General features: G+C 70.4%; 51 protein-coding genes and 2 tRNA genes (1 of these 53 only partly in view). 25 read left to right on the top strand and 28 right to left on the bottom strand.

What is annotated here, in order from left to right; all coding sequences use genetic code 11:
• The coding region (locus ACFHNC_RS02790) for a hypothetical protein (protein ID WP_437167692.1) at positions 1–777 on the bottom strand (777 nt) is incomplete at its 3' end.
• An 87-nt stretch (positions 778–864) separates the two neighbouring features.
• Positions 865–3186 (bottom strand): glycosyltransferase, encoded by a 2322-nt coding sequence (locus tag ACFHNC_RS02795; protein WP_437167693.1) that lies wholly within the window; start codon positions 3184–3186, stop codon positions 865–867.
• A 297-nt stretch (positions 3187–3483) separates the two neighbouring features.
• On the opposite strand from ACFHNC_RS02795, the gene rpsB reads away from it, so the two are divergent.
• The 18 genes from rpsB to prpB all read left to right on the top strand — a co-directional run bounded on the left by rpsB (position 3484) and on the right by prpB (position 21260).
• Positions 3484–4350, top strand: coding sequence for a 30S ribosomal protein S2 (gene rpsB, locus ACFHNC_RS02800; protein WP_437167694.1), 867 nt, complete (start codon positions 3484–3486; stop codon positions 4348–4350).
• Positions 4351–4483: 133 nt separating this feature from the next.
• Complete coding sequence (gene tsf / locus ACFHNC_RS02805; RefSeq protein ID WP_437167695.1) at positions 4484–5392, top strand: translation elongation factor Ts; 909 nt, start codon at positions 4484–4486, stop codon at positions 5390–5392.
• Between the two features lie 143 nt (positions 5393–5535).
• Positions 5536–6258 (top strand): UMP kinase, encoded by a 723-nt coding sequence (gene pyrH, locus ACFHNC_RS02810; protein WP_437167696.1) that lies wholly within the window; start codon positions 5536–5538, stop codon positions 6256–6258.
• A gap of 129 nt (positions 6259–6387) precedes the next feature.
• Positions 6388–6960, top strand: a complete 573-nt coding sequence (gene frr, locus ACFHNC_RS02815) for a ribosome recycling factor (RefSeq protein WP_304816213.1) — start codon at positions 6388–6390, stop codon at positions 6958–6960.
• A gap of 31 nt (positions 6961–6991) precedes the next feature.
• Complete coding sequence (uppS, locus tag ACFHNC_RS02820; protein WP_437167697.1) at positions 6992–7780, top strand: polyprenyl diphosphate synthase; 789 nt, start codon at positions 6992–6994, stop codon at positions 7778–7780.
• Between the two features lie 13 nt (positions 7781–7793).
• Complete coding sequence (locus tag ACFHNC_RS02825) at positions 7794–8663, top strand: phosphatidate cytidylyltransferase (protein ID WP_437167698.1); 870 nt, start codon at positions 7794–7796, stop codon at positions 8661–8663.
• On the top strand, positions 8651–9829 hold the full coding sequence (gene dxr / locus ACFHNC_RS02830; protein WP_437167699.1) for a 1-deoxy-D-xylulose-5-phosphate reductoisomerase: 1179 nt from the start codon (positions 8651–8653) through the stop codon (positions 9827–9829). Before ACFHNC_RS02825 ends, dxr begins: the two co-directional genes overlap by 13 nt.
• A gap of 68 nt (positions 9830–9897) precedes the next feature.
• Positions 9898–10998 (top strand): RIP metalloprotease RseP, encoded by a 1101-nt coding sequence (gene rseP / locus ACFHNC_RS02835; protein ID WP_437167967.1) that lies wholly within the window; start codon positions 9898–9900, stop codon positions 10996–10998.
• A gap of 193 nt (positions 10999–11191) precedes the next feature.
• Complete coding sequence (gene bamA / locus ACFHNC_RS02840) at positions 11192–13531, top strand: outer membrane protein assembly factor BamA (protein ID WP_437167700.1); 2340 nt, start codon at positions 11192–11194, stop codon at positions 13529–13531.
• Positions 13532–13554: 23 nt separating this feature from the next.
• Entirely contained in the window at positions 13555–14334 is a 780-nt protein-coding gene (locus ACFHNC_RS02845) for an OmpH family outer membrane protein (protein ID WP_437167701.1), read from the top strand.
• Between the two features lie 3 nt (positions 14335–14337).
• Positions 14338–15375 (top strand): UDP-3-O-(3-hydroxymyristoyl)glucosamine N-acyltransferase, encoded by a 1038-nt coding sequence (gene lpxD / locus ACFHNC_RS02850; RefSeq protein ID WP_437167702.1) that lies wholly within the window; start codon positions 14338–14340, stop codon positions 15373–15375.
• Between the two features lie 30 nt (positions 15376–15405).
• Positions 15406–15903, top strand: coding sequence for a 3-hydroxyacyl-ACP dehydratase FabZ (gene fabZ, locus ACFHNC_RS02855; RefSeq protein WP_437167703.1), 498 nt, complete (start codon positions 15406–15408; stop codon positions 15901–15903).
• On the top strand, positions 15900–16757 hold the full coding sequence (lpxA, locus tag ACFHNC_RS02860) for an acyl-ACP--UDP-N-acetylglucosamine O-acyltransferase (protein WP_437167704.1): 858 nt from the start codon (positions 15900–15902) through the stop codon (positions 16755–16757). Before fabZ ends, lpxA begins: the two co-directional genes overlap by 4 nt.
• Entirely contained in the window at positions 16754–17629 is an 876-nt protein-coding gene (locus ACFHNC_RS02865) for an LpxI family protein (RefSeq protein WP_437167705.1), read from the top strand. Before lpxA ends, ACFHNC_RS02865 begins: the two co-directional genes overlap by 4 nt.
• A complete protein-coding gene (gloA, locus tag ACFHNC_RS02870; RefSeq protein WP_437167706.1) occupies positions 17626–18021 on the top strand; it encodes a lactoylglutathione lyase in 396 nt (131 codons plus the stop codon). Before ACFHNC_RS02865 ends, gloA begins: the two co-directional genes overlap by 4 nt.
• A 10-nt stretch (positions 18022–18031) precedes the next feature.
• Positions 18032–19429: a YcjX family protein gene (locus ACFHNC_RS02875; RefSeq protein ID WP_437167707.1), complete on the top strand. Its 1398-nt coding sequence runs from the start codon at positions 18032–18034 to the stop codon at positions 19427–19429.
• Complete coding sequence (locus ACFHNC_RS02880) at positions 19426–20304, top strand: DUF697 domain-containing protein (protein ID WP_437167708.1); 879 nt, start codon at positions 19426–19428, stop codon at positions 20302–20304. The genes ACFHNC_RS02875 and ACFHNC_RS02880 overlap by 4 nt, the downstream gene beginning before the upstream one ends.
• 38 nt (positions 20305–20342) lie before the next feature.
• On the top strand, positions 20343–21260 hold the full coding sequence (gene prpB / locus ACFHNC_RS02885) for a methylisocitrate lyase (protein ID WP_437167709.1): 918 nt from the start codon (positions 20343–20345) through the stop codon (positions 21258–21260).
• Positions 21261–21300: 40 nt separating this feature from the next.
• Here the strand turns inward: prpB and ACFHNC_RS02890 are convergent, their stop codons facing one another.
• The 3 genes from ACFHNC_RS02890 to ACFHNC_RS02900 form a co-directional block, all read right to left on the bottom strand.
• A complete protein-coding gene (locus ACFHNC_RS02890; RefSeq protein WP_437167710.1) occupies positions 21301–21981 on the bottom strand; it encodes an HAD hydrolase-like protein in 681 nt (226 codons plus the stop codon).
• Between the two features lie 125 nt (positions 21982–22106).
• Positions 22107–22181 (bottom strand) — tRNA-Asn (locus ACFHNC_RS02895).
• Between the two features lie 82 nt (positions 22182–22263).
• Positions 22264–22334 (bottom strand) — tRNA-Cys (locus ACFHNC_RS02900).
• 275 nt (positions 22335–22609) lie between these two features.
• On the opposite strand from ACFHNC_RS02900, the gene ACFHNC_RS02905 reads away from it, so the two are divergent.
• From ACFHNC_RS02905 to ACFHNC_RS02920, 4 genes are all read left to right on the top strand, one after another.
• A complete protein-coding gene (locus ACFHNC_RS02905) occupies positions 22610–23341 on the top strand; it encodes a protein-L-isoaspartate O-methyltransferase family protein (protein ID WP_437167711.1) in 732 nt (243 codons plus the stop codon).
• Positions 23342–23441: 100 nt separating this feature from the next.
• Positions 23442–24827 carry a TolC family outer membrane protein gene (locus ACFHNC_RS02910; RefSeq protein ID WP_437167712.1) on the top strand — a complete coding sequence of 462 codons (1386 nt, stop codon included), beginning with the start codon at positions 23442–23444 and terminating at the stop codon, positions 24825–24827.
• A gap of 57 nt (positions 24828–24884) precedes the next feature.
• Complete coding sequence (locus tag ACFHNC_RS02915) at positions 24885–25403, top strand: DUF2497 domain-containing protein (RefSeq protein ID WP_437167713.1); 519 nt, start codon at positions 24885–24887, stop codon at positions 25401–25403.
• 93 nt (positions 25404–25496) lie between these two features.
• Positions 25497–28178, top strand: coding sequence for a valine--tRNA ligase (locus ACFHNC_RS02920; protein WP_437167714.1), 2682 nt, complete (start codon positions 25497–25499; stop codon positions 28176–28178).
• A gap of 58 nt (positions 28179–28236) precedes the next feature.
• Here the strand turns inward: ACFHNC_RS02920 and ACFHNC_RS02925 are convergent, their stop codons facing one another.
• From ACFHNC_RS02925 to ACFHNC_RS02960, 8 genes are all read right to left on the bottom strand, one after another.
• Positions 28237–28743 carry a cupin domain-containing protein gene (locus ACFHNC_RS02925; protein ID WP_437167715.1) on the bottom strand — a complete coding sequence of 169 codons (507 nt, stop codon included), beginning with the start codon at positions 28741–28743 and terminating at the stop codon, positions 28237–28239.
• A gap of 33 nt (positions 28744–28776) precedes the next feature.
• Positions 28777–29571: a CHAP domain-containing protein gene (locus ACFHNC_RS02930; RefSeq protein ID WP_437167716.1), complete on the bottom strand. Its 795-nt coding sequence runs from the start codon at positions 29569–29571 to the stop codon at positions 28777–28779.
• A 417-nt stretch (positions 29572–29988) separates the two neighbouring features.
• The gene (locus tag ACFHNC_RS02935; protein ID WP_304816180.1) at positions 29989–30339 is read right to left on the bottom strand and encodes a RidA family protein; all 351 of its coding nucleotides are present in this window, start codon (positions 30337–30339) and stop codon (positions 29989–29991) included.
• Between the two features lie 79 nt (positions 30340–30418).
• Positions 30419–30709: a hypothetical protein gene (locus tag ACFHNC_RS02940; RefSeq protein ID WP_437167717.1), complete on the bottom strand. Its 291-nt coding sequence runs from the start codon at positions 30707–30709 to the stop codon at positions 30419–30421.
• A gap of 28 nt (positions 30710–30737) precedes the next feature.
• Complete coding sequence (locus ACFHNC_RS02945; RefSeq protein ID WP_437167718.1) at positions 30738–31715, bottom strand: Gfo/Idh/MocA family protein; 978 nt, start codon at positions 31713–31715, stop codon at positions 30738–30740.
• Positions 31715–32980: an MFS transporter gene (locus ACFHNC_RS02950; protein WP_437167719.1), complete on the bottom strand. Its 1266-nt coding sequence runs from the start codon at positions 32978–32980 to the stop codon at positions 31715–31717. The genes ACFHNC_RS02945 and ACFHNC_RS02950 overlap by 1 nt, the downstream gene beginning before the upstream one ends.
• Positions 32981–32986: 6 nt before the next feature.
• Positions 32987–33349, bottom strand: a complete 363-nt coding sequence (locus ACFHNC_RS02955; RefSeq protein ID WP_437167720.1) for a hypothetical protein — start codon at positions 33347–33349, stop codon at positions 32987–32989.
• A gap of 22 nt (positions 33350–33371) precedes the next feature.
• The gene (locus ACFHNC_RS02960) at positions 33372–33872 is read right to left on the bottom strand and encodes a hypothetical protein (protein WP_437167721.1); all 501 of its coding nucleotides are present in this window, start codon (positions 33870–33872) and stop codon (positions 33372–33374) included.
• A 62-nt stretch (positions 33873–33934) separates the two neighbouring features.
• On the opposite strand from ACFHNC_RS02960, the gene ACFHNC_RS02965 reads away from it, so the two are divergent.
• On the top strand, positions 33935–35206 hold the full coding sequence (locus ACFHNC_RS02965) for an amidase (RefSeq protein ID WP_437167722.1): 1272 nt from the start codon (positions 33935–33937) through the stop codon (positions 35204–35206).
• A 68-nt stretch (positions 35207–35274) separates the two neighbouring features.
• Here the strand turns inward: ACFHNC_RS02965 and ACFHNC_RS02970 are convergent, their stop codons facing one another.
• From ACFHNC_RS02970 to ACFHNC_RS03000, 7 genes are read right to left on the bottom strand one after another with little or no spacing between them, the layout of a single operon-like run.
• Positions 35275–36489: a class I SAM-dependent methyltransferase gene (locus ACFHNC_RS02970; protein ID WP_437167723.1), complete on the bottom strand. Its 1215-nt coding sequence runs from the start codon at positions 36487–36489 to the stop codon at positions 35275–35277.
• Positions 36486–38141 (bottom strand): NTP transferase domain-containing protein, encoded by a 1656-nt coding sequence (locus ACFHNC_RS02975; protein ID WP_437167724.1) that lies wholly within the window; start codon positions 38139–38141, stop codon positions 36486–36488. The genes ACFHNC_RS02970 and ACFHNC_RS02975 overlap by 4 nt, the downstream gene beginning before the upstream one ends.
• Positions 38138–38881, bottom strand: a complete 744-nt coding sequence (locus ACFHNC_RS02980) for an XdhC family protein (protein ID WP_437167725.1) — start codon at positions 38879–38881, stop codon at positions 38138–38140. Before ACFHNC_RS02980 ends, ACFHNC_RS02975 begins: the two co-directional genes overlap by 4 nt.
• Complete coding sequence (locus tag ACFHNC_RS02985) at positions 38878–39201, bottom strand: XdhC family protein (protein ID WP_437167726.1); 324 nt, start codon at positions 39199–39201, stop codon at positions 38878–38880. Before ACFHNC_RS02985 ends, ACFHNC_RS02980 begins: the two co-directional genes overlap by 4 nt.
• Positions 39198–40361 (bottom strand): vWA domain-containing protein, encoded by a 1164-nt coding sequence (locus ACFHNC_RS02990; protein ID WP_437167727.1) that lies wholly within the window; start codon positions 40359–40361, stop codon positions 39198–39200. Before ACFHNC_RS02990 ends, ACFHNC_RS02985 begins: the two co-directional genes overlap by 4 nt.
• Before the next feature lie 56 nt (positions 40362–40417).
• Positions 40418–41311 (bottom strand): AAA family ATPase, encoded by an 894-nt coding sequence (locus tag ACFHNC_RS02995; protein WP_437167968.1) that lies wholly within the window; start codon positions 41309–41311, stop codon positions 40418–40420.
• Positions 41312–41313: 2 nt separating this feature from the next.
• On the bottom strand, positions 41314–42003 hold the full coding sequence (locus ACFHNC_RS03000) for a CoxG family protein (RefSeq protein ID WP_437167728.1): 690 nt from the start codon (positions 42001–42003) through the stop codon (positions 41314–41316).
• A 167-nt stretch (positions 42004–42170) separates the two neighbouring features.
• Between ACFHNC_RS03000 and ACFHNC_RS03005 the strand changes: the two genes are divergently transcribed.
• The gene (locus ACFHNC_RS03005) at positions 42171–43592 is read left to right on the top strand and encodes a sodium:proton antiporter (protein ID WP_437167729.1); all 1422 of its coding nucleotides are present in this window, start codon (positions 42171–42173) and stop codon (positions 43590–43592) included.
• Positions 43593–43647: 55 nt separating this feature from the next.
• On the opposite strand, the gene ACFHNC_RS03010 is transcribed toward ACFHNC_RS03005, so the two are convergent.
• The 3 genes from ACFHNC_RS03010 to gltX all read right to left on the bottom strand — a co-directional run bounded on the left by ACFHNC_RS03010 (position 43648) and on the right by gltX (position 49983).
• Positions 43648–47637 (bottom strand): beta strand repeat-containing protein, encoded by a 3990-nt coding sequence (locus tag ACFHNC_RS03010; protein WP_437167730.1) that lies wholly within the window; start codon positions 47635–47637, stop codon positions 43648–43650.
• 87 nt (positions 47638–47724) lie between these two features.
• Positions 47725–48474 carry a hypothetical protein gene (locus ACFHNC_RS03015; protein WP_437167731.1) on the bottom strand — a complete coding sequence of 250 codons (750 nt, stop codon included), beginning with the start codon at positions 48472–48474 and terminating at the stop codon, positions 47725–47727.
• Between the two features lie 93 nt (positions 48475–48567).
• Positions 48568–49983: a glutamate--tRNA ligase gene (gltX, locus tag ACFHNC_RS03020; RefSeq protein ID WP_437167732.1), complete on the bottom strand. Its 1416-nt coding sequence runs from the start codon at positions 49981–49983 to the stop codon at positions 48568–48570.
• Between the two features lie 120 nt (positions 49984–50103).
• On the opposite strand from gltX, the gene ACFHNC_RS03025 reads away from it, so the two are divergent.
• The gene (locus ACFHNC_RS03025; protein WP_437167733.1) at positions 50104–52275 is read left to right on the top strand and encodes a ComEC/Rec2 family competence protein; all 2172 of its coding nucleotides are present in this window, start codon (positions 50104–50106) and stop codon (positions 52273–52275) included.
• A 196-nt stretch (positions 52276–52471) separates the two neighbouring features.
• Here the strand turns inward: ACFHNC_RS03025 and lexA are convergent, their stop codons facing one another.
• From lexA to trpD, 5 genes are all read right to left on the bottom strand, one after another.
• On the bottom strand, positions 52472–53194 hold the full coding sequence (gene lexA / locus ACFHNC_RS03030; protein ID WP_437167734.1) for a transcriptional repressor LexA: 723 nt from the start codon (positions 53192–53194) through the stop codon (positions 52472–52474).
• A 139-nt stretch (positions 53195–53333) separates the two neighbouring features.
• Positions 53334–54539 (bottom strand): molybdopterin molybdotransferase MoeA, encoded by a 1206-nt coding sequence (locus tag ACFHNC_RS03035; protein ID WP_437167735.1) that lies wholly within the window; start codon positions 54537–54539, stop codon positions 53334–53336.
• Positions 54539–55018 carry a cyclic pyranopterin monophosphate synthase MoaC gene (moaC, locus tag ACFHNC_RS03040; RefSeq protein WP_437167969.1) on the bottom strand — a complete coding sequence of 160 codons (480 nt, stop codon included), beginning with the start codon at positions 55016–55018 and terminating at the stop codon, positions 54539–54541. Before moaC ends, ACFHNC_RS03035 begins: the two co-directional genes overlap by 1 nt.
• Complete coding sequence (trpC, locus tag ACFHNC_RS03045; protein ID WP_437167736.1) at positions 55015–55830, bottom strand: indole-3-glycerol phosphate synthase TrpC; 816 nt, start codon at positions 55828–55830, stop codon at positions 55015–55017. Before trpC ends, moaC begins: the two co-directional genes overlap by 4 nt.
• A protein-coding gene (trpD, locus tag ACFHNC_RS03050) for an anthranilate phosphoribosyltransferase (RefSeq protein WP_437167737.1) crosses the window boundary here: on the bottom strand, positions 55827–56409 show its 3' portion. The gene runs 449 nt beyond the window's last position; only the last 583 of its 1032 coding nucleotides appear in the window; the start codon falls outside the window, past its right edge; the stop codon is at positions 55827–55829. Before trpD ends, trpC begins: the two co-directional genes overlap by 4 nt.

The following is a 56409-nucleotide window of genomic DNA, read 5'->3' on the forward strand; positions in this document are numbered from 1 at the left end:
CCCCCCCCCCCCCCCCCCCCCCCCCCCCCAGGCCAGCGTCATGTCCGCAGCCGCGGCAATGCCGGGCAGGTGCTGTGCGCCCTTGGTCTGTTCCAGCCGCCCAACGAACAGCAGCAGCGGCGCATCCGCCCGCAGCCCGAGTGCACCGCGCAGCGCCACGCGCAGCAGGGCGCGATCCGCCGAGGGCGGCAGCGGGGCCGGATTATCCACCTGGGCGACGGCACCCTCCGGCAGCCCGAAGAAGCGCGCTGCGCGGCGTGCCCCCGGGGCGGAGACGGCGCACCAGACCGCCTGGTGCGCGTGCAAGCCGGGCAGCGCTTCCGCGATGCCGCCGGGCATCGCCTCCGGCGCCAGATGCACGACCACCAGCCGCGGCAGCGCCGTGGCGGCGCGCAGCAGGCCCAGCCCGGCATTGGGCCAGGGCAGGGGGATCAGCAGGACATCCGGCGCCAGCGCCGCGATCGCCGCATGCGTGGCGGCTTCCTGCGCCGCAATTTCATCCTCGGCGGGTATGCGGCCGGACCAGCCGATGGCGGCGGCGTGAAGGTGGGGCCGTGCCGGTCCGGGCGGCAGGGCGGCGGCGAGAGCCGGCATCAGGGCTGGGTCGGCTACCAGCGTGACCCGCAGGCCCGGCTGGGCGGCGAGCCGGGCGGCGAGTTGCGCGGTATGCCCCTCCGTCCCGCCAAAGCGCGTCGACGGCAGCAGGACCAGCACGTGGCCGAGCCGGCCGGTCGCGGCGCTCGGGGTGCCGGCGGCGTGTGGCGACGCGCCGCTCATCTGCTCGGGTCCTGGCATGCTGTCACCGTAGCCGGGCCTTAGCGCGGCATGGAAGGTCACGCCAAGCCTGCCATCCGGCGGCGGGCCTCAGGCGCTGGCCTTGGCGGCGGGGCGGGGGATGCCCCGCGCCAGGCCCGCCAGGTTCCGCATCGCCGGCGCCAGCGCCGCCGGGGCGAAGTGACGACGCCCGAAGGCCAGCGCCGCATCCCCCATCCGCGCCCGCGCCGCCGGGTCCAGCACCAGGGTAGCCAGCGCCGCGACGAAGCCGGCGCGGTCCTCCGCCAGGGCATAGGCCTGGCCGGCCCCGCCGGAGATGCCGTACAGCGCCTCCGCCGTCAGCACGCTGGGCAGGCCGTGGCTGAGATACTCCACCGTCTTGATCTTGAGGCCGCCGCCATAGAAGACCGGGTTAACCCCGATATGGAGGGTGGCGAGGAAATCCTCCGGCCGCGGCACCGCGCCATGCAGCACCACGCCGGGACGCCCGGGCGGCACCGCGGCGCAGACCGCGCCGGCCACATGCAGCTCCGCCCCCAGCGGCGCGATGGCGGGCCAGACCTGGTCCAGCAGCCAGACCAGCCCATCCCGGTTCATCGGGCTGTCACCGCCGAGGAAGCCGATCCGCACCGGCCCCTCCAACTGGCCCGCGGCGCGCGGCACCGGCTGCACCACGTGCGGCGCCAGCATCACCCGCCCGGGCAGCAGGGCCTCCAGCCAGTTGAACTCATCCTGTTGAATGGCCAGAAGCTGGTCGAAGCCGGACAGGATCTGCAATTCCTCCTGCACGCTGATCTCGATGAAGTGGCGGCGGCCGAAATGGGCGAAGTTGCGCGCGCGCAGCGACATGATGTCGTGCGTATCCAGCACCTTCAGCACCGGCTGGTGAATGGCGTGGCGCAGATAGGACAGGCGGATGTATTCCAGCACCACCGCATGCGGCGGGTTGGCTGCTAGATGCTGGGCAAACAGCGGCAGCACGGCGGCGATCGTGGACCGCCGCTCGAACGGGGTCAGCGCGGGTGGCAGTCGCGCATCCGGCGTCGGCGGCAGCGCGTCGGTCGGGAAGAGGCGGGAACGGCCGCCCAGCAGCGCCTTCGCCTTGGTCTGTTCTGCTGGCGACATCGTGCCGATGAAGAACAGATCCAGGTCCATCTCCGTGCGTGCCGCGCGGGCGAGGGAGGCGATGCGGGCGTGGTTGCCCAGACGCTCCTCCCAGAAGCGCAGATCGGTGGCCAGCAGCGTGCGCGGCCGGTCCATGGCCAGGCGCAGCATGGCGGGGCTGGCCAGTTGCCGCTGCGCCGACGCCACCCGTGTGGCATAGCGGCGCCATAATGCCGCGGAGGCCTCCGCGATGGTGGGTCGCAGGGCCGGCTCCAACGCGGCGCGCTGCACCAGCCCGGCCAAGGCGGCGGCGTCTGCTGCGGCGTGCCAGGCAGCCTCCGGCTCCAGCCCGGCGAAAGCCTCCGCCGTGCCGGCCACCGGACGGCCGCGCGACAGCGCCTCCACCGTCTTGATCTTGAGGCCGGTGCCACCCTCATGCGGGTTCACCACGAGGTCTACCGCTGCATACAGCTCATCCGGGTCCTGCACCGGGCCGATCAGCGCCAGGCCGGGGGCCAGCTCCAGATGCTTTGCCGCGCTGCCGGCGATGCGGATCTCGGCGCCGGCGGCGGCCAGGGCCGGCAGGTCCAGCGCGGCCAGGAAGCGGTCCAGCGCGCGGGTGTTCATCGGGTTCGAGCTGCCGAGATAGCCAATGACGAAGCGGCCATCCGGCGCCCGCAGCGGCAGCGGTTGGCGGTCGCCGGCCGGGATGTGGCCGAGCGTCAGCACCGGCTTCGGGCTGTAGGCCTCGAAAGCTGCGCGCTCCTCATCCTGGATCGCCAGCACCACGTCGGCGCGGCCGAAGCCACGCGCTTCCTCCGCCTCCGTGGTGAAGTAGAAGGACGGAGTCAGGCCCAGCTCGCGCAGCCGCTTGTCGCGCCCGCCGAACTGGTCATGCGTGTCCAGCAGCTTCAGCACCGGCGCGGCGGCGCGAAGGTTGGGCGGCGGGAAGAAGGTGAAGGCGCGGCTGAGGAACACGTATTCCACCAGCACCATATCGAAGCCCGGCCGGCGCACCGCGAGCGCCGCCAGCTCCTCCTCCAGTGCCGGCTGCACCCAGTCATCTAGCCCGAATCGGGTGCCGAGGCTTGGCTTTTCCAGGGCGCGATCATGCGGCACCAGGATCAGCTCGTCCCAGGTATCTCGCATGGAGTCATGGTGTTCCGGCGCGACCTTCTCACGGTCCAGCAGGCAAAGCGTGATGCTGTGGCCGGCCGCCTTGAGGTCGGACAGCACGGCGTGGATGCGGGCGCGGTTGCCGGCATCCTGCGGGTGGCTCGGCGTGGGGGAGACGACCAGGATACGCATGGTGGGCTTGGGATGTCCGGGAGGCGAGGCGGCAGGATAGGGGCGGGGGCCAGCGCCGCAAGCCCGCCCGTGGCAGCGGGCCTGGGGTTCGATCCCGCTGAAAGGGTTGCGGCCCCCGCCGTGGTGGGGCATACCGCGCCCGCCGGCCCAGGGTGCAAGCCCCGGGGCGGCAAATTCGCACGCGATGCACCTTCCGGGGGTTGCCCCGAGGGTCCGGTCCCCTCCCTTCGGTCTGATGGGCGGGGGCGGCAGCGCGGAGGTTCAACCGGACCACTGGAAGTAGAAAGGATTTCGCCGATGGCGATGCCCGACGTCACCCTGCGCGGCCTGCTCGAAGCCGGCGTGCATTTCGGCCACCACACCCGCCGCTGGAACCCCCGGATGGCGCCCTACATCTTCGGCGTGCGCAACCAGGTCCATATCCTGGACCTGCAGCAGACCGTGCCGATGATGGACCGCGCGCTGCGGGCGATCCGTGACGTGGTGGCCGCTGGCGGCCGCGTGCTGCTGGTGGGCACGAAGAAGGCCGCCGCCGAATACGTCGCCGAAAGCGCCGCGCGCTGCGGCCAGTATTATGTGAACCACCGCTGGCTCGGCGGCATGCTGACCAACTGGAAGACCATCCAGGGCAGCATCAAGCGCCTGAAGCAGATGGAAGAGCAGCTCGGCGGCAACATCCAGGGCCTCACCAAGAAGGAAGTCCTGATGCTGACGCGGGAGCGCGAGAAGCTCGACCGCGCGCTCGGCGGCATCAAGGACATGGGCGGCCTGCCGGACATCATCTTCGTCATCGACACGGTGAAGGAGAAGCTGGCGATCGAGGAGGCCAACAAGCTCGGCATCCCGGTGGTCGCCGTGGTCGACAGCAACGCGGACCCGATGGGCATCGCCTATCCGATCCCGGGCAATGACGACGCGATTCGCGCCATCCATTTGTATTGCGACAGCGTCGCCGGCGCGGTGCTGGACGGCATCTCGGCCGAGCTCGGCTCATCCGGCGCCGACCTCGGCGCGGCTGAGGAACTGGCACCCGAGGCGCTGCCGGACGTGTCCGACGTGCTGCCGGAGGCGCTCGCCGCCGAGATCAGCGCCGAGATCGCCGCCGAAGCGCCGGCCGCCGCGCCGATCGCGGAAGAGCCCGCCAAGGACGCCCCGGCGGCCTGACGCTTTGCCCCCGGCATGCCGGGGGCAGGTTGAGAACATCAGGCCGGGCGCCGCACGCCCGGCCGGCAGAGTTGGAAGGCCGCCCGGGCATGGCGCCCGCGCGGCCATGATGCGATGGACGGGGACGATCAATATGGCCGAGATCACCGCGGCGATGGTGCGCGAGCTTCGCGAGAAGACCGGCGCCGGCATGATGGACTGCAAGAAGGCGCTGGTGGAAGCCGCCGGCGACATGGAAGCGGCCATCGACTGGCTGCGCAAGAAGGGCCTGTCGGCCGCCGCCAAGAAGTCCGGCCGTGTGGCCGCCGAGGGCCTCGTGGGCGTCGCCTCCGGCCCCAACACCGCGGCGATGGTCGAGGTGAATGCCGAGACCGACTTCGTGGCGCGCAACGATGCCTTCCAGGCCTTCGTCGCCGAGGTGGCCAGCCTGGCCCTGTCCGTTGGCGATGACGTGGAGGCGCTGAAGGCCGCGACCTTCCCCGGCACCCAGCACTCGACGCAGGAAGAACTGACCCGCCTGATCGCCACGATCGGCGAGAACATGACCATCCGCCGCGCCAAGGTGCTGCGCGTGCCGTCGGGCACCGTGGCCACCTACATGCACAATGCGGTGAAGCCGGGCCTCGGCAAGATCGGCGTGCTGGTCGCGCTGGAAGCCGCGAGCGAGATCGAGGCGCTGGAAGGCCTGGGCCGGCAGATCGGCATGCATGTCGCCGCCACCCGTCCGGATGCTCTGGATGTCGACGCCGTCGACCCCTCCGCGCTGGAGCGGGAGAAGGCGGTGCTGCGCGAGCAGGCGGCAGGTTCCGGCAAGAAGCCCGAGATCATCGAGAAGATGATCGAGGGCCGCATCCGCAAGTACTACGAGGAAGTGGTGCTGCTGGAGCAGGTCTGGGTGCATGACGGCGAGACCCGCGTGCGCCAGGTGGTCGCGAAGGCCGGCGGCAAGCTGACCGGTTTCGCCCGCTTCCATCTGGGCGAGGGCATCGAGAAGGCGACCAGCGACTTCGCCGCCGAAGTGGCCGCCGCTGCCAAGGGCTGAGCCGGCCCGCCGCGCCCGCGGCGTGACAGCCTGAGGCCTGGGTGAGGGTGCGGCCCGCCATGCGCGTGCTGCCCCTGCGCCTTGCCGCCGCCACGGTGCGCCGCCTATGTTACGCAACGCCAGCCAGCCGGACACCGCAGACGATGAGCAGACCCCCCCTCTATAAGCGCGTCCTGCTCAAGGTCTCCGGCGAGGCTCTGATGGGCAATCGCGACTACGGCCTCGACATCGCCGTGCTGAAGAACATCGCGGAGGATATCCGGGATGTGGTGGCGCTCGGCGTCGAGGTCTGCATGGTGATCGGCGGCGGCAACATCTTCCGGGGTGTCGCGGGGGCCTCGGCTGGCATGGACCGCACGCAGGCCGATGCCATGGGCATGCTGGCCACCGTGATGAACGCGCTGGCCATGCAGAACTGGTTGGAAAAGCTCGGCGTGCCGACCCGCGTGCAATCCGCCATCCCGATGGCCAGCCTGTGCGAGCCCTTCATCCGCCGCCGCGCCATGCGGCACATGGAGAAGGGCCGCGTGGTGATCTTCGCCGCCGGCACAGGCAACCCCTTCTTCACCACCGATACCGCCGCCGCGTTGCGCGCGAACGAGATGGGCTGCGATGCGCTGCTGAAGGGTACGCAGGTCGATGGCGTGTATTCCGCCGATCCGCGCAAGAACCCGAATGCCGAGCGCTACACGACCATCACCTATCTCGATGTGCTCTCGCGCGACCTTGCGGTGATGGACGCCGCCGCCATCAGTCTGGCGCGGGAGAACAAGCTGCCGATCGTCGTGTTCAACATCCACGAGCCGGGTGCCTTCACCGCCGTCATGAATGGCGAAGGAAAGTTCACCACCGTGGTTGATCCATAGACCAGTTTCAGTCGCATTTTCCGGGTCGCCAGACTCGCGCCTGATTTGACGATGCTTCGTTCGTTTGTCGCATTTTCCGTGTCGTCAGGCTGGCGCCTGACTTGAAGATGCTTGAGGGGGAATCCGGGCATGGCCGCCGACTTTGCCGAATACAAGCTCGAACTGCAGCGCCGGATGGATGGCGCGCTGGAAACGCTGAAGAAGGAATTCCAGGGCCTGCGGACCGGCCGCGCCAGCCCGGCGCTGCTGGAGCCGATCCGTGTCGAGGCCTACGGCAATGTTCAGCCGCTGGTACAGGTCTCCAACATCTCCGTCGCCGGGCCGGGGCTGCTGTCCGTGCAGGTCTGGGACAAATCCGTGGTGAAGGCGGTGGAGATCGCGATCCGCGATTCCGGCCTCGGCCTGAACCCGCAGACCGAGGGCCAGGTGATCCGCGTGCCCTTGCCGCCGCTGACCACGGAGCGGCGCAACGATCTTGTGAAGACCGCTTCCAAATATGCTGAGGCCAGCAAGGTTGCCATGCGCGGCGTCCGGCGCGATGCCATGGAGACCGTCAAGGGCTGGGAGAAGGACAAGAAGTCCGAGGTGTCCCAAGACGACGTGAAGCGTTGGACGGATGAGATCCAGAAGATGACCGACCAGAGCATCAAGACCGTCGATGCCACCTTCGCGGAGAAGGAAAAGGACATCCGGACAAACTGATGGCAGGCTGGGCGGCTTGGACGGACGGGTGATGAGCGCGGCGGCGAAGCCGCTGGGGCCGGCCGAGCAGCCGCTCGGCACGCCGGAATCGGCTGCGGAGCCGGCGCGCCCCGGCGCCGGCCTGCCGCAGCACATCGGCATCATCATGGATGGCAACGGCCGCTGGGCCGCGTCACGCGGCCTGCCGCGCGCCCTCGGCCACAAGGCCGGCGCCGAGGCGGTGCGACGCACCATCGAGGCGACTGCGCGAGCCGGCATCGGCTGGCTGACCCTGTTCGCCTTCTCCTCCGAGAATTGGCAGCGCCCGGCGGATGAGGTGCGTGACCTGACCGGGCTGATGCGGATGTACCTCCGCTCCGAGGTCAGCAGCCTGGCGCGCGAAGGCATACGCCTCCGCGTCATCGGGGAACGGGAGCGTTTTGGCGCGGAGACCGTACGCGCGATCGGCGCGGCGGAGACCGCGACCGCCCACGGCACCCGCCTGAACCTGAATGTCGCCGTGTCCTATGGCGGGCGGGCGGAGATCGTGGCGGCGGCGCGAGACCTCGCGCGCCAGGTCGCCGCCGGGACGCTGGACCCCGAACAGGTGGACATGGCGACCTTCGCTCGGCAGCTCTCGACCGCCGGCATGCCGGACCCGGATCTCATCATCCGCACCAGCGGCGAGCAGCGGCTGTCCAACTTCCTGCTGTGGCAATCGGCCTATGCCGAGCTGGTCTTCCAGGATGTGCTGTGGCCGGATTACGACGCGCCGCATCTGGCGCAGGCCATCGCCGAATTCGCCCGCCGCGAACGCCGCTACGGCCTTCGCGTCGCGTGATCCGGCTGGCGCGATGACAGATCCAGGTGGCGCATCCGGCGCCGGAAAACGCTGGACGGATCTTCGCAAGCGCGCGCTTTCAGCTGCCGTGCTGCTGCCGGCGGCGCTGGCCTGCATCTGGTTCGGCGCGGAATCCTTCACCGCGATGGTGGCGCTCGCGGTCGCGGTGCTGACCTGGGAATGGGTGCATCTGTGCGGCCGGAAGACCCGCGCCTTTCCAGGGCTCGCGGTGCCCCTGGTGGTGCTGGCCGCGGGCACGCTGGCGGTGATGAACCAGGTGCGCGCCGGGCTGGTGGTTCTGCTGGCCGGCTCCGCCATCACCTGGCTCGGCGTGGCGCGCATGGGCCGGCGCGCGGGCGTGACGCAGCCGGCGCGGCGGCTGGCGGCGGGCGTGCTGTATATCGGCTTGGCCGGCCTCGCGCTGATCGAGCTGCGCTATGACAATGAGGCCGGGCGCGGCAATGTGCTGTTCGTCTTCATCGTGGTCTGGGCCTCCGATATCGGCGCCTACATGGCCGGCCGGGCCTTTGGCGGGCCGAAGCTGGCGCCGGCCATCTCGCCCAACAAGACCTGGTCCGGCGCTCTCGGCGGGCTGGCGGCGGCGCTGGTCTTCGGCGGCGCCTGCGCGCTGGCCTTCACGCCGGGGGCGGCTTTGACCTCCATCGCTGTCGTGGTGGTGCTGGTGGGCGTGGCCTCGCAGGCGGGGGATCTTCTCGAATCGGCCATCAAGCGCCATTTCAATGTGAAGGACACGTCCTCCCTCATCCCTGGCCATGGTGGCCTGCTGGATCGGCTGGATGGGGTGCTGGCGGCGGCGCCTGTTGCGGCGCTGCTGTCCTATGCGCTGGGGCAAGGGCGGCCACTTTGGGGATGGGTCTGGTGACGCGTTCGGTATCCATTCTCGGCAGCACCGGCTCCGTCGGCCGGTCCACCATGGCGCTGCTGGATGCCGCGCCGGAAGGCGCCTTCCGGGTTGAGGCGCTGGTCGCCAACCGGGATTTCTCGGTGCTCGCCGAACAGGCCCTGCGCCATCGTGCGCGGCTGGCCGTGGTGGCGGATGAGGCCGCCTATGCCGGCCTGAAATCCGCCCTTGCCGGCAGCGGCATCGCGGTGGCGGCGGGCCGCGCGGCGGTGGAAGACGCGGCCGCGCGCCCGGCGGATTGGACCATGGCCGCCATCGTCGGCGCCGCCGGGCTGCGCTCCACGCTCGCGGCGCTGGCCCGTGGCGGCACGCTGGCGCTGGCGAACAAGGAAAGCCTGGTCTGCGCGGCGGAGCTGGTGCTGGCCGTCGCCCGTCAGGGCGCTGCTATCCTGCTGCCGGTCGATTCCGAGCACAACGCGATCTTCCAGGCGCTCGATGGCCAGGACCCTGCGGGGGTGGAGAAGATCATCCTCACCGCTTCCGGTGGCCCGTTCCGCGAATGGACGCGGGAGCGCATGGCCCGTGCCACGCCAGCCGAGGCGGTGCGCCACCCGGTCTGGTCCATGGGCGCCAAGATCAGCATCGATTCGGCGACCATGATGAACAAGGGGCTCGAGCTGATCGAGGCCGCCCGCCTGTTCCCCGTGCCGGAGGCGCGGATCGAGGTGCTGGTGCATCCGCAGTCGGCCGTGCACGGGCTGGTGCAGTTCGCCGATGGCTCCCTGCTGGCCCAGCTAGGCACCCCGGATATGCGCACCCCCATCGCCCATGCCCTGGCCTGGCCGAAGCGCATCCATGTCAGCGCCCCGCGGCTGGATCTGGCCGCCCTCGGCCGGTTGGATTTCGCGGCGCCGGACCCCGTGCGCTTCCCGGCACTGCGCTTGGCGCGGGAGGCCTTGCAGGCGGGCGGCGGCGCCCCGACTATATTGAACGCAGCGAACGAAGTGGCGGTCGGGATGTTCCTCGACAGCCGCCTTGGCTTCCTGGAGATCGCATCGGTGGTCGAGGCGACGCTGGAGGGGATGGTAACCGCGCGGGCGGAGGGGCTGGAGGATATCCTGGCACTCGATGCCGCGGCCCGCCGCGCCGCCTCCCGCCATGCCGAGGCCCGCGCCGCGGTCAGCTGAGATATTTGGCGCTTGAGCGCCGCTGGGATTTAGGCGCGTCCGCGCCGTTGGAGAGCACCTTGGATTTCCTGCCCGAACCGATCCGCACCATCCTGGCCTTCGTGGTCGTGCTGGGCGTGCTGGTGTTCTTCCATGAGCTTGGCCACTACCTCGCGGCGCGTTGGCGCGGCGTGCATGTCGAGCGGTTCTCGGTTGGCTTCGGCCGCGCGATCGCCGCCTGGACCGACCGGCAGGGCACCGAATGGCGCATCGGCTGGCTGCCGCTCGGCGGCTATGTGAAGCTGCACGGCCAGGAACAACCCGAAGACGCGCCGGAATCGGTGCGCGCAGGCTGGCGCCCCGGCCAGACCTTCCACGAAAAGCCGGTGGGCGACCGCGCCATCATCGTCGCCGCCGGGCCGCTGGCCAATTTCATCCTGGCCGCCCTGATGTTCGCCGCGCTGTACATGACGGTGGGCCAGCCGGCCGCGACCACGGCGGTGGGCACGGTGCAGGAAGGCTCCGCCGCCGCCACCGCCGGGCTGCTGCCGGGCGACCGGATCGTCGCGCTGGATGGCCAGGCGGTGATGCGGTTCGAGGAGGTGCAGCGCCACGTCCAGCCGCGTGCCGGCACCCCGATCGCGGTGACGGTGGAGCGTGACGGCGCCGAGCGGACCCTGACCGCGACCCCGATCGCGCGGATGTTGGGCGAGACCTCGGTCGGCATCCTCGGCGTCGGCGCGGCGCCGGCGCAGTTCGAGCGGATGAACCCCTTCAGCGCGGTCTGGGCCGGCACGGTGCAGACGGCGGACATCACCGTGCAGACGCTGGGCGCCGTCTGGCAGATGATCGCCGGCGGGCGTGGGGCGGAGGAATTGGGCGGGCCGCTGCGGATCGCGCAGATGTCAGGCCAGGTGGCGGAGCTCGGCATCGCCAGCCTGATCTCCTTCATGGCGGTGCTGTCGGTGAACCTGGCGCTGATCAACCTGTTCCCCATCCCTGTACTGGATGGCGGCCACCTGATGTTCTACGCGGCGGAGGCGATCCGCGGCCGGCCGCTGCCGGTGCGGGCGCAGGAATATGGCTTCCGCGCCGGATTCGCACTGCTGATCACGCTGTTCGTCTTCGCAACTTGGAACGACCTTTCGCAATTCGGCCTTTTCCGTTGGGCGGCGGGGCTGTTCGGCTGAGCGTGCGAAGGCCGAAAATCATAAGGAAATTCAGTAGCCGGGCGGTCATGGCCCGGCTACCCGGCCCGCTTCGGCCGCTGGCGCCGGGCAGCCTGCGGTGCAGGGACTTGGTGGGCACGTCGCCGGGGGTGGCGGCTCCCTGGTCGGTCGGGTAGTCTCCACAGCCTTACTCACCCCCCCGGGGATACACCTCTTGGTCGCCAATCGGCTTCTCCTGCTCGCCGCCACCTGCCTCGTCCCCGTCGGCCTTGCGCTGAACGCGGAAGCGCAGACCCGCGGTCCGCGCACCCCCGCCGCCGCAACGCTCCCCGCCTCCGGCGTGGTGCGCGGCATCGATATCGTCGGCAACCAGCGCATCGAGGCGGATACGATCCGCTCCTACATGCTGCTGCAGCCGGGTGATCCGTTCGACGCGGACCGGCTGGACCGGAGCCTGCGGACGCTGTTCGCGACCGGCCTGTTCCGGGACGTGACGGTGTCCCGGACCGGGGACCGCATCCGCGTGACGGTGGAGGAGAATCCGATCGTCAATCGGGTGGCCTTCGAGGGCAACAGCAAGGTCTCCGACGACGTGCTGAGGCCGGAGGTGACGCTGCGCGCCCGCGCGGTGTTCACGCCGCAGGCGGCCCAGGCGGACCGGCAGCGCATCCTCGATCTCTACGCCCGCCGTGGCCGCTTCGCGGCACGGGTCGAGCCGAAGATCATCCAGCTGGACCAGAACCGCATCGACGTGGTGTTCGAGATCACGGAAGGTGAGGCGGCGCTGATCAGCCGCGTCTCCTTCGTCGGCAACACCGCTTTCTCCGACAGCCGCCTGAAGGATGTGGTCGCGACCCGGGAACAGGCCTGGTACCGCATCCTGTCCACCTCCGACATCTATGACCCGGAGCGGCTGAACTTCGACCGCGAACTGCTGCGCCGCTACTATCTGCGCCGGGGCTATGCCGATGTGCAGATCACCGGCGCGGTGGCCGAGCTGGCGCCGGATCGCAGCGGCTTCTTCGTGACCTACACGATCGATGAAGGCCCCCGCTATCGGGTCGGCAAGGCCGAGATCACCAGCACGCTGCGCGGTGTGGAGCCCGACTCCCTGCGCCGCGAGCTTTCCGTCTCCGAGGGTGATTGGTACGACGGCGATGCGGTCGAGCGTTCGGTCGAGGCGCTGTCGGATGCCGTCGGCCTGCGCGGCGTGCCCTTCGTGGAAGTCCGTCCGCGTGTTGTGCGTGACCGTGAAAACCGCCGAGTCGATGTCACCTTCGAGATCGCCGAGGGCGCCCGCGCCTATGTCGAGCGCATCGACATCATCGGCAACAGCCGCACTGCGGATCGCGTCATCCGCCGCGAATTCCGCATCGCGGAAGGTGACGCCTTCAACGCCGCGCAGGTGCGCCGTTCGCGCCAGCGCATCCGCGACCTGGGCTATTTCGGCGGTGCCGAGATCGCGGTGCAGCCCGGCTCCGCGCCGGACCGCACGGTGCTGCAGACGAGCGTCTCGGAACGCCCGACCGGCGAAATCTCGCTCGGCGGCGGCTTCTCGACCGATGCGGGCCTGCTGACCGATTTCGGCATCCGCGAACGCAACTTCCTCGGCAGCGGCATCGATGCCCGGCTGCAGACCTTGCTGGCGCAGCGCCGCACGCAGGTGGATTTCTCGGTCACCGATCCGGCCTTCCTGGACCGCAACCTGGCCGCGGGCGTGGACCTTTTCTACATCACGCGGGATCTGCAGGACACGTCGAGCTACTCCGAGAAGCGCGTCGGCGTCGTGCTGCGGGCCGGGTATGAGTTCAACGAGCGGGTCCGGCAGAACTGGGCCTACAGCCTGGTCCAGCGTGATGTCTTCGACGTGGACCCCACGGCCAGCCGCTTCATCCAGGAACAGTCCGGCGTCACGCTGCTCTCGCAGATCGGCACCACCCTGTCCTACGACGTGCGTGACAGCCGGATTGAGCCGCGCAGTGGCTACATCGTTCGCGTCGGCACCGATGTCGCGGGTCTCGGCGGCGATGTCGCCTATGTCCGTTGGCGCGGCGACGTCGCCGGCTACATCCCGCTGGAGCGGATCCTCGGCGCACCCGAATATGTGCTGGCACTGCAGGCCGGTGTTGGCCTGCTGACCCCCTGGGGCGACCGGCCCGAGCGGATCATCGACCGCTTTTTCCTGGGCGGCGACAATCTGCGTGGCTTCGCCCTGGCCGGTGCCGGCCCACGCGATATCTCCTCCGCCGGCAATGACGACCCGCTGGGCGGGCGCCTGATCTGGACGCAGACGACGGAACTGCGCTTCCCGCTGCCGCTGCCCTCCGAGATCGGGTTGATCGGTCGCGCCTTTATCGATGTCGGCTCGCTGTCGGAAACGCCAGTGACCGGGGTTGGTGTGCAGGATGACAGCTCGCCCCGCGTCGGCGCCGGTGTCGGCATTTCTTGGCGCACGCCGGTCGGCCTGATCAATATCGACATCGCCCAGGCGGTGGTGAAGAAGTCCTACGACGAGACGCAGCTGGTGCGCTTCGGCTTCGGCACCCGCTTCTAAGCATTATCGTGGAAATTCGTCCCATGCGTCTGCGCCATCTTCTTGCGGCCTCGCTGTTGTTCGCGCCGCCCCTGCTGCTGACCCTGCCGGCCTCGGCGCAGCAGCAGGGCCAGCAGTGGTTCGTCCCGCCCGCGGGGCAGCCGCAGGGCCAGCAGCAGCGGCCGGCCCAGACGCAGCAGCGGCCGCCGGCCCAGCGCCCGGCGGCGCAGGCCCCGGCTGCCGGCCAGCGCCCGCCCGCGCCGGTCATCGCCATTGTCGATATCCCCGAGGTGCAGCGCCTGTCCGCCGCCTTCAACCAGGTGCGGGAGGAAATCGAGCGCCGCCGTGCCAAGCTGAACGAGGACCTGCAGGGCGAGCAGGGCCGCTGGCGCGAGGAACAACAATCCCTCGCCGCCGCCCGCGCCACCCTGGCACCGGAACAGCTTCGCGCGCGGGAGCGTGACCTTCAGGAACGCATCACCGACGCACAGCGCATCTTCCGCGACCGTTCGCGCGCCATCGACCAGGCGGCGCAGACCGGGCTGCAGCAGATCGAGCAGGCACTGGGCGCCGTGATCCGCCAGGTCGCCGCCTCCCGCGGGGTGAATATCGTGCTGCCGCGGCCGCTGGTGATCTTCAACGATGCCGCCTTCGACCTGACGGATGAGATCTCCGCGCAGATGAACCGCGTGCTGCGCAGCGTGAACATGCCGGCCGAGGGCGCCGCGCCCACGGAGGCACCGGCCGGTGGCGCCCCCGCCGCCAATGGCGCGCCGCCGCCGCCGCCACCGCCGGCCCCCGCGGCGCCCGCGCGACGGAACTGAGGCATGGCGGCGGATCCCCGCTTCTTCCCGGCGGGGTCCGCCCTGACCCTGGCCGAGGCCGCGACAGCGGCCGGGGGTGAACTGGTCGGCGGCGATCCTGCGCTGCGGATTACTGGCGTCGGGCCGCTGCAATCGGCCGGGGCCAGCGAGGTCAGCTTCCTCGACAACCGGCGCTACCTGCCGCTGCTGGCGGCAAGCCGCGCCGCCGCGGTGGTGCTGGCGCCGGAGCTGCTGCCCCGCCTGCCAGAAGGCCGCGTGGCGATCGTGACGAAGCAGGCCTATCTCGGCTTCGGCCGCATCGCGCGCGCGCTGCATCCCGCGCAAGTGGCTCGGCCGGGCATCCACCCGACCGCCGTGGTCGATGCCACCGCCACCATCGGCGCCGGGGTGGAGATCGGGCCCTATGCCGTGGTGGCGGCCGCTGCGGAGATTGGCGCGGATTGCATCATCGGTCCGCATGCCGTGGTCGGTGCCGGCGTGGTGCTGGGGCAGGGCTGCCGCATCGGCGCCCATGCCAGCCTCTCGCATTGCATCGCAGGCCGCTTTGTGGTGCTGCACCCCGGTGCGCGGGTGGGCCAGGAAGGCTTCGGCTTCGCGGTGACGCCGGAAGGGCGGTTCGAGACGATGCCCCAGCTCGGCCGCGTGCTGCTGGAGGATTTCGTGGAGATCGGCGCCAACGCCTGTGTCGACCGCGGCAGCCAGTCCGACACGGTGCTGGGGGCGGGGACGCGCCTCGACAATCTGGTGCAGATCGGCCACAACGTGAGCACCGGCAAGGGATGCGTGCTGGTGGCCCAGGTCGGAATCTCCGGCTCGACGCGCCTCGGCAACGGGGTGCAGATGGGCGGGCAGGCGGGCATCACCGGGCATCTCGAAATCGGCGACCGGGCGCAGGTTGCGGCCCAAGCCGGCGTCATGAACAATGTCGGGCCGGGCGAGGTTGTAGGCGGGTCACCCGCCTGGCCAATGCGTGAGACGCTGCGCGCCTATGCCACGCTGCGGAAATTGGCAGGCCGACCCACGGCCAAGCCGGCACCATAATTCGCCTGGGAGCGATCGGAAGACAGGATCATGGACGCGACCGCAGAGAATACGCCGGCCACCACGGCGGAAGGTCCCGAGGGGGCCGTTGGTGTCTACGACATCGCCCGCATCATGCAGGCCATTCCGCACCGCTTTCCCTTCCTGCTGGTGGACCGCGTGGTGGAGATGGTGCCGAATGTCTCGGCCGTCGGTATCAAGAACGTCTCGATCAACGAGAACTTCTTCCAGGGCCACTTCCCGCAGCACCCGGTCTTTCCGGGCGTTCTGATTATCGAGAGCATGGCGCAGACCGCGGCCGTGCTGGTGGTGGAAACCCTTGGCCCCAGTGCCCAGGGCAAGCTGGTCTATTTCATGACCGTCGACAGCGCCAAGTTCCGGAAGCCCGTGGTGCCGGGCGACCAGATGCGCGTGCATGTGCGGAAAGAAAAGCAGCGCGGCAACATCTGGAAGTTCACGGCCGAGGCCAAGGTGGACGGCAAGGTGGTGGCAGAGGCCAGCTACGCCGCCATGATCCTCGACAAGTGAGCGAAACCGTCCGCGTGGATTCCGACCTCATGCCCGCCTTCATCCACCCCGCCGCCCATGTCGCGGCTGGGGCCCAGATCGGCGCCGGCTGCCATATCGGCCCCGGCTGCGTGGTGGGGGCGGAGGCGGTGCTGGGGCAGGGCGTGGAGCTCATCGCCCATGTCGTGGTCGATGGCCGCGTGACGCTGGGCGATGGGGTGAAGGTCTATCCCTTCGCCACCATCGGCCTGCCGCCGCAGGATCTGAAGTACAAGGGCCAGCCCACCGGCGTGGCCATCGGCGCCCGCACCCAGATCCGCGAACACGTCACCATCCATCGCGGCAGCACCGGCGGCGATGGCATGACGCGGATCGGCGCCGACTGCCTGGTGATGTGCGTGGCCCATATCGGGCATGATTGCCGCATCGGCGACAACGTCATCCTGGTGAACAACGTGATGCTGGCCGGCCATGTGGAGATCGGCGATTTCGCCGTGGTCCAGGGCGGTGCCGCCATCCAGCAATTCGTCCGCATCGGCCGCATGGCCATGGTGGCGGGCATGTCCGGCGTGGAGCGCAACGTGCTGCCCTACAGCCGCGTGAAGGGCTTCCGCGCCAAGCATGCGGGCCTCAACACCATCGCCATGCGGCGCCGCCTCGGGCTCAGTAAGGACCAGGTGGTGACCGTGGCGCGCGCTGTGCATGATCTGTATCGCGGCGGCCGGCCGGATGACGCGGTCGACAGTGTCGCCGCCGCCTATCCGGGCAACGCCCTGGTGACGGAAATCCTGGCCTTCACCCGCAACCGCGGCCGCCACGGCCTGATCCCATTCGGCCGCTACGGCGATGAGGAGGAAGGCGCGGAGGGCGCGTGACCGCCGCGCCGCAACCGCTCGGGCTGATCGCGGGCGGCGGCGTCATGCCGCTGCGGGTGGCGGATGCGGCCCGCCGCGCCGGCCGTCCGGTCTTCGCCGTACTGGTTGAGGGTTTTGCCGATCCGCGCGAATGGACGGCCTGGCCGCATGAGGTGGCGCGGCTTGGCGCCGTCGGCCGCATGCTCGGCCTGCTGCGGCGGCAGGGCGTGCGGCAGCTGGTGCTGGCGGGGCGTGTCACCCGGCCCTCCATCCTGTCGCTGCGCCTGGATGGCGAGGGTTTGCGTCTGGCCGCCAAGGTCGGGCGCCGGGCGCTGTTTGGCGGCGATGACGCGCTGCTGACCGCCGTAATCACCGTGCTGCGCGATGAGGGGTTCGAGCCGCTCGGCGCCCAGCAGGTCTTTGCCGACCTTCTCATCGAGGCTGGCTGTCCCACGCGAGCCCAGCCGGATGCGGAGGCGCTGGAGGATATCCGCCGCGGCATCACCATCGCCCGCCAGCTCGGCGCCGCCGATGCCGGGCAGGGTTGCGTGGTGCAGCAGGGGCTGGTGCTGGCGCTGGAGGCGATCGAGGGCACCGACGCGATGCTCGCTCGCGCCGGCGAACTGCGCCGCGACGGCCCGGGCGGCGTATTGATAAAACTGGTGAAGCCGGCGCAGAGCAAGCTGGTGGACCTGCCCGCCATCGGCCCGGACACCATCCGCGCCGCCGCCGCCGCGGGTCTTCGCGGCATCGCCGTAGAGGCGCGGTGGAACGGCCATGTGGGCACCATCGTTCTCGACCGCGACACCACCATATCGGAGGCCAACGCGGCGGGGCTGTTCCTGCTGGCGATGGACGCCGAGACCATCCTCAAGGAAGGGACTACGCCATGAGCCAGGGCTCGCTGCTGCACACCATGATCCGCGTCGGCAACCTCGATCGCAGCGTGGATTTCTACACCAGGCTGCTCGGCATGAAGGAACTGCGCCGCAACGACGTGCCGGATGGCAAGTACACGCTGGTCTTCGTCGGCTATGCCGCGGAAGCGACCGGCGCCGCCGTGATCGAGCTGACCTACAACTACGGCACCGAGAGCTATGAGATGGGCACTGCCTTCGGCCACCTCGCGGTCGGTGTGCCGGACATCTATGCGGCCTGCGACAGGCTGCGCGCCGGAGGCGCCAAGATCACGCGTGAGCCCGGCCCGGTGAAGTTCGGCACCACGGTCATCGCCTTCGTCGAGGATCCGGACGGCTACAAGATCGAGCTGATCGAGCGGAAGTAGCCCCACAGGCATGGCGATCCTGACTCCGCTCGAGGATGCCCTCGCCGGCATGACCGATGCGGCGCGGGCGCTGGCTGGGCGGGAGAGGGTGCGGCTGGCCGTCACCGGCCTGTCGCGGGCCGGCAAGACCGTGTTCCTGACCTCTCTGGTGGCGAATCTGCTGGCGGCGGGCCAGGGGGTGAACACGCTGCCCGCCCTGGCGGCGGCCTCCGGCAACCGGTTGAAGGGCGCGCGGCTGGTGCCGCCGGGCATCGAATCGACACCGCGTTTCGACGCCGCCGCGCATCTGGAGGCGCTGGCCGCGGACCCGCCGCGCTGGCCGGAACGCACCGAGGACCTCTCCACCCTGGAAATCGCGCTGGACCTCGCGCCCGCCTCCTGGCTCGGCCAGGCGCGCGGCTGGGTGGGGGTGGAGCGGCGCGTTACACTGGAATTGCTGGACTATCCGGGCGAATGGCTGCTCGACTTGCCGATGCTGGACCAGTCCTATGATGACTGGTCGCGGGAGACGCTGGCCCGGCTGCGCCAGGGCCGGCGCGCCGCGGCGGCCGCCGACTTCCTCGATTTCGTCGATGCCCTGCCGCCCGGCGCGCGGGCTGACGAGGCGCTGGCCCGCCAAGGTTTTCGCCTGTATCGCGCGGCGCTGCTGCGTTGCCGGGATGACCTCGGCTTCCGCTTCCTGCAACCCGGCCGCGCGCTGAACCCCGGGCCGCGCGGGGAGGCGCCGCTGCTGTGGTTCTTCCCGCTGCCCGGCGGCAGCCAGGGCGATCTCGGCCGCCTGCTGGCACGCCGCCACGCCGCCTATCTGGCTGACCAGCGCAGCGCCTTCTTCGAGCCCTTCTTCCGCCGCTTCCGCCGCCAGGCGGTGCTGGTGGATGCGCTGGGCTCGCTCCATGCCGGCGAGGAAGCCTTCGATGACACCGCCGCCGCGCTATCGGCCATCGCGACCGCGCTGCGGCGCGGCGGCGGCTGGCTGAACCTGCTGACCGGGCAGGGCGTGCAGCATGTGGGCTTCGCCGCCACCAAGGCGGATCACGTGCCGGAGGCGCAACGCAAGGCGCTGGTTGGCCTGCTGGGCGATCTGGTGGGGCGGGACACGGCCGGGGCAGGGGGCGCCACCACCTCCGTCCACGCCATCGCCGCGCTGCGCTGCACGCAGGATGACACGGCCCGCGTTGATGGGCGTAACGTGCAGGCGGTGCGCGGCGTGCTGCTCGATGGTGGTCGCAGCGCGCGGATCTATCCGGGGGAGGTGCCGGACCGCCGCCCGGATCACGCCTTCTGGCGCAGCGGCGAATTCCGCATGCCGGTGTTCCGCCCGCCGCGCCTGACCGGTGACGGGCTGGCCGGCATGCCCCATCTGGGGCTGGACCGGATGCTGGCATCCCTGATCGGAGACCTGCTGTGAGCGACGCCCCGCGCGGCCCCCGCATCCTCACCGAGGACTCCGCCGCCCCGGCGCAGCCTCTCGATTTCGGCTGGGATCTGTCGGTGGCGCCGGTGGCAATGCCGCCACCACGGCGTGGGCGCTGGTCCGCGGTGGGGCTGGCGGCCGCCGGCATCGGCGTGCTGCTGCTGGGCCTGTCGGCGATCGATGTCGGAGGCTATGTCGCGGACCAGTTCACCCGTGCATCCTGGCTCGGCTGGCTCACGCTCGGCGTTGCGGTGGCGGGCTACGGGTTGATCGCCGCCGCGTTCCTCCGCGAATTGCGTGGCCTGGCCGGGCTTGGCACGGTGGAACGCGGTCGGGCGGCCGTGGCACGCGGGGATTTCGTCGCCAGCCGGGCGGCCCTGCTGGATTGGGCGGCGCGGGTGCCGCAGGCGCAGGCGATGCTGCCCGCACTCCGCAAGGCACCGGATCTGCCAACCCTGCTGGCGTTGCTGGAGGCCGGGCCGCTGGCGGCGCTGGACCGCGCTGCCGTCTCCGCCGGCCGCGCTGCCGCGCTGCAATCCCTCGCGGCCACCGCCATCGTGCCATCCCCCGCGCTGGACGGGCTGTTCATCGCCTGGCGCGGCCTGCGCCTGGTGCGGGAAGTCGCGGTGATCCACGGCCTGCGCCCCGGCCTGCTCGGCACCATGAAGCTGCTGCGACGAACGCTGTTCGAGGCGGGCGCGGTGGCGGCGGCCGATGTCGCGATCAATGCGGCGGTAACGGCGGTGACCACCAACCCGCTGGTCGCCTCCGTGGTCGGGGACGCGGCGACGGGGGCGGTGGCCGCGCGGCGCATTCTGCTGCTGTCCCGCGCCACGGCACGCGCCTGCCGCATCGTCACGCCGCGCTGAGCATGCAGTAATACCCAGACCAGACGGAGAGCCTCGCCATGCCCTATGTGATCGCCGACGACCTGCCCGACGCCCCGGCGGGCCAGCGCTTCCGCGCGCTGCTCGACCGTCCGCAGATTCTGCAGATGCCGGGCGCGCATCTCGGCATCGCGGCGCTGCTGGCGAAGCAGGCGGGGTTCGAATCGCTCTACATGTCCGGCGCCGCCATGTCCGCCACCATGGGCCTGCCCGATCTCGGCATGATCACGGTGGATGACGTGGCCTTCCACATCCGCCAGGTCTCCCGCGCCTCCGGCCTGCCGATCCTGGTGGATGGCGATACCGGCTATGGCGAGGCGCTGAACGTCATGCACATGGTCCGCAGCTTCGAGGAAGCGGGCGCGGCCGCGGTGCATCTGGAAGACCAGTTGCTGCCGAAGAAATGCGGCCATCTGAACGACAAGAAGCTGGCCGATGCGCGGGACATGGCGGCCAAGGTCGCCGCCGCCCGCAAGGCGCGGAAGCACCTGTACATCATCGCCCGCACCGATGCCGTGGCGAGCGAGGGCATGGATGCCGCCGTGGCGCGGGCGCAGATGTATCTGGACGCAGGCGCCGATGCGATCTTCCCGGAAGCCCTGGTCACGCACGACATGTTCGCCGAGTTCGCCCGCCGGATGCCGGGCGTGAAGCTGCTGGCGAACATGACGGAGTTCGGCCGCACGCCCTTCTTCACGGCGCAGGAGTTCCAGGACCTGGGCTACGCCATGGTGATCTGGCCGGTCAGCCATCTGCGTGTCGCCGCCAAGGCGATGGAGGAGCTCTACGCCGCGATCAACCGCGATGGCGGCACGATGAAGATGCTGGACCGCATGCAGACCCGCGCGCAGCTCTACGCCACCATCGGCTACCACGAATATGAGGCGCTGGATTCCAGCCTGGTGGCGACGGTGATCCCGGAGGGGATGCCGCAATAGGGTTGCAACCACATCGCTTGGATCGTGACCGATCCAAGTCTCAGGCGCCGAAGAAGGCCTGGATCTCCGCCATGCTGGCGAACAGGATATCCGGCTCCGCCGCAGCCAGCGCGGAGGGCAGGGCATAGCCCCAGGCCACCGCGCCGGCGACCAGGCCGGCGCTGCGGGCCGCGGCGATGTCGCGCAGCTCGTCGCCGATGGCGATCGCCTCGCCCGGCAACCGCCCGGTGCGCCGCAGCACCTGGCGGAAGCGGGAGGCCTTGCCGAACAGCGTGGCATCGCAGGCCCAATGCCCGATCTGCGCCGCGGCCTCCGCGCCCAGGGCGCGGCGCGCATTCACTTCGGAGTTGGAGGAGACCAGCGCCAGCGTCACCCCGGCCTCCCGCAGCCGTGCCAGCATGGCGGCGGCGCCGGGAAACAGTGGCGGTGGCGGGGCGGCGGCGGCCAGGCCCTTGATATGGGAGGCGATGCGCGGAAGCTTCCACAGTGGGACACCGAGCGCGCGCATGATGCTGCGCGCATCCCGGTCGCGCAGCGATTCCGCCTCCGTCGTGTCGATCCGGCGGAAGCCAAAATGCCGCGCCGCCTGATCCAACGCTTCGAACATCACGTCGCGGCTATCAGCCAGCGTGCCGTCGAGGTCGAAAAGGGCAAGGCGCGGCACACTGTGCCGACGGACCGGCGCGGGGCGGATGGTGTGGGAATCGATCGCGCTGTCCACCCGCTCCGTCTGTCCTGTCCGAAATGTAATCAAGGACTAATGGCCTGCCACACCGCCTACGGCAAGCGAATTTGGCAGAGCCGGTAGAACATGTAGAGCGACCACGTCGCGCGACGATTGGAAGTTGGCTCCGGCGGTAGGATTCGAACCTACGACCAACGGATTAACAGTCCGCTGCGCTACCGCTGCGCCACGCCGGATCAGCCAATGCGGGGCCTATAGCAAGCACCCGATCCCCGGTAAACCCGCCCTTTGCCGATTGGCGACGGGAGGGGGTAGGAAAGGCCGCGGCCGGAATCGAACCGGCATATACGGATTTGCAGTCCGCTGCATCACCACTCTGCCACGCGGCCCCATGCGTGGCGAGCCACACAGGAAGCGGCGCCTCTATCCGGCAGGGCGGCCCGGCGGTCAAGAGTCTCGGGTGTCTGCGGTGCATGTGAAGACTTCGGCAATCCGTTGCGCGGATGCTGCGCCGCGGAAGTGCTGCTTGGCCGCGGGGCGACCCGGACGTATAAGCGGCGCGTTAGACAGGGCGCCGCTTCGGGCGGCCACAGACAGTGCGCCGCTTCAAAGCGGCCATAGACAATTGCGCCGCTTCAAAGCGGCGACGGACAAGGCGGCGACGATGGACCTGGATCACGCGGAAACGCGCGCCATGGCAGATGCCGGGCACCGCATGGGGGCAGATGCCGGGCACGGCATGGCAGCGGCGCGCCGCTTCATGGTGGACGGCCAGTTGCGGCCGAACAAGGTGACGGACCCGCGGCTGCTGGCCGCGATGGGCGACCTGCCGCGCGAACGCTTCCTGCCGCCCGGCCTTTCCGCCCGCGCCTATGCGGATGAGGATGTGTGTCTGCCGGGCGCCCGCGCCTTGATGCAGCCGATGGTGATCGCCCGGCTGCTGCAATTACTGCGGATTCGCGATGGCGACCGGATGCTGCTGCTCGGCGCCGGCACCGGCTACGCGGCCGCCGTGGCGGCATCCTGTGGCGCGCGGGTGGTTGCGGTCGAATCGGATGCGGCGCTGTTTGCCATCGCCCGCCAGGCGCTGGACGGGCTGCTGCCGGCCGGGGCGGTGACGCTGCTGCCGACGGACCCAGCCGCGGGCCATGCCGCCGGGGCGCCCTATGACGTTATTCTGATCGAGGGCGAAGTGCCCGCGGTGCCGGATGCCATCGCCGCCCAGCTTGCCGAAGGTGGCCGCCTGGCCACGGTTCTGGCGGCGCCGGATCGCGGCGCATCCTCTCGCGCCGTATGGGGCGTGCGCCATGCCGGCAGCTTCAGCGTGACGGATGCCTTCGATTGCGCCACGCTACCCTTGCCCGCCTTCCAGCCCGCCCCGGCTTTCGTCTTCTGATGCGCGGCCCCCGTCGCGGCGGGGGCGAATGGTGCGGAAGATCTGGCCGCAGGTGAATTGAAGACCCGCCCCACTTGCGGGCCGTAGGAGCCGCAGTCCGATGATGTTCTCCCGTCCCACCCTCGCGCTCGCGGCGCTACTGGCCGCCCCGCCGGCGCTGATCGCGCCCGCCGCGGCACAGTCGCTGCAGGATGCACTGGCGCTTACCTATGCCAACAACCCCACCCTGCAGGCCGCCCGCGCCCAGCTTCGCGCGGTGGATGAAAACGTGCCGCAGGCGCTGTCCGGCTGGCGCCCCACCGTGCAGGTGGGCGGCAGCCTCGGCACGGCGACGGGCCGCAGCACCAACACCGCGACCGGCAGCCGCGCCAATCTGGACCGCAACCCGGCCACGCTCCAGGCCACCGTCACCCAGCCCCTGTATCGCGGCGGCCGCACCATCGCCTCCACCCGCCGCGCGGAAAACCAGGTTCTGGCGCAGCGCGCCAGGCTGCTGGCCACCGAGCAGCAGGTCCTGTCGGATACGGTGAACGCCTATGTCGCCGTGATCCGGGACCAGGAGGAAGTGCGCCTCAACATCAACAATGAGCAGGTGCTGACCCGCCAGCTCCAGGCCACCAACGAACGCTTCCGGGTGGGGGAGATCACCCGCACGGACGTGGCGCAGGCGGAAAGCCGGCTGGCCGGCACCCGCGCCGCCCGCGCCGATTCGGAGGGGCGCCTGCAGCAATCTCGCGCCAGCTTCACCCGACTGGTCGGCCAGCCGCCGCAGCGCCTGGTGGCGCCGCAGCCGCTGCGCGTGCCGCTGGCCACGGCGGCGGAGGCCGGGACGCTGGCCGGGCTGAACAACCCCAATGTGGTCGCCGCCCTGTTCGATGAGGCGGCGGCGCGGGATCTGGTGGATGTGAACTTCTCCGCCCTGCTGCCGCAGGTCAGCCTGAATGGCAGCACCTTCCGCAACGACAACAACACGGCCGCCGACAGCCGCATCACCGGCAGCCAGGTGACCGCGAACCTGACCGTGCCGCTGTACCAGGGCGGCGCGGAATATGCGCAGGTCCGCCAGGCGCGGCAGACGGCGCAGCAGGCGCGCCAGTTGGTCGATGACCAGCGCCGGCAGGCCACGCAGCAGGCCACCTCGGCATGGGAGACGCTGACCGCCGCCCGCGCGCAGGTGGACAGTGTGCGGGCGCAGATCCGTGCAGCCGAGATCGCGCTCGATGGCGTGCAGCGCGAGGCCGTCGTCGGCAGCCGCACCACGCTCGACGTGCTGAACGCGGAGCAGGAATTGCTCAACGCCCGAGTGAGCCTGGTGCGCGCGCTGGCCAATGTCATCACCGCCTCGCACAGCCTGGCGGCCTCGGTCGGGCGGCTGACGGCGCGGGACCTCAGCCTGCCGGTGCAGATCTATGACATGGAGGCCTATTACAACGCGGTGCGGACCCGCTGGGCCGGCTTCGGCGATTACGCCGCGCAGGGGCGCTGAGGGATGAGCGGCGCGGGGCAGCCCGGCCGTCCGCCGGGCGGTGGCTCGGATCCGGCGATGGACGATATCCTCGCCTCGATCCGTCGCATCCTGAACGAGGATGAGGCGCAGGAGGCACAAGGCAACAAAGCGGAGCCGGAGCCGCTGGATTTGACGGAGGCGATGCTGGTCGCCGCCCTGCCGGCGCCCGACCCGGAGCCGGAGCCGGAGTATGAACCGGAACCGGAGCCAGAACCGCCGCCGCGCGCCGCGGCACCGCCGGAGCCCAGCCCGCAACCCGCGACGCGGCCGGATGCCGACCCGGAGATGACGGTGGCCAACGTGATGTCGGCCGCCGAAGGGCTGATCGCGCCCGCCGTCGCCGCCGCGACCACCGCGACGCTCGCCACCCTGCTCCGCAGCGTGGCGGCCGAGCGCAGCGCCACCGTCAGCCGGGCAGGCCCCTCGATCGAGGATGTGGTGCGGGAGGAAATCCGCCCGCTCCTGAAGGCCTGGCTGGACCAGCACCTGCCGCCGCTGGTGGAACGCCTGGTGCGGGTGGAGATCGAGCGGGTGATCGGGCGCGCAGCGCCCTGATCTTCCGCGGCCGGGCTGAACCGCCCGGCTCGCAGGCCTGCCGCGCCCCGCGCGCCCCTTGACGAAGGGCTGTGGCCGGGGAAGGGATGCCGAATGCTCGACAAGACCTTCGACCACGCGACCATCGAACCCCGCCTCTATCAGGGCTGGGAAGACTCCGGCGCCTTCGCGGCGCACGCCGAGAGTGCGGCCAAGCCGTTCACCATCATGATCCCGCCGCCCAATGTCACGGGCAGCCTGCATATCGGCCACGCGCTGACCATGACGGTGCAGGACATCCTGACCCGCTTCCGCCGGATGCAGGGCCGTGACGCGCTGTGGCAGCCGGGCACGGACCATGCGGGCATCGCGACGCAGATGGTGGTGGAGCGCCTGCTGGCCTCCCAGGGCCAGAAGCGGCGAGAGATGGGGCGGGAGGCGTTTCTTGCCCATGTCTGGGAATGGAAGCGCGAATCCGGCGGCACCATCACCCGCCAGCTGCGGCGCCTCGGCGCCAGCCTGGACTGGCCGCGTGAGCGCTTTACCATGGATGAGGGCCTGTCCGAGGCCGTCCGCGAAGTGTTCGTGACGCTGCACAGCCAGGGGCTGCTGTACCGCGACAAGCGCCTGGTGAACTGGGACCCGGTGTTCCAGACCGCGATCTCCGACCTTGAGGTCGAGAGTCGGGAGGTGAAGGGCCATATCTGGCATCTGCGCTACCCGGTGGAGGGCGAGCCGGGCCGCTTCGTCACGGTGGCCACCACACGGCCGGAGACGATGCTGGGCGACACCGCGGTGGCGGTGCACCCGGAGGATGCGCGCTACACCGATCTGGTTGGCAAGCACCTGCTGCTGCCACTTACCGGACGGCGCATCCCGGTGGTGGCGGATGCCTATTCCGACCCCGAGAAGGGCACCGGCGCGGTGAAGATCACGCCGGCACATGACTTCAACGATTTCGAGGTGGGCAAGCGCCACGGCCTGGCCAGCCCCTCAGTCCTCGATGCCGATGCGAAGGTCACGCTGGCCGAGATCCCGGGCGAATGGGCCGAGCCGGAATTCCTCCGCGGGCTGGAGGGCCTGGACCGCTTCGCGGCGCGCAAGGCGATCGTGGCGAAGCTGGAGGAGATGGAGCTGCTGGCGGCGGTGGAGCCGCATGTGAACCAAGTGCCGCATGGCGACCGATCGGGCGTGCCGATCGAGCCGCGGCTGACCATGCAGTGGTATGTGGACGCCAAGACCCTGGCGCAGCCGGCGATCCGCGCGGTGGAGACCGGCCAGACGGTGTTCGTGCCGCGCCAGTGGGAGAACACCTTCTTCGCCTGGATGCGCGACATCCAGCCCTGGTGCGTCAGCCGGCAATTGTGGTGGGGGCACCAGATCCCGGCCTGGTATGCGCCGGATGGCGAGGTGTTCGTTGCCAAGACCGAAGAAGACGCACGCGCCGCCGCGAAGGCGAATTTCGGCCGCGACGTGGAATTGGTACGCGACCCGGATGTGCTGGACACCTGGTTCAGCAGCGCACTTTGGCCGTTCAGCACCCTCGGCTGGCCGAACAAGACGCCCGAACTGACAAAATACTATCCCGGCGACGTGCTGGTGACCGGCTTCGACATCATCTTCTTTTGGGTCGCCCGCATGATGATGATGGGCCTGCACTTCATGGATGGCCGCGTGCCCTTCGAGAAGGTCTACATCCACGGCCTGGTCCGGGATGAGAAGGGCCAGAAGATGTCGAAATCCAAGGGGAACGTCATGGACCCCCTGGAGCTGATCGAGGCCTACGGCACGGACGCGCTGCGCTTCACCATCGCCTCGCTCACCGGCCCGGGCCGCGACGTGAAGCTCGGCCGCAAGCGCGTCGAGGATTTCCGATCGTTCGGCACCAAGATCTGGAACGCTGCGCGCTTCCTGGAGATGAACGGCATCAAGGCGGATCCGTCCTTCGATCCGGCCTCCGCGAAGACGCCACTGGCCCGCTGGATTCTCGATGGCGCGAACCGCGCGGTGGCCGAGGCGACGACGGCGCTGGAGGCGTTCCGCTTCGACGAATACGCCGGCGCCAGCTACCGCTTCGTCTGGGGCAGCTTCTGCGACTGGTTCCTGGAATTCGCCAAGCCGGTGCTGAACGGCCCGGATGGCCCCGCGAAGGACGAGGTGAAGGGCGCCGCCCAGCATGTCTTTGGCACCATCCTGAAGCTGCTGCACCCCGCCATGCCCTTCATGACCGAAGCGCTGCACGCTGAATTCGGCTACGGCGCCGAATGCACCCTGATCCGCGCCGAATGGCCCGGCGCCGTGCCGGTGGCAGACGCCGAGGCGGCGCGGGAGGAGCTGGATTGGCTGGTCGGCCTGATCGGTGAGGTGCGCGGCGTGCGGGCCGAGATGAATGTGCCGCCGTCGGTCACCGTGCCGCTGCTGCTCTCGGGCGCCTCCGGCACCACGCTCGCCCGCGCCGAGGCCTGGATCGACGTGATCCGCCGCATGGCCCGCGCCACCGAGGTACGGCCGCTTGACGGCGCCGTGCCGAAGGGCGTGGCGCAGGTGGTGGTGGGGGAGGCGACGGTGATGCTGCCGCTGGCGGACGTCATCGACCTCTCGGCCGAACGCGCCCGCCTCTCCAAGGAACGCGCCAAGGCGGAGGCCGAGGCGGCCAAGGTCACCGCCAAGCTCGGCAACGCCGATTTCGTGGCGCGGGCGAAGGAGGAGGTGGTGGAGGAAAACCGCGAACGCCTCGTTGCCTTCCAGGCCGAGATGGCGCGGCTGGATGCGGCGCTGGCGCGTATCGCGGGCTAGCTAGAGCCTGACCTGAAAAGATCTGCGGGTCGGTCCAGCCGACCTTCAGGTCAGGCTCCTAGCGATACGCCAGCCCCGTCACCGGGTCGCAGGGTGGGTCTGCCGTGGCGGGAATGGCGTGTAGCGCCCGCGCCCGTTCCCCAGGCTGCGTGGTGAACTGCTCCGGCGGGTCACCCGGCGGGTAGGCGCCCACCACCAGCAGGTCGTCCGACTGGCCGAGGTTGCGATGCGCCGTGCCGGCCGGCAGCACCACCACATCGCCGGCCACCAACTCCAGCGTCACCCCGGCTTCCGCGCCCAGCCGCACCCGCACATGGCCACGGGCGATGGCCAGCGCCTCATGCGCGTTGGGGTGATAATGGTCGAAATCGTAGATGCCGTTGCGCCAGGCCGGCGGCCAGCCATGCCGCGCGAACAGCGCCTCCGCCGCCGCCGGGTCGCCGGGCGGGGTGGCGCCGCGATGCACAAGCACGGGCAGGCGGGGATTGTTGGGGATCTGGCCGCCCTGGCCGGCGCTTTCAGCAAGGGTCAAGCGTTCCGCGCCATCGGCGCCGCGTTCATGCATGTCCAAAGCCCTCCATCGGGAGGGCCAGACGCCCTACCGCTGCAGAAGTTGCGCCGTCAGGCGCTGATGCTGCTCGGCGTGGGGGGAGAGGTACTCCGCCACCTCCGTGAAGCGCGGCGCCTCCGCGGTCATCATGCGCGTGCCGGCGGGGCGGTTGTAGATGAAGCCGTGGGTCGGGTAGGTGCGGCCGAAGCTGCCGCTGTCATGGCCGACCTGCACGCGCACCGCCGTCCAGTCATTGCGGTCGGACACATCCATCACCACCACGCCGCGCATCACGGTGCCGCGGCGGATGCCCGGGCCGCCCCAGTTGGAATGGTCGATATGGATGGTGCGTGGCCCGACCACCCGGCTGACCACCGCCACATGGCCGCGCTGCATGCCGCCCGAAGCGGTGAAGGCGAGGATGGAGCCGCGCTCCGGCGCGTTGCCGCGCGCATAGCTGCCGGCCGCGTTGTTCCACCAGAGGCGCGCATCGCCGCTGATGTTCATGCCCGTGGCCATGCGCGCGAAGGGCACGCAGGACAGGCCGGAGCTGATGGAGACGGGCAGGATCGGGGTGCCGGCACCCATGGCGATCGCGGGTCGCAGCAGGTTCTGCGGTACGCTCATCGAAACCTGTTGCGGCGCGAGGCTGTGGCGGGACTGCGTTGCAGCGCCCTGCCGGCGTGCGGTGGCCGCCTGGCGCGTCGTCGCGGCTCGGGCGGCGGCCTGGGCGCGCCGTTCTGCCGGGGTGGAGGCGGCAGGGATGGTGGCGGCGGTCGCCGGGCGCGCCTGCTTCTGCGCGGCGCGCTGGCCTCGCTCGGAAGCCTCGGCGGGTACCTGCATCAGGGCAGTGCCCAGAAGGACACAGAGTGCTGCAAGCGTGCCTTTTGCCCGCATTTACCATCCCCTGTTTCACCGCCAGCCGGCCCTCGTGGCGCGTCCTGAGGGCTGCGGTAACCGTGAGCAGCGGGGCCGGGCAAGCCGCCGTGATCGGAACTGCGGTTTTGCGGGTGATTCGTCCATCACGGAGCCGTGACGCGCGGGCAGAACAGATCATCTTCCTAAAATGAAACACGGAGAAACACGAAGCCACAGTGTTGCGGCATAAATGCAACACGTGGGACGTCGAATCCTGGAAGCGCCCGGGCCGAGTCACATGGCTGTCATGTCATTGCCGAATGGGTGGCTTTAGGCGACCGAAAAAGGAAAACCCCCGCGGGCGGGTGCCACGCGGGGGTTCCGGGGTGGGCGCGGCTGCAATCAGCGGCAGGCGGTGACCATGATCTCAACCAGGTGGCGCGGGTCGGCCATGTTGGCTTCGACGCAGGCGCGCACCGGGCGGCCGGCCTCGCCCAGCCAGTTGACCCACACCTTGTTCATGGCGTCACGGTCGCGAATGTCCTTCAGCCAGATCTGCGCCTGCAGCAGGCGGGTGTTGTCCGTGCCATTGGCTTCCAGCGCGGCATCGATCTTGGCCAGCACCTGCTGGGTCTGCCCGGTGATGTCCTGCGACAGGTCATCCGCCGTCATGCCGGCCAGATAGACGAAGTTGTGGTACTCGACCGAGGAGGACAGGATCGGGTTGCTGCCCTGGCGGGTGATCTTGGACATTTCGCGCATGCTCCTGGAGCGGTTTAGGCGCGCTTTTCCTAAGCCGCGTTGCCGGATGCGGCAAGGTGAGGGGGCGGCATCACCCTGCCGGTCGGGGGCGATCCTCGCCATGATCCGCGGCACCGGCCACCGCGCAACCACAGAAGGGGCAGCGCGCCAACTCGGCCAGGCGCGGCGCTAGCGCCGGCGGTAGCGGCCGGCCTTCCAGCATCCGCGTAACCTCCGCCTGCAAGGCTGCATGCGCGTCCGGGCAGCCGGCGCCGTAATCGGCGGCAGTGGCGGCAGAGGGCGCCTCCGGCCGGAAGGCCCCGGCCGCGCCGGGGGCCAGGGCGACGGGCAGGCAGGTCAGCAGGGTGCGGCGCTTCGTCATGCGCCGATGCTACCGCACCCGTCGAAGCCTACGCCACCACGGCGTAGCTGCTGCCGGAGGCCGCAGCGCCGATCATCGCCTCGAACACGGCCACGCCATGGATCGCGTGGTCCAGCGGCAGCGGATAGGCCGGGCCGCCGGCGACTGCTGCCGCGAAGGCCGCGAGCTCGGCGGCCTCGATGTCGGTCTTCGGATAGGTCTTCACCCAGGGCTCACCCTCCCGCGGGGTGAAGGACAGGTTTTCGTGGCCCTGCAGCACCAGGATGCCCTCGGTGCCGTACAGCGCCACGCGCCAGAAGCTCGGCGTCAGGGCCAGAGTGGCGAAATTCACCGTGGCGCCGGATTCCAGCACGCCCAGCATCGCCGTGGTGTCGTCGATGGTCTGGGAGACCAGGGCATGGCTCTGCACCGTCACCTGCCGGAAGCGGCCGGCCAGATGGATGATCATGTCGATCATGTGGATGCCCATGCCGCCCATGCCGCCCAGCGGGCTTTCGGCGCGGTCCGCGCGCCACATGCCGGGCTGGTAGTTGCGCGCGCCGGGGCCGCTGAACTGGCCATCCACATGCAGCAGCGTGCCAAGGCTGCCATCCGCCAGCATCGCCTTCATCTGCGCCACCGCCGGCAGGAAGCGGCGGTTGTGGCCGAGCGCCATCACCACGCCGGCCTCCTGGCACGCCTGCACGGCGGCGGCGGCACTCGCCCGGTCCAGGGTGAAGGGCTTCTCGATGAACACATGCTTGCCGGCGCGGGCGGCGGCGATCACCTGCTCCGCATGCTGAGCGTGCGGCGTGGCCAGCACCACGGCCTGCACCTCCGGCTCCGCCAGCACGCTGGCGAAATCCGGCAGGATGCGGATGCGCTGTTCCGCGGCCCAGGCGCGGGCCTTGTCCGGGCTGCGGGTGCTGCCGGCCGTGAACCGGATCGGTGCCCCCTGCTGGCCCTGCACGCTGTTGACCAGCACCTGGCCCCAGCGGCCCATGCCCACGATTGCCGCATTCAGCATCACGATCTCCCTGTCTCCCCGCCCGGACTGGGCGGTGGGCCTTCCAATGCGGCTTCCATGCGCCGCAGCCGCGTCATGCCCCAGCCGAACACGCCGAGGAACAGCGCCACCGCCACCAATGTGGGCCACTGCAGTCCGAACACCTCTCCCGCCCCACCCAGCGCCAGCGCGCCGAGTGCGGGGAAGGCGCGGGTGATCAGCCCCCATAGGGACAGCATGCGGCCGCGATAGGTCGGGTCCGTCGCGCTTTGGATCAGGGTCTGCACGCTGATCCCGTGCATGGAGGCGAAGCCGCCGATCAGCGCCGCGCACAGCATGCCGAGCGGGAAATACCCCGTCGCCACGAACCCCACCGTCGCGATCGCCTGCGCCAGCGCGCCGAACACCGCCAGCCGCACCACCCCCTCAAGCCGCCCGCGGGAGGCGACCCAGAGGCCGGTGACCAGCGCGCCGACGCCGAAGCAGGCTGTCAGGATCGCCAGGCTTTCGGCACCACGGCCGAACAGGCGCTCGACAAAGGGCGGCAGGATTTCCTGCACCCCGCGCAGCATCAGCGCGCCGAGTGCCGCATACAGCAGCAGCGGCCCGAGGCCCGGATGGCGGGCGGCATAGCGCAGCCCCTCCACCACTTCCGCCCAGAGGCTTTTGGAGACCGGATGGCCGCGGCGTTCCTTGGGGTCCACCCGCAGCAGAAAGATGGTCAGGCAGGCGAACAGATAGCCCACCGCATTGGCCGCGATCGCCGGCACCACGCCCCAGATGGCAATCACCGGCCCGGCAATGGCCGGGCCGATGAAGCGGGCCACGGCGAAGCACAGCGAATTCGCGGCCACCGCTGCGGGCAGGTCGGCGCGGGAGACGATGCCGGGCATCAGCGTCTGCCGCGCCGGCTGGGCGAAGCTGGCAGCGATGCCGCCGAACACCTCCAGCACCAGCAGCAGGGTGATGGTCATGTGGCCGCTGAAGGTCAGCCCGGCCACGGCCACGGACTGCACGGCGATCGCCACCTGCGTCCACATCGCCAGCTTCACCCGGTCCACCCGGTCCGCCATCGCGCCGGCCAGCGGGCTGATCAGCACCGCCGGCGCCAGGTCGCAGAAGGCCACCATGCCGACCCAGAAGGCGCTGCCCGTCAGTTCCCAGGCGAGCCAGGACACCGCGATCCGCTGCATCCACAGCCCGGTCCAGGCGACCATGGAGCCGGAGAAGAACAGCCGCGAATCGCGCGTCGATAGTGCGCGGGCGAGCGCGTTGGACGATGCCACCCCGCGTCAGCGGGTGCGTGGCGGCGGGGCCGAGGGGGCGGTGATCCGGGTGGCCGGCGGGGCCCGCAGGCAATCGGCGATCAGCCGGTCACGGTCGATCTGCGCCGCGCCGCGATCCGACTCGATCCGGCTGTAGGGCGCGACGGAGAGGGTGCCGCGGCTCGACTCGGTCTCATCCGTCCGCATCTGCTGGCCGCGCTCGCGGAACTGCACCACCCGGGTCGCCTCAGCCCGGCAGGCCTCATAGGCGGCGTCGCGCTGCCCGGCGGGCGGCGGCGGTGGGGCGGAAATCGGCGTTGGCAGCGGGATGTTGCAGGCCGAAAGGCCCAGCAGCAGGGCGGTCAGCGGAAGGGCGCGGGGGCGGGGCATCGAGGGGACTTTCGGGCGGGCGTCAGGCCGGGACGCGGGATGCGGGCAGCGCGCGAGACAATAGCCCCCGCAGCGCCTCCGCGTCGAACCTGGCGCCGGCATCCAGCGGCATGGCAGCCGCGGCGCGCAGCAGGGATGGGTGCAACTCCACGCCATCCGCCGTCACGCGGAACAGCCCGGCCATCCAGGCGCTGCGCCCCATCACCTCGACCAGCGCCAGCAGCCGCAGGCACAGCGCCAGGCCGGGCAGGGTGGCGAGGTCCGCGCGGCGGTCGACCGCCTCGGCCCAGGACCGCGCATCGCGGTCGGCGATGGCGAAGACGATGGCCGCCCCCTCCGGCCCCCGGAACAGCAGGCGGCGCACCGGACCCCACTGGCCGGACTGCGCATGGGCGCGCGCCGCATCCCAGGCGCCGAGCAGCGCCGTGGGGGTCACCGCGGGCAGGTCTGTGGGCGACAGCGCAATGGCGTAGGACAGGCTGCCATCATCGGCGGCGGCCAGGGTGATCGCGTTTTCCAGCATGCGGTCTATGTGGCACCGCGCAGCGTCTTCGCAAACGCCCCTCCACGTGCCCTGATGCGGGCATGACCGAACCGAACCGGATGACCGCCACCGAAGCCGCCCGCGCGATCGCCGCCGGCCGGCTCTCCGCCACCGAACTGATGGAGGCCTGCCTGGCCCGCGCCGCGGCGCGGGAGCCGACGGTGCGCGCCTTCGTCCACCTGGACCCCGCGCAGGCGCGGCGCAACGCGGCGAAGGCCCGGCCCGGCCCGCTGCACGGCATTCCCGTGGGCGTGAAGGACGTGCTGGATACGGCGGACATGCCCACGGGCTATGGATCCCCGATCTGGGCCGGGCACCCGCCGCGGGGCGATTCGGCTGCCGTGGCCGCGGCGCGGGCTGCCGGCGGCGTCATCATGGGCAAGACCGTCACCACCGAATTCGCCACCCGCAGCCCGGGCGCCACCAGCAACCCGCACAATGCGGCGCATACGCCGGGCGGGTCTTCCTCCGGCTCCGCCGCCGCGGTGGCGGATTTCATGCTGCCGGTCGCCTTCGGCACGCAGACCGCGGGCAGCATCGTGCGGCCGGCGGCTTATTGCGGCGTGGTCGGCTTCAAGCCGAGCTACGGCACCCTGCATCGCGGCGGCATGAAGGTATGCTCCGAGAGCCTCGACACCATCGGCATCATGTCCCGCAGCCTGGCCGATTGCGCGCTGGCGATGGGCGCCATGACCGGACGCGACCACCCCGACCCCGAGGCGAAACGAGATCGCCCGCCGCGCCTGCTGCTCAGCCTGGGCCAGGCGCCGGGCGATGCGGCGCCGGAGACGGTGGCGCTGCTGCACCGCGTGGCAGACGCCGCCCGCGCCGCCGGGGCGGAGGTGGTGGAAGCGCCGCTGCCGCCCGCCCTGCTGGAAGCCGCCGAGCTGCACCCCTTCATGATGAACATGGAAACCCGCCAGGGCCTGGCCTGGGAGATTGCCGAGGCGCGGGCGCAGATGTCGGCCGTGCTGCTCGACCGGATGGACTGGGCCGGTGGCTTTCCTCCTGCCAAGCTGGATGAGGCGCGCCGCGCCGCCATGGCCGCCCGTGCCGCCTTCCTGGACTGGACCGCCGGCTTCGACGCGGTGCTGACCCCCTCCGCCCCCGGCGAGGCGCCTGCGGGGCTGGCCTATACCGGTGATGCCACCTTCAACCTGCTCTGGACGTTGCTGCATGGCCCGAACGTGACCATCCCCGCCGGCACCGGCCCGGCCGGGCTGCCGCTGGGCGTGCAGCTCGTCGGCCGGATCGGCGAGGATCCGGCGCTGCTGGGGACGACACGCTGGGTGCAGGCGGCGCTGGAACACTGAGGTCGCAGGGTCTTTGCTCACCAGCGATCCGGAGCGGCTGGCGGCGGACCCGCCGGCCTTCGCGCGGCTCAGCCACCCAGGCTGAGCCGCCGGCCGAACCCCGGCTCGCCGAACCAGCGCACATGCTCCGCCACCAGGTCCAGCGACAGCGCCGCGCCCTCCGGCAGGGCGATCTGCAGCCGCGTCTCGACGGAGGCGCCGGGCGGCAGCGGCGCCTTGAGGAACTGGTGGCGGCGCCAGTTGCGGTCGGCCAGCGTGCCATCCGGCTTTAAAAGCAGCAGGCCGAGATTGACCGCGCCGCGATGCGCGCCGGAGGGCAGCCAGTCTGCGCTGCCCTGGTTCTCCACCCGCAGCAGCAGGTCCAGCCCTTTCGCATCCGGCCGCAGCGACAGCACCTGGATCCCGGCCACCAGCCCATCCCGCTGCCGGCTGTCCGGACCGATATCGACGGCGGCCGCGCCGCGATGCAGCACGAACATCCGGAAGCCTTCCAGCACCGGCCGCGCCAATTCGCGATAGGTGTCCGCGGCGGGGCGCGGCGGTGGTGGGCCGCGCTCGAACTCATGCGCGTAAAGGGCCTGGAATTCCGCCACCGGCAGCATGCGCGGCCGGACGGTGAACAGGCCAACCTCCATCCGCACGAAGCCCTGCGCCTGGGCCGCTTCCCAGATCGCCTGCACGTGGATGTCGTTCTCGATCACGCCATGCCGGTGCATCTCGGCCTGGGAGGAGGCGGCGCCGGAATGGCGTGGGCCGGGCTCCATGAAGATGGCGCTGCCATCGGTCGCCAGCACGCGGGCGAATTCCGCGATCACCGCGGCCTGGTCCGGCACGTGGTGGAAGGCCTCGTGGCACAGGATACGGTCCTGGCTGCCGGATGCGACCGCCAGGCGGATGCCGTCATAGGGCGCATAGCGCAGCTTGCCGGCGAGTTCCGGATGGTAGCGCGCATCATGCGCCGCGGCCGCCTCCAGCGCCCTGGGTGCGATATCCGTCGCCACCACCCGGCAGCCCGCCTGGGCCAGTTCCCGCCCCAGCCAGGCGACACCGCAGCCGAATTCCAGCACCCGCAGGCCGGGCGAGAGGTCTGCCGCCTCCAGCATCGCGCCCAGCCGCATCAGGTTCGGCCCGGCCTTGTCGAGCGGCGCGAAGGGCTTGCGGAAGCTCCAGTGCTCCGGCGTCAGATCGGCATGGGAGGCATCGGCGCGCCGCGCATGTTCGGCCAACGGAAGCTCCGCGATCAGGTGGCGGACATCGATGGGCTTGTCTGCCGCGGAACTCACCGTCGCGCCGCCATGTCCGGCAGGCCCTTCAGGCTTTCCGTCGTGTCGAAGTCGCGCAGCACGGCGTCGCTGGCCATCTCGACCTCGACCAGCCGGTCCGCGTGCTTGGCGGCCAGGTGGCGGGCGCCGATATCGCCGGTGATGGCCAGCATATCGGGCAGGAATTCGCGCGACCACAGCATCGGGTTGCCCTGCTTGCCGCGGAAGGTGGGCTGCACGATGGCGCGGCTTTCATCCGGATCGAAGGCGGACATCAGCCGGTCGAACATGGCGGCAGTGACCAGCGGCATGTCGCCGAGGCAGACCATGATGCCCTCCGCCTCCGCCGGCACCGCCGCCAGCCCGGCCTTGAGGGAGGAGGACAGGCCCTCCGCATAGGCGTCCGCATGCGCGAACAGCACCGGCCGCCCGGCCAATGCTTCCTCGATGCGCTCCCGCTCATGCCCCGTGACGACGATGACCGGGGAGGCGTGGGAGGCAAGCACATTGTCCACGACCCGCAGAATCATCGGCACGCCCTTGCTGTCCGGAACCAGCAGCTTGTTCAGCGGCGCCATGCGGCGGGACCGTCCGGCGGCGAGCACCAGGGCGCAGACGGTGCGCGCCCGGCGCGGCGCGTTGGTCAGCGGCGGGGTGCGCGGTGCCTCGGCGCGGGGCAGGGGGCGCTGCTCGATCTCCTTCAGCAGCCCGCCGACACCCATGCCCATGATGTCCCGCGGCGTGACCTTGCGGCCGGCGAAGAAGCGGGCGAGCACCCAGTCGAAGCCGTTCAGCTTCGGGCTGCGGGCGCAGCCGGGCAGCACCATGGCCGGCACCTCGCCGATGCGGCCGAGGCAGATCAGATTGCCCGGGTCCACCGGCATGCCGAAATGCTCGATGGTTCCGCCGGCGCGGATGATGGCGGAGGGGCCGATATCGCGTCGGTCCACTACGGCGGAGGCGCCGGCGATCAGCAGCAGCTCCGCCCCTGCGCGCTTCAGGCGCGTCAGCGCATCCGCCACCGGCCCTTCCTCATGCCGCACGCGTTCCACCGGCAGCATGGTGCCAAGCAGAGCGCGGATGCGGGTCTCGGTTGCCTCCACCGCGCCTTCCATGACGCTTTCCTTGATGCCGGGCAGTTCCGTCAGCACCAGGCCGACGCTGAGCGGCCGGAAGGGGTGCACGGCCAGCGCCTGGCCGGCCTTACGGCCGCGCGCGAGCGCCTCCACCACCGCCAGCACCTTTCCGGGCACGGCGAAGGGGATGATCTTGATGGTGGCCAGCATCTCCTTCGTCTCGACCACGGTGTGGTTCGGCAGGGTGGCAATGGTGATGCTTTCATCCACCGCGTTGATGCGCTCGATCAGCGCGGCATCCAGCGTGAACAGGCCGGGGCTTTCGGCGAACAGGTTCACCCGGCCGGTGGCGGCGCGGGACCGTGCGACCAACGGCGCCATGAGCGCATCGGCCAGGCGATCCGCCGCCTCATCCTCCGGCACGTCGCCGGCTTCGAGACGCGCGGTGATGACGTCCCGCCTCCCGGCTTCCCGCAAGGTGGCGATGGCGGCGTCATCCAGCACCATGCCCTTCTTCAGCACCTTGCCGGTCAGGCGGACGGTGTGGGCGAGGACGGCGCCGCGGGCTTCATCCAGCGGAGTGGGACCGAAATTCATGTCTTGTCCGGCTTTGGCCCGCGGGCGGTTTCAGATGCCGCGCCGCGAAGCAGGTTCTCAGATGCCGCTCCGCGGCGGGCCGCGACGATCTGGGCGAGAATGGAGACCGCGATTTCCGCGGCAGTGATGGCGCCGATATCGAGCCCGACCGGCGCGTGGATACGCGCCAGCTCCGCCTCCGTCAGCCCGGCCTCGCGCAGTCTTTCCAGGCGCTTGGCATGCGTCTTTCGACTGCCGAGGCAGCCGATATAGAAGGCAGGACTACGCAGCGTGACCTCCAGCGCCGGGTCGTCCAGCTTCGGGTCGTGGGTCAGCGTGACCACCGCGGTGCGGGTATCGGGCGCCAACGCTGTCATCGCCTCATCCGGCCAGTCGCCCGAAATGGCAACCTCGGCGCCCAGCCGTTCCTCGGTCGCGAAGGCGCGACGCGGGTCTACCACCGTCACGGCATAGCCGAGCGTCGCCGCCATCGGCACCAGCGCCTGGGCGATATGCACCGCACCCACCACGACCAGCCGCAGTGGCGGGTTGTGCGGATGGATGAACCAGGTCTCGCCGTCCAGCGCGACATTCCGGGCCTTGTCGGCGCGCAGCGCGGCGGCGGCCGCGGCAGCCAGGGCCTCCGGCACCGCATCATCGATGGACAGGCGCTGCGCGCCATCGGGCAGGCGGGTCAGCAGCGCCACCGGGCGCTTGGCGGCGCGGGCGGCGTTCAGCCGGGCGAGAAGGTCGGGCGTCATCCGAGCTTCTCGACAAAGACCTTCAACTTGCCGCCGCAGGCCAGGCCCACTTCCCAGGCCCGATCATCCGAAATGCCGAAATCGAGCAGTTGCGGCGTGCCGGTCTGCATGGTCTGCCGCGCGACATCGGCCACCGCCCCCTCGATGCACCCACCGGAGACGCTGCCCTCCATCCGGCCGGAGGCCGTGACCACCAGGCGTGAGCCGGCAGGCCGCGGGGAGGACCCCCAGGTCTCGACCACCGTGGCAATCGCCACATCCTCCCCGGCCGCGCGCCAGGCGGCGGCGGTGGCGAGAAGGTCTTCGGATTCCGCGCTCATGCCGCGCTCCTCATTCGCCCGGCGCGCGGATCCGACAGGACGGAGACCAGGTCGCGCAGGCTCGCCAGATTATGGACCGGGCGGAATTCGTCCACATGCGGAAGCATCGCCCTGATGCCCTGAGACTTGGGCTGGAAGGCCGCGTAGCGCAACAGCGGGTTCAACCAGATCAGCCGGCGGCAGGATTTCTGCAGCCGGTCCGTGGCCTCCGACAGCCCGCGCGCCCCCTCCCGGTCCAGCCCATCCGTGATCAGCAGCACCACCGCGCCCTGGCCGAGCACCCGGCGCGACCATAGCCGGTTGAACAGGTCGAGCGAATCGCCGATGCGGGTGCCGCCCGACCAGTCCGGCACCGCATGGGCCACCGCCTCGAACGCCACCTCGGCGTCGCGGTGGCGCAGTGGGCGGGTGACGTTGGTCAGGCGGGTACCGAACAGGAAGGTGTGAACGCGGTCCCGGTCATGGGCGACGGCATGCAGGAAATGGATCAGGATCTGCGCGTAGCGGGCCATGCTGCCCGAGATATCGCAAAGGGCCACCAGCGGCGGCGGCCGCACCACACGGCGGCGACGGGAAATATCCAGGATCTCGCCGCCCGTGCGCAGGCTTTCACGGACGGTGGCGCGCAGATCGGTCACCGGGCCGCGCGGATCGGCACGGAAGCGGCGGGTGGGGCGGGCATCCAGCGGCAGCACCAGGCGGCGGATTTCGCGCTTGGCGGCGGCGAGGTCCGCGGCGGACATCGCTTCGAAATCGATCGATTGCAGCCGTTCACGCTCGCTGACCGTGAAGGTCATGTCGACGCGTTCCTCGGGCGGTTCCTCGGTGGGCTTGGGCGGCTTCGGCCGGTCGCCCTGCATGGCTTCCGCCAGCCGGCGCTGGGCCGGGGCGGGCTTCGCCTGTTCCTTGAAGCCGTCCATCAGGGCCATGGCGGTGGCGTGGCGGGCTGCCTCCGGGTCGCGCCAGAACAGGCCGAAAGCCTGATCGAAGACGAAGAAATGTTCGTGCCGGTGCACCATGGTGGCGCGCAGCGCGGCATGGGCTTGGCTGCGGTCACCGATATCGATGGCGGTCAGCGCCTCCGCCCCCGCCAGCATTTCCGTCGGCCCCACCGGCACGCCGGCGCGGCGCAGCAGGCGGCCGAATGCGAGCAGATTCACCGCCAAAGCGCCGCCGGGTTGGACCGGGGGCAGGGACAGCGATGATTTCGGCGGAATCACGCCGCGCTGGCCTGCTTCGCCTCGGCCACCAGCCGGGCCGCCTCGGCGCCGCGGATCTTGGCGATGTCGTCCTGGTATTTCAGCAGCGCGCCCAGCGTTTCATCCACCAGGGCCGGTTCGAGTTCGCGGGCATTGAGCGCCGAAAGCGCCGCGGCCCAGTCGATGGTCTCGGCCACGCCTGGCGGCTTGAAGGTATCGGCACCCCGCACCGCCTGCACGAAGGCGACCACCTGGGCGGATAGCGCATCGCCCACCTGCGGCGCGCGGATCTTCAGGATGGCGCGCTCGCGGGCCGCGTCGGGGTAGTCCACCCAGTGATACAGGCAGCGCCGGCGGATGGCGTCATGCACCTCCCGCGTCCGGTTGCTGGTGATAACCACCACGGGCGGCGTCGCCGCCTTCACCACGCCGAGTTCCGGGATGGAAAGCTGGAAATCCGCCAGGATTTCCAGAAGGAAGGCCTCGAACGGCTCATCCGCCCGGTCCAGCTCATCGATCAGCAGGACGGCCGGCTCGCCTTCGAGCGCATCCAGCAGCGGGCGGGATTGCAGGAAGCGGCGGTCATAGATGCCGCGTTCCAGCGCCGCGCGGTCCCCGGCCTCGCCGCTGGCTTCCGCCAGGCGGATCGCCATGAGCTGGCGGGCGTGGTTCCACTCATAGGCGGCGGAGGCCAGGTCCATGCCGTCATAGCATTGCAGCCGCACCAGCCGGCGCGGCAGTTGCGCGGCGAGGACCTTGGCGATCTCCGTCTTGCCGGTGCCGGGCTCCCCTTCCAGGAAGATCGGCCGGTGCATCCGCAGCGCCAGGTGGATGGTGGTGGCCAGCTGGCGATCGGCGACATAGCCGCCTTCCGCCAGCAGGCGCTGTGTGGCTGGCACGTCAGCGGGCATGCTCACGTCAGGAAGATCAGCGCGAGTACGACGATCATCGCGGCACCGCCAATCCAGACCTGGGCCGGGAAGCCCAAGAAATCCTGCGTCAGCAGCCGCAGCGGCAGCGGCATCTGCGCCGGCGCCGGGTTCGGGCGCTGCACCGGACCACCCGGAGACATGCCATCCGCGCCATGCTGGGTGATCGGCGCGGCCGCACCCGGGTCGGCCAGGTATTCGGTATCCGTCCCCGCCACGGCGACGGGCTCCGCCGGCTGAAGCTGGGCGGCGAAGCGGTCGAAGAACTGGTCGGCCATGGACTTGGCCGTGCTGTCGATCAGCCGCGCGCCGAGCTGCGCCATCTTGCCGCCAACCTGCGCCTTCACATTGTAGCGCAGCAGCGTGTCCGTCGGCCCCAGCTCATCCAGCGCCACATCCGCGCCGCCCTTGGCGAAGCCCATCGCCCCGCCCTGGCCCTCGCCCGAGATGGTGTAGGATTCCGGGGGCACGATATTCGAAAGCTGCACCTTGCCGCCGAACTTGGCCGACATCGGGCCGAGCTTCATCGAGACCTTGGCCTGGAACTGATCCTCGCCGATGCGCTCGACGCTCTCGCAGCCCGGAATCGCGGCCCGCAGGACCTCGGGATCGTTCAATGCCGCCCAAACCCGTTCGCGCGCTGCGCCGATGCGCCGTTCACCGGTCATTTCCATGCGTGGGATCTCCGCCTTGCAGCCGCGGAAGGTAGGCCCGGCAGCGCGGCTCGGAAAGGGCAGGCGGTGCAGAACCTGCCGAGGCCGGCGTGCAGCGCGGCATCGTGACGATCCGCGGCGAAGGGATTAAGGCTGCCCGGGGAATTGGCTGGATTGGGGATCGAGGCATGGGGGGGATGACGGCGCTGCGCCGGATGGTGGTGGCTGGCCTGGTGCTGGTCGCGATTCTGCCAGGCCCGGCCATGGCGGCCGGTGTGCCGGGGCAGGCGCTTTCGCTGGCCTGGGGCATTCCCTTCGTCGGCATCCTGATGTCGATCGCGCTGATGCCGCTGGTGGCCGGCCATCTGTGGCACCACCATTACGGCAAGATCGCCGCCCTTTGGGCCGCGCTGTTCCTGCTGCCCTTCGCCGCGGTCTTCGGCGCGAGCGCCGCCTGGTACGAATTCGCCCATGTCATGGTGCTGGAATACGTGCCCTTCATCGCCCTGCTGCTGGCGCTGTACACGGCGGGTGGCGGCGTGCTGCTGAAGGGCTCGCTGGTGGGCACGCCCACCGTGAACACCGCGCTGCTGGCCATCGGCACCATCCTGGCCAGCATGATGGGCACCACCGGGGCGGCCATGCTGCTGATCCGCCCGGTGCTGCGGGCCAATGCCTTCCGCACCCGCAAGACCCACACCTTCGTCTTCTTCATCTTCCTGGTCGCCAATATCGGCGGCAGCCTGACCCCGGTGGGCGACCCGCCGCTGTATCTCGGCTTCCTGCGCGGCGTGTCCTTCTTCTGGCCCACCACCCACCTGTTCGGCCCCTTCGCCTTCGCCGCCGTGATCCTGCTGGCCGTCTACTGGGTGCTGGATACGCTGGCCTGGAGGCGGGAAAAGCCGGTGGTGCCGGTGGTGGCCAAGGAAGCGGTGGGGCTGGAAGGCTGGCTGAATGTCTGGCTGGTGGTTGCCATCGTCGCCGTCGTCATCGGCATGGGCTACGTCAAGCTCGGCAGCATGAATGTGCTGGGCCAAGCGATGGAGGTGGAGCGGGTGCTGGGCATCCTGCTGTTCCTGGCCATCACCGGCGTCTCCGTCGCCTTCACCAGCACGGCATTGCGGGAGGCCAACGGCTTCGCCTGGGGCGCGATACTCGAGGTCGCGAAACTGTTCGCGGCGATCTTCATTTGCATGGCCCCGGTGCTCGCCATTCTCCAGGCCGGCAGCCAGGGCGCGGCCGCCGGGCTTGTCGCGCTGACCTCCGGGCCGGATGGCGAGCCAGTGCCGTGGGTGTATTTCTGGATGAGCGGGGTGCTTTCCAGCTTCCTGGACAATGCGCCGACCTACATCGTGTTCTTCGAGCTGGCCGGCGGCGACCCGGCGATGCTGATGACCCAGGGCGCGCTGACACTGGCCGCGATTTCCTGCGGCGCGGTGTTCATGGGGGCCAATTCCTATATCGGCAATGCACCGAACTTCATGGTGAAGGCGATCGTCGAGGAAAGCGGCGTTCGCATGCCGTCCTTCTTCGCCTATTGCGGCTGGGCGCTGGTGTTCCTGGTGCCGCTGTTCGTCCTGGTCACGCTGGCCTTCTTCCGGGTCGGCTGAAGCCGGGCCGGAAGAAACCCAGCGGGACGAAGCCCAGCCTGGGGGGAGGGCCGCCTCACCCCAGGCTGACATTGCCCTCGTTCAGCGCTTCCCAATCCACCCCGCGCAGATGCAGCACCTCGCCATTGCCGAGGTCCAGCGCCATGTCGCGGTCGTATTCGAACAGACGGTCCTTCACCTCCGCCACGGAGGTGAGGCCGGTGCCGCGCAGCACCAGCAGATCCTCGGCGGGGTTGAAGTCGCCGATGGTGACGAGTCCGGTGCCGACATCGACGATGAAGGTGTCGCGCCCCGCCTCGCCGAACAGCACATCGGCGCCGCCGCCGCCGATCAGCGTATCGTCGCCGGAGCCGCCCAGCAGCAAATTCGCGGTGGCATCGCCAGTGATCACATTGTTCAGCGCATTGCCGACGCCGAAGGGCGTGCCGTTCATCAGCACCAGGTTCTCGATGTGCTCGAACAGGTAGTAGCCATCGGCCGCGCTATCGGCGACCACCGTGTCATTGCCCTCGCCGGCGAATTCGAACACCAGGTCGTTGCGTTCGCTGACACGATACAGGTCGTTGCCGGTGCCGCCATACATCCGGTCCGCGCCCAGATGGCCGTCCAGCGTGTCATCCCCGGCGCCGCCGACCAGCACATCCACCGCGTCCCCGAAGCCGCCGAACAGCATGTCGTTGCCGTCCATGCCGAACAGGCTGTCCGCGCCCAGGCCGCCATTGATCACGTCGTCGCCGGCCTCGCCCAGGATGAAGTCGTCGCCGTCATCGCCGTAGATCTCATCCCGGCCATCCCCGCCCAGGATCGTATCCGCCCCATCGCCGCCGAACAGCGTGTCGGCCCCACCGAAGCCAGCCAGCAGATTGCCGAGGTCATTGCCGTGGACGATGTTGTCCAGCGCATTGCCATAGCCGTTGATGGCCCGGCCGCCATCGACGGAGGCATTGAGCATCAGGTTCTCAAGCTGGTCGAACAGCACGAAGCTTACGGTGGAGATCACCTGATCGGCGCTGCCCGCGCCGGCCGCCTCGACCACCACATCGCCGGGATTGTCGACGAAGTAGATGTCGTTGCCGGCGCCGCCGATCATGGTGTCCGCGCCTGGCCCGCCGATCAGCGTGTCGTTGCCCGCACCGCCATCCAGCCGGTCGTCACCCGCGCCGCCTACCAACAGATTATTGCCGCCGGACGCCAGGATCACGTCGTTGCCGTTGCCGCCGAGGAAGATCGCCGCCTCGCCGGTCAGCGTATCCGCGCCATCGCCGCCATCCAGCAGACGCGCGCCGCCCTGGGCATCGAGGACATCGTCGCCGGCACCGCCCGAGAGCGCATCGACATAGGCGCTGGCCTGGATCGTGTCGTTGCCGTCGCCGCCATCCAGCAGCGCGGCGCTGGTCATCGCGATCAGCAGGTCATGGCCCAGCCCGCCGAGCAGCACATCCCCCGCGGCGCCCGATTCCAGCCGGTCATCGCCATCGCCGCCGGACAGGGTGGCGGCCACGCCGCCGCTGTTGCGGAGGAAGTCGTCGCCATCGCCGCCGAGCAGCAGCTGCGCCCCCATCGCGGTCAGCGTGTCCTCGCCCGCGCCGCCTTCCAGCGTGGCGGCGCCGGCGCCGCCGGTCAGCACGTCATGGCCATCGTCGCCCTGCATCAGGATGGTGGCGGGCCCGCCGGTCAGCGTGTCGTTGCCCTGGCCGCCGGATTGAGTGGTGCCGCCCAAGATGACGTCATCGCCGTCATTCCCCTCCAGCGCCCCGGCCGGGCCGCTCAGCGTGTCGTTGCCGAGGCCGCCCTGCAGCAGCACGGCATCGGCATTGCCCTGGATCGTGTCGTCGCCGGTACCGCCCATCAGCGTGCCGCCGCCCGCCAGATAGTCATCGCCCGCCTCGCCATCCGCCACGCCGCCGCCCGCCGCCTGCAACGTGTCGTTGCCGGTGCCGCCGAACAACTCGGACCCGAATTGGCCGATCAGGATATCGTCGCCATCGCCACCATGCAGCCAGGTGCCGCCCTGCAGCAGGTCGTTGCCCTGGCCGCCGGACAGCGTCGCGGCGCCGCTGCCGATGATTGTGTCCGCGCCATCCTGGCCGCGCATGAAGTGGCCGCCCTGCAGCCAGTCATCGCCAGCCCCGCCGAGCATGGAGGCATTGCCATCCGAATCGGTCAGCGTGTCGTTGCCGCCGCCGCCCAGCATGTCATCCGCGCCGGCGCCGCCTTCAAGCCGGTCATCGCCCTCCAGTCCCACGAGCACATCGTCGCCCGCGCCGCCATCGATGGTATCGCCGCCGGCGCCACCGGTGATGGTGTCATCGCCAGCCAGGCCGCGCAGCAGGGAGCTTGTGGCGCCGCCGGTCAGGCTGTCCGCGAAGGCGGTGCCGAAGACCGCCTCGAACCCGTCGATCGAGTCCGTGCCGCCGGCGCGTGTGGCGGTACCCGCGGCGAGGTCGACCACCACGCCACTCGTGGCATCGGCATAGGAGATGGTGTCGAGGCCCTCGCCACCCAGCATGGTGTCGTCGCCGAGGCCGCCGATGATGAGGTCATCCCCGGCGCCGCCCTCCATCAGATCATTGCCGGTGCCGCCCTGGAGCGTGTCGTTGCCGTTGCCGCCCAGCAGGGTGGAGTGGCCGGTGCCGCCATGCAGGTAGTCGTCGCCCTCGCCACCCGAAAGGCTGGCGCCGTCATCCCCGGCAAACAGGCTGTCATTGCCCTCCATGCCCGCCAGCGTGTCGAAGCCGGCGAAGCCGAAAAGCTGGTTGTTGCCCGAATCGCCGACGATGCTGTCGGCGTAAGCGCTGCCGCCAACATGCTCGACACCGGTGATGGTGCCGGTGGCGAAGGCGCCGGTGCCGAAGATGCCGCCGGGCAGGTCCACCATGAAGACGGAGCCGGGCTGGGCGCCCGTGGCATCGGTGAAATCGACGAGGTCGATGCCGGCGCCGCCGATGATGGTGTCCTCACCGGCGCCGTTGCGGATATAGTCATCGCCGTCGCTGCCATCGAGCAGCTCATAGCCCGTGCCGCCGATCAGCGTGTCGTTGCCGGCCTGGCCCAGCAGCGTATCGGCATCGACGCCGCCGATCAGGATGTCGTTGCCGTTGCCGCCCGCCAGGATGTCGGCACTGGCGCCGCCATCGAGGTTGTCGTCGCCGTCACCGCCCTCCAGCGTATCCACGCCATCGCCGCCGCGCAGCGTGTCGTTGCCATCGCCGCCGCGCAGCAGATCGGCGCTGCCGCCGCCATCGAGGTAGTCATTCCCCGGGCCGCCATCCAGCGTATCGCCGTCATCGCCGCCATAGAGGCTGTCATTGCCGGCTTCGCCATGGATCGTGTCCTGGCCCTGGCCGCCGAAGATCTGGTCATCGCCATCGCCGCCGGCCAGGCTGTCGCCGTCATCGCCGCCATCCAGCGTGTCATCGCCGGCGCCACCGATCAGCCAATCCACCCCGGCTTCGCCATAGAGCAGGTCATCGCCCGCGCCACCATCCATCGTATCGGCATCAGTGCCGCCATGCAGCGTGTCGTTGCCGGCACCGCCCGCGATGGCATCCGCGCCCTCGCCGCCAAAAGCCAGATCGTCGCCGTCATCGCCGAGGATGGCATCGGCCTGATCCCCACCGAACAGCGTATCCGCGCCGGCGCCGCCGAACAGCAAATCCGCGCCCGTGCCGCCATCCAGATAGTCATTGCCGTCGCCGCCCCGCAGCGTGTCCTGGTCGGCGCCGCCATAGATCGTGTCGGCCCCGGCGCCGCCATCGATGGAATCGGCGCCGTCCATGCCGAACAGGCTGTCGGCGCCGGGACCGCCGGTGATGGTGTCGTTGTCCTCGTCGCCGAAGATGGTGTCGGCGCCCTCGCCGCCATTCAGCAGGTCGGCCCCGGCATTGCCGCTGATCTGATCGTCGCCACCGCCGCCATCGATGGTGTCGTTGCCCAGCAGGCCATAGATCGTGTCCGCCCCGGCGGTTGGCGCGCCGCTGACCCCACCGCTGATGAAGCCTGGCGTAATGACATCGTCATTATCCGTCCCGACGATCGTCGCCATGCCGATTTCCTGAGTTAACGGGAGGTTAATGAGAGGCGACTATCGCCCAGTGCCGTCTTGCGCACAACGGCATCGTTGCGGCATCGATCAACCGGCGAGCGGCGCTGCGAGCCCGGCCGGCCGGATTGGCGGAGCGGGGGTGCCCCGGCTGGCAGCCGCCGCGGTGACGCCAGGCTGGGCAGGGGCAACGGTGGCGAGATGGGCATCAATGGCGGCCAGCAGGTCGGCGCCGGACCAGGTGCCGCCACCATGCCGGCCAGCCTCGACCAGCCCATCGGGAAGCGTGGCGTAGGCGGCGAAGCGAACCAGCTTGTCCGTGTGCAGTCGCACGCCGCGCTCCGGCACGACCGGCGCGATGAGAGCGGTGCCATCGGCCTCCAGCCGCACATGCACCGGGCCGAACAGGCCGGAGGCTGTCACCACCTCCGCCAGACGGTGCGCCTCCATCCGCGCGGCTTCCTCCAGCGGGGTGCGCAGCAGCGGCGGCAGGTCGCCCGGCGGCGGCAGGCCGGCGGCATTGCGGGGAGAGCGGGTGGTCGGCATGCGGAGTGTGCCGGTGGGCATGCGGGGCGTGCCGGTTGAGGAGGGGGGGCTGGCAGGCGTGCCGGTGCGCGCCGGTTCCGGCCGCGGAGCCCGGCCGGGTGCGGTGACGGTCGCGACCGGGCGTTCCTTCGGAAACAGCACGGAATGGCCCCAGATGAAGGCCACCAGCCCCATGCCACCCAAGGCAAGCTGGGTGGGCAGTGGCAGCGATGTCAGGGTGATGATGGCCCCGGTCCAGAGCGCGGTTCCAATGAAGCTGACCAGCCAATAGCCGAGCATGGAGACGGTACGCATCACGCACTCCGGACGAGGGGCGAGCGAGTAATTTTTGCTCGTTAATCCATTTTTTAGACTTCGCCCGAGAGTTGCGTCAAGCGCAATCTGGTTTCACACCGCCTCACCCGCCGCGGTCAGGATGCGCGAGAGGCTCTCGGCGCGGCCCAGCGCCACCAGCACCGCATCGATCGGCGGGCTTTGCGTGCTGCCGGTGAGCGCGACGCGCAGCGGCTGCGCCACCTGACCGAGCTTCACGCCCTTCACCTCGGCGTAGTCGCGCAGCCATTGTTCGAGGTCCGACCGCTCCCAGGGTGCATCGCCCAGGAATTCCGCGAGGTCCGCCAGACGTGCGCGGGCTTCCTCGGTCAGCAGGGCGGCGGCCTTGGCATCCGGCACCGGGGCGCCTTCCGCCACCACGAAGACTGCGGCGTCCGCCAGTTCCACCAGCGTCTTCGCCCGCGCCTTCAGATCCGGCATCAGGGCGCGCACCCGGGCGGCGGCATCGGTTCCGAAATCGATCTTCCGCCGGGCGAAGCGCATCATCACGTCGCGCACCAGGCGGTCATCCTCGGCGGCGCGGATATAGACGCCGTTCAGATGGGTGAGCTTGGCGTAGTCCATGCGGGAGGCGGCGCGGCCGACATCCTTCAGGTCGAACAGCTCGATCGCCCGGTCGCGCGGCACGATCTCCTCATCGCCGTGGCCCCAGCCGAGGCGCAGCAGGTAGTTGCACAGCGCCTCCGGCAGGAAACCCTGCTCGTCGAATTCCAGCGCGCCCACGGCGCCGTGGCGCTTGGACAGCTTGGCACCATCCGCGCCATGGATCAGCGGGATGTGCGCGAAATGCGGCCGCCGCCAGCCCATCGCGTCATAGACCATGCATTGGCGGAAGGTGTTGGTCAGGTGGTCATCGCCGCGGATGACATGGGTGATCGCCATGTCATGGTCGTCCACCACAACCGCGTGCAGATAGGTGGGCGTGCCGTCGGAGCGCAGGATGATCATGTCATCCAGTTCGGTATCGGCGACGCGCACCTCGCCCTGCACCAGATCCGCCACCACCGTCTCCCCACCGCGCGGGGCCTTGATGCGGATGGCGCCGGGCAGGCCAAGGGACTGAACCTGGGCCTGCGCCGGGTCGAGGTTGATCCAGCGGCTGCCGTCATATTTGAAGGGGCGCTTGGCGGCCTCGGCCTCGGCCCGCATCGCCGCCAGCTCCTCCGGCGTGTCGTAGGCGAGGTAGGCCTTGCCGGCGGCCAGCAATTCGCGCGCGACCTCGGCATGGCGGGCCTCGCGGCTGGTCTGCATCACCGGCGGCTCGTCCGGGCTGAGGCCGAGCCATTCGAGGCTGTCCAGGATCTGCTGCACGGCTTCCTGCGTGCTGCGCGCCTTGTCCGTATCCTCGATCCGCAGCAGGTACTGGCCGCCGTGGTGGCGGGCGAACAGGTAGTTGAACAGCGCGGTGCGCGCGCCGCCGATATGCAGGTAGCCCGTGGGCGAGGGGGCGAAGCGCGTGCGGACCGACATGGTGTTCCGTGTCCCGGCAGGAGGAATCTGACCGGCTGATTAGCGCGGATCGCCCGCGCGCCAAAGCCGCCCCCAGGGACAGCGTTGCAGTTGCGGGGAAATCTCTCCACCATGGGTTGAATGTCCCTGGCGATTTCCCCGGTGGAGCGGCAAGACCTGGCTGCGCGCATTGGCGGCTGGGCTGCGTCGCTGCTGGGTGCGCAGCAGGGGCGGTTCGCGCCGTGGCTGGCCGTGGCGCTGGGCGCGGGCGTGCTGTGGTATTTCAGCCTGCCGGAAGAACCGACCTGGCAACCGTTGTGGCTGGTGCCGCCGATGGCCGCGGCCGGGTTCTGGCTGGCCCGGCGCTGGCTGCTGCCGGGGTGGAGCGTGGGGCTGGTGGCGGCCTTCCTGCTCGGCGCCGGGCTGGCGGGCTGGCACGCCGCGCGGCAACCGGCGCCGCTGTTCCTGCCCTTCGGCGCCCTGGTGGTGGAAGGCGTGGTGACCCAGGTGCAGCCCTTGCCGGAGGGGCAGCGCATCACGCTGCGGGAGGCGCGGCTGGATGGCGGGCCGCCACTGGCCCGCACCATCCGCGTGCGGCTTCGCAACAACGACCCGGCCCGCCCGCAGCCCGGCGACCGCCTGCGCCTGCGCGCCCTGCTGCGGGCGCCGGGCGCGCCGGTGGTGCCTGGCGGCTATGATTTCCAGCGCGCCGCCTATTTCTCCGGCCTCGACGGCTCCGGCTTCGCGCTGGGGCCGGTGGAGATGCTGGAACAAGGCCTGCCCGGCATTGCCCGGCTGCGCACCCGTCTGAACCGGGTCGTGGCGGAGACCATTCCCGGCCCGGCTGGCGCGGTGGCCGCGGCGCTGATCACCGGCACGCAGAGCGGCATTCCGCCGGCTGAGATCGCGGCGATGCGCGATGCCGGCCTGTCGCATCTGCTGGCCGTCTCCGGCCTGCACATGAGCATCGTCATGGGGCTAGTCTTCTTCATGCTGCGGCTGGCGGTGGCGCTGGTGCCCTTTGTCGCGCTGCGGCTGCCGGGCAAGGCCGTGGCGGCGCTGGGCGCGCTGGCGGCGGGCACCTTCTACATGCTGCTGACGGGATCGCAGGTGCCGATGCAGCGCTGCCTCGGTATGGCGGTGCTGGTAACGCTGGCGCTGCTGGCCGGGCGGCGCGCGGTTTCGCTGCGGAGCCTCGCCATGGCCGCGGCCGCCGTGCTGGTGCTGGCGCCGGCGGAATTGCTCGGGCCGTCCTTCCAGATGTCCTTCGCCGCGGTGCTGGTGCTGATCGCGGGGCATGATGCGCTGCGGCCCTGGCTGGCGCGGATCCGCCAGCAGGCCCGCTGGTGGCGGCCGGCGCTGCTGTTCGTGCTCGGGCTGATGCTGACCTCGCTGCTGGCGGGCGCGGCGACGGCGCCACCCGGGTGGCACCATTTCGGCCGGTTGCAGGTGTTCGGGATCCTGGCCAATGCGGTGGCGGTGCCGCTGACCTCGCTGCTGGTGATGCCGGCGGCGCTGATCGCCATGCTGGCCCTGCCGCTGGGCCTGGCCGAGTGGCCGCTGCGCGTGATGGGCTGGGGGGTCGAGGGGATCCTGCTGGTGGCGCGGGAGGTTGCCTCCTGGCCCGGTGCCGCGCCCGCCTTGCCGCCGCTGCCGGGCTGGGGGCTGGCGCTGGTGTGCCTCGGCCTGTGCTGGCTGTGCCTGTGGCGCGGGCTGCTGCGCGCCGGGGGGGTGCCGGTGATCCTGCTCGGCCTGTCCGCCGGCCTGGTCAGCCCGCCGCCGGACCTGCTGGTGTCCGAGGATGCGCGGATCGTCGCGCTGCGCACCGGGCAGGGGGTCTATCTGCACCGCCTGCCCGGCGCGCGGGCCTTCGTGCAGGAGAACATGCTGCGCGCGATGGGCGCGACCGAGGCGCTGCCCCTGCCGGCGCACGGCGCCCTGGCCGGCGGCACGCTGGTCTGCGAGCCGGGCGCCTGCCGCTTCCGCCCGCACCCGGGCGGTGCGGAGGTGGTGCTGCGGCGCGGCCCGCCGGTGCCGCGTGGCCAACGCTCCGCCCCGATCGATGCCACCGCCCATTGTGCCTCGCTGGTGGTGGCGCTGGAGCCGCTGCGGCCGCGCTGCGCGACCGGCGACAGCATCGACCGCTTCAGCATGTGGCGGAACGGCGCGCAGGCCGCCTGGCTGCGCGGCGCCGCGCCGCGCCTGGCCAGCGACCGGGATATCCGCGGCGACCGCCCCTGGGTGCCAGCGGAACCGTTACCAGGCCGAGCGGAAACTTTACCCCTCGCCAACGTTGATGACGCCGGGCGGTAACGCTTCCTTAAACCGACGGACACAAACTGTGCGTCTGAACGCAGAGCGGAGGAAACCAGAATGACCACCACCCTCATGCTGTGCGCGGGCATGGCGGCCGGTGCGGCACTGATGACCGCATGGCAGCGGCTGCGGTGCTGGCAGGAGGCGCGGAAGCTGGAATGGGACCCCTATTGAGGGGTCCCGGAGCCCGCGTTCAGTAGCGTCGCAGCAGGCCGATCAGCCGACCCTGCACCCGTACCCGGTCCGGTCCGAAGATGCGCGTCTCATAGGCCCGGTTCGCCGGCTCCAGCGCCACCGAATTGCCGCGCCGGCGCAGGCGCTTCAGTGTCACTTCCTGGTCATCCACCAGCGCCACCACGATCGCGCCGTTATCCGCCGTCTCGCCGCGCCGGATGATCACCGTGTCGCCATCGAGGATTCCGGCTTCCGACATCGAATCGCCGGCGACCTCCAGCGCGTAATGCTCACCGCCCCCCAGCAGCGCTGCGGGCACGTCCACCATGGCGGTATCGCGCGTCGCCTCGATCGGCAGGCCGGCGGCGATGCGGCCATATAACGGCAGGGCGACTGACCCCGCCTCATTCGCCGCCTTCTGCACCCCGGCCAGGCCGGGGGCGAAGTGGCCACGAATCACATTGGGGCTGAAAGCGGGTTGGGTCGCGGCAGGGGCGGGCGCCGGTTCAGTGCGGCGCGGCGCCACGTTCTCCGGCAGTCGCACCACTTCCAGCGCCCGGGCACGATGCGCGCGGCGCTTGAGGAAGCCGCGTTCCTCCAGCGCCGTGATCAGCCGATGGATGCCGGATTTCGATTTCAGCCGCAGCGCTTCCTTCATTTCCTCGAAGGAGGGGGAGAACCCGGTGGCGCGCAGGTGTTTGTCGATGAACATCAGCAACTCGTGCTGCTTGCGCGTCAGCATGGCATCTCCTCCGCGGCCTTCCCGCCCTACCCGAAAGGGCGGCGAACAAACGGGCAACCGGTGGAGATGTTCTAGGTAGGTTCTCCGCGTCGCGTCAAATCCTTTCAACATCCGCGCCACGATGCACGGCGCGAGCGCCTCAGATTCCGAGCGGGCCGAGCGCGATCGCCTCCACCTCCGCGCCCGCCGGCAGCGCCGGGGCGAAGGGCGCGCGCAGGATCAGCGCCTCGGCGCGGGCCAGGGTCTTCATCATGGAGCTGTCCTGCATGGCGAAGGGCGTCGCCACCAGCCGCCCGTCCGAATCGGGGGCGAGGCTGCTGCGGAGGTGATCGAAGCGCTGGTCATTCGCCGGCAATGCCGCGCCCGTGCGCACTAGGATGGTGGGCGGCGGCGCGGCAGGCAGGCCGGACAGCACGGCGAGCGCCGGCAGCAGGAACTGCACGCCGCAGACCAGGGCTGAGACCGGATTGCCCGGCAGGCCGAGCACCGGCGTGGCGCCGAGCCGCCCCCAGATCAGCGGCTTGCCCGGCCGCATGGCGATCTTCCAGAAATCCAGCGCGAAGCCTTCCTCGCCCAGCGCCGACTGGATCAGGTCATGCTCACCGACGCTGGCGCCGCCCGTGGTTGCCAACAGGTCGCAGCCCCGCGCGGCGGCGGCGGCGGCGGCAATCGCATCCCGGTCATCGGCAACGATGGGCAGCACCAGCGGATCGCCACCGCCGGCGCGCACCAGGGCGGCCAGCGCATGGGCGTTGGAGCTGACGATGCCGCCCGCGGGAATCGGCTCACCGGGTAGCGCGATCTCATCGCCCGTGGCGAGGATGCCGATGCGGGGGCGGCGATGCACCGCGAGCCAGGGGTGGTTGGCGGCGGCGGCCAGGCCGATGTCGCGCGCCGTCAGCCGCCGCCCGGCGGGCAGCAGCACTTCGCCCGCCGCGAAATCCAGACCCTGGCGACGAATCCAGCGCGAAGGCTGCACGGACTCCCGCACCGTCACCTGGCCGTCCTGGGCCTCCGCATCTTCCTGCAACAGGATGCCGTCGGCGCCCTGCGGCACGAAACCGCCGGTGAAGATGCGAACGGCCTGGCCCGGCCCGATTTCGCCCGGGTAGGGGTGCCCCGCCGGGGCAGCGCCGACCACGGCAAGGCGCGCGCCGGCCACCGCATCGGCGGCCCGCACCGCGTAGCCATCCATCGCCGAGACATCCGCCGGCGGCTGCGTCAGCCGCGCCATGACCGGCTGCGCCAGCACCCGGCCCCAACCCTCCGCCAGCGCCACCGTCTCCGCCGCGGTGGGGCGGAGGGCGGCCAGGATGCGGGTGCGGGCGTCTTCCAGCGGGATCATCAGGTGGCCTCGTAAACCCCGGATTTACCACCGGATTTATGCGACAGCCGCACCGCCTCGATCCGCATGCCGCGATCGGCGGCCTTGCACATGTCGTAGATGGTCAGCGCCGCGACGGTCACGGCCGTCAGCGCCTCCATCTCCACGCCGGTCTGGCCCGTCACCTTGGCCAGCGCCTCGATCTCGACCGCATCCGGCTCCGCGATGGTCAGTTCCACCGTCACCTTGGTCAGCGCCAGGGGGTGGCAGAGCGGGATCAGGTCGCTGGTGCGCTTGGCCGCCATGATGCCGGCGATGCGGGCGATGCCGAGCACGTCGCCCTTGCCCACCTGGCCCTGGCGGATCAGCGCCAGCGTCTCCGGCGCCATGGTGATGCGGCCGCGCGCCACGGCCACGCGCTGCGTTGCATCCTTGTCCGACACATCGACCATGGCGGCCGCACCGGCCGCATCGAAATGGGTGAGGGTCACGCGCGTCAGATCGCGTTGATCAGCTCGCGCGCCGCCGCTTCCACATCCGGCTGGCGCAGCAGGTGTTCGCCGACCAGCAGGCAGCGGGCGCCGGCGCGACAGATGCGGCGCACATCCTCCGGGGTGCGGATACCGCTTTCGCCAACCGGGATACGGTCGGCTGGGATCTGCGGGATCAGCTCGTCCGAGGTCGCAAGATCGGTCACCAAGGTCTTGAGATTACGGTTGTTCACGCCGATCAGCCGCGTCTCCAGCCCCAGCGCCCGGTCCAGCTCCCGCTGGTCATGCACTTCCGCCAGCACCGCCATGTCGAGAGACCGGGCGACATGCTCCAGCTCCAGCGCCTGCTCATCGGATAGCGCCGCGAGGATCAGCAGGATTGCATCCGCCCCCATCGCGCGGGCCTCGAACACCTGCCAGGGGTGCACCATGAAGTCCTTGCGCAGCACCGGCAGGGAACAGGCGGCGCGCGCCTGTACCATGTGGCCGAGGTCGCCCTGGAACCAGGGCGCGTCGGTCAGCACGGACAGGCAGGCCGCACCCGCCGCCTCATAGGCCCGGGCGAGCTCCGCCGGCTCGAAAGGCTCGCGGATCACCCCGCCGGAGGGGGAGGCGCGCTTGATCTCGGCGATCAGCCCGACCCGGCCTTCCGCCACCGCGGCGCAGAGCGCGCCGGTAAAGTCGCGCGGCGGGGCGGCATGGCGCGCCTGGCTTTCCACCTCGGCCAGCGGCATGGCGGCGGAACGCTCCCGCACTTCCTCGTATTTGTCGGCGAGGATGCGGGCCAGCGTGTCGGAGATCACGGGGGTGGCGACGTTCATCGGGCAGGGTGCTCGGCTTCAGGGGGCAGGGCGGCGCTGGTTCGCAGCCGGTTCAGCACGTTCAACGCCGCGCCGCCATCGATGGATGCAGCAGCCAGGGGGACGCCCGCACGGATGTCGTCCACCCGGCCCGCCACGACAAGGGAGGCGGCGGCATTCAGCAGCACGCAATCACGATAGGCGCCGGGCGCGCCTTCCAGCAGCGCCAGCAGCGCCGCGGCATTCTCCGCAGGCTCGCCGCCCTGCAGCGCCGAGACCGGCGCACGCGGCAGCCCGGCCTGTTCCGGCGTCACCTCGAACTCGGTGATGCGGCCGTCGCGCAGTTCCACCACCTGCGATGGCCCGGCCAGAGTCAGCTCATCGAGCCCCATGCCATGCACCAGCCAGGCGCGTTCTGTGCCGAGGCGGGCCAGCGTCTCGGCCATCGGGTGCAGCCATTCGGGGGCGAAGGCGCCGGTCATCTGCCGGGTGACACGCGCGGGGTTCGCCAGCGGGCCGAGCAGGTTGAAGATGGTGCGGGTGCCGAGTTCCACCCGCGGACCGGCGGCGTGTCGGAGGGCGGAATGGTGGCGGGGCGCC

The organism is Falsiroseomonas sp. E2-1-a4 (assembly GCF_051433165.1).
Taxonomy (GTDB): domain Bacteria; phylum Pseudomonadota; class Alphaproteobacteria; order Acetobacterales; family Acetobacteraceae; genus Falsiroseomonas.

Coding starts and splice junctions, on each gene's coding strand:
- ACFHNC_RS03015 (WP_437167731.1), bottom strand. CDS start 48,474: ATGCGTACCGTCTCCATGCTCGGCTATTGGCTGGTCAGCTTCATTGGA.
- prpB (WP_437167709.1), top strand. CDS start 20,343: ATGCCCTATGTGATCGCCGACGACCTGCCCGACGCCCCGGCGGGCCAG.
- ACFHNC_RS02825 (WP_437167698.1), top strand. CDS start 7,794: ATGACAGATCCAGGTGGCGCATCCGGCGCCGGAAAACGCTGGACGGAT.
- ACFHNC_RS02875 (WP_437167707.1), top strand. CDS start 18,032: ATGGCGATCCTGACTCCGCTCGAGGATGCCCTCGCCGGCATGACCGAT.
- ACFHNC_RS02965 (WP_437167722.1), top strand. CDS start 33,935: ATGACCGAACCGAACCGGATGACCGCCACCGAAGCCGCCCGCGCGATC.
- lpxD (WP_437167702.1), top strand. CDS start 14,338: ATGGCGGCGGATCCCCGCTTCTTCCCGGCGGGGTCCGCCCTGACCCTG.
- rpsB (WP_437167694.1), top strand. CDS start 3,484: ATGGCGATGCCCGACGTCACCCTGCGCGGCCTGCTCGAAGCCGGCGTG.
- ACFHNC_RS02955 (WP_437167720.1), bottom strand. CDS start 33,349: ATGCCCCGCCCCCGCGCCCTTCCGCTGACCGCCCTGCTGCTGGGCCTT.
- ACFHNC_RS02935 (WP_304816180.1), bottom strand. CDS start 30,339: ATGTCCAAGATCACCCGCCAGGGCAGCAACCCGATCCTGTCCTCCTCG.
- uppS (WP_437167697.1), top strand. CDS start 6,992: ATGAGCGCGGCGGCGAAGCCGCTGGGGCCGGCCGAGCAGCCGCTCGGC.
- ACFHNC_RS02915 (WP_437167713.1), top strand. CDS start 24,885: ATGGACGATATCCTCGCCTCGATCCGTCGCATCCTGAACGAGGATGAG.
- ACFHNC_RS03025 (WP_437167733.1), top strand. CDS start 50,104: ATGTCCCTGGCGATTTCCCCGGTGGAGCGGCAAGACCTGGCTGCGCGC.
- ACFHNC_RS02910 (WP_437167712.1), top strand. CDS start 23,442: ATGATGTTCTCCCGTCCCACCCTCGCGCTCGCGGCGCTACTGGCCGCC.
- ACFHNC_RS02995 (WP_437167968.1), bottom strand. CDS start 41,311: ATGCCCGCTGACGTGCCAGCCACACAGCGCCTGCTGGCGGAAGGCGGC.
- fabZ (WP_437167703.1), top strand. CDS start 15,406: ATGGACGCGACCGCAGAGAATACGCCGGCCACCACGGCGGAAGGTCCC.
- ACFHNC_RS03005 (WP_437167729.1), top strand. CDS start 42,171: ATGGGGGGGATGACGGCGCTGCGCCGGATGGTGGTGGCTGGCCTGGTG.
- gltX (WP_437167732.1), bottom strand. CDS start 49,983: ATGTCGGTCCGCACGCGCTTCGCCCCCTCGCCCACGGGCTACCTGCAT.
- ACFHNC_RS02795 (WP_437167693.1), bottom strand. CDS start 3,186: ATGCGTATCCTGGTCGTCTCCCCCACGCCGAGCCACCCGCAGGATGCC.
- frr (WP_304816213.1), top strand. CDS start 6,388: ATGGCCGCCGACTTTGCCGAATACAAGCTCGAACTGCAGCGCCGGATG.
- dxr (WP_437167699.1), top strand. CDS start 8,651: ATGGGTCTGGTGACGCGTTCGGTATCCATTCTCGGCAGCACCGGCTCC.
- lexA (WP_437167734.1), bottom strand. CDS start 53,194: ATGCTGACGCGCAAGCAGCACGAGTTGCTGATGTTCATCGACAAACAC.
- ACFHNC_RS02905 (WP_437167711.1), top strand. CDS start 22,610: ATGGACCTGGATCACGCGGAAACGCGCGCCATGGCAGATGCCGGGCAC.
- ACFHNC_RS02925 (WP_437167715.1), bottom strand. CDS start 28,743: ATGCATGAACGCGGCGCCGATGGCGCGGAACGCTTGACCCTTGCTGAA.
- tsf (WP_437167695.1), top strand. CDS start 4,484: ATGGCCGAGATCACCGCGGCGATGGTGCGCGAGCTTCGCGAGAAGACC.
- ACFHNC_RS02985 (WP_437167726.1), bottom strand. CDS start 39,201: ATGAGCGCGGAATCCGAAGACCTTCTCGCCACCGCCGCCGCCTGGCGC.
- ACFHNC_RS03010 (WP_437167730.1), bottom strand. CDS start 47,637: ATGGCGACGATCGTCGGGACGGATAATGACGATGTCATTACGCCAGGC.
- ACFHNC_RS02930 (WP_437167716.1), bottom strand. CDS start 29,571: ATGCAGGTACCCGCCGAGGCTTCCGAGCGAGGCCAGCGCGCCGCGCAG.
- ACFHNC_RS02945 (WP_437167718.1), bottom strand. CDS start 31,715: ATGCTGAATGCGGCAATCGTGGGCATGGGCCGCTGGGGCCAGGTGCTG.
- ACFHNC_RS02980 (WP_437167725.1), bottom strand. CDS start 38,881: ATGACGCCCGACCTTCTCGCCCGGCTGAACGCCGCCCGCGCCGCCAAG.
- ACFHNC_RS02940 (WP_437167717.1), bottom strand. CDS start 30,709: ATGACGAAGCGCCGCACCCTGCTGACCTGCCTGCCCGTCGCCCTGGCC.
- gloA (WP_437167706.1), top strand. CDS start 17,626: ATGAGCCAGGGCTCGCTGCTGCACACCATGATCCGCGTCGGCAACCTC.
- ACFHNC_RS02920 (WP_437167714.1), top strand. CDS start 25,497: ATGCTCGACAAGACCTTCGACCACGCGACCATCGAACCCCGCCTCTAT.
- trpC (WP_437167736.1), bottom strand. CDS start 55,830: ATGAACGTCGCCACCCCCGTGATCTCCGACACGCTGGCCCGCATCCTC.
- ACFHNC_RS02845 (WP_437167701.1), top strand. CDS start 13,555: ATGCGTCTGCGCCATCTTCTTGCGGCCTCGCTGTTGTTCGCGCCGCCC.
- ACFHNC_RS02960 (WP_437167721.1), bottom strand. CDS start 33,872: ATGCTGGAAAACGCGATCACCCTGGCCGCCGCCGATGATGGCAGCCTG.
- pyrH (WP_437167696.1), top strand. CDS start 5,536: ATGAGCAGACCCCCCCTCTATAAGCGCGTCCTGCTCAAGGTCTCCGGC.
- ACFHNC_RS03000 (WP_437167728.1), bottom strand. CDS start 42,003: ATGGAAATGACCGGTGAACGGCGCATCGGCGCAGCGCGCGAACGGGTT.
- ACFHNC_RS03035 (WP_437167735.1), bottom strand. CDS start 54,539: ATGATCCCGCTGGAAGACGCCCGCACCCGCATCCTGGCCGCCCTCCGC.
- ACFHNC_RS02975 (WP_437167724.1), bottom strand. CDS start 38,141: ATGAATTTCGGTCCCACTCCGCTGGATGAAGCCCGCGGCGCCGTCCTC.